Raw genomic sequence first — 57,219 nt, forward strand, 5'->3', positions numbered from 1 at the left:
CTCGACGACCGCGCGGGTCACTTCGTCGTCGCTCACCTGGATGTTGTTCTTCTCGCCGATCTCGGCGAGCACCAGGCCGAGGCGCACGCGGCGCTTGGCGATCTTGTCATAGTCGGCGCGGGCGGCCTCCTCGGTGGTGCCCTCGTCGGCGAAGCTGCGCTTCTGGGTATCCATCTCCGAGGTGATGGAATTCCAGATGCCCTCGAATTCCTGCTCGGCCAGCGAGGGGGGAACGTCGAACTGGTGCAGCCCGTCGAGGGCGTCCAGCAGGCGGCGCTTCACCTTGTTGCGGCTCTGGGCGGCATGCTCCTGGGCGATGCGGCTCTTCACCTGCTCCTTCATGGCCTCAAGGCTCTCAAGGCCGAGGCTCTTGGCGAACTCGTCATCGACGCTCAGGTCGCCCGGGGCCTCGATCGTCTTGGCCGTGACCTCGAAGGAGGCGGCCTTGCCGGCGAGATGAGCGGCCTGATAGGCCTCCGGGAAGGTGACGCTGACGGTGCGGGTCTCGTCCGCCGTGATGCCGGTCAGCTGTTCCTCGAAGCCGGGGATGAAGCTGTTGGACCCCAGCACGACCGGGACATCCTCGCCCGAACCGCCCTCGAAGGCCTCGCCGTCGATCGAGCCGACGAAGGAAATGGTGACGCGGTCGCCGCTCTCGGCAGCGCCTTCCTTGGGCGAGAACGGGCGGTTGGATTCGGCGATGCGCTTCACCGTCTCCTCGACATCCTCGTCGGAAACCGCGAGCACCGGCTTGTCGAGGGTGATCGAGGCGAGATCGCCGATCTCGATCTTCGGCAGCACTTCGAGGCCGACCGTGTAGGCGAGATCCGCCTTGCCCTCGATCACCTCGTTCACCGCCGCCTCGTCCTGCGGCAGCTCGACCTTGGGCTGCAGCGCGAGGCGGAAGCCGTTATCGTCGATGATCTTCGAATTGGCCTCGTTCACGGCCTGGTCGATCACCTCGGCCAGAACCGACTTGCCGTAGAGGCGCTTCAGATGGGCGACCGGCACCTTGCCGGGACGAAACCCGTTGATCCGGACCTTGTCCTGCATCTCGTTCAGGCGGGCAGTGGCCTTGGCGTCGAGTTCGGCGGCCGGCAGCACCACGCGATATTCGCGCTTGAGACCTTCGGCGAGGAGTTCGGTGACCTGCATGTTCAATCGGCCTTCGTCGTGTTTGCCGCGGGGGCGGCGCTCTGAAATCGTGGTGCGGGGCATCGCCGCTCGCACGGCATCGCCCTCGTCGGAGTCGGTCGGTCGGAAGGCTCCGGGCGTTGGAAACACTGGTGCGGGCGGAGGGTTTCGAACCCCCACGACTTTCGTCACGGGAACCTAAATCCCGCGCGTCTACCAGTTCCGCCACGCCCGCGGACGCATCGGCCACCTTCGTTCCCGCGAGACGCGATGTCACGAAGGCATGCGGATGCGTGCACCCGAAAAGTGCCGCCAGCCGGGTGCGGGCTTATAACACGGCGATGTCGCAGCGCCAGCGCAAAATGCAACGCGCGCCTGCGCTTTGTCATGCCGCTTTCACACGATCCGGCGCGCGCGGACGGCGCTACGCTCCGCCCTCTGCCCCGAGATGCGCGAACAGGCGCGCATAGACCGGCCGCAGCGCGTCGATGAGGTCGTCGGCGACAAGTCCGGGCCCCGCCTCCCGCGCCGCCTCGCCGTGCAGCCAGACCGCGGCCGCGGCAGCCTCGAAAGGCGGCATGCCCTGGCACAGCAGCCCGCCGGCAATGCCGGCCAGCACGTCGCCCGCGCCCGCCGTCGCCAGCCAGGGCGGCGCGTTGGCGGCGATCGCCGCGCGCCCGTCCGGCGAGGCCACCACGGTGTCCGGCCCCTTGAGAAGCAGGGTGATGCCAAGCCGGCGCGCGCCCGCCCGCACCCGCTCCAGCTTGGAGGGTGCCTCCAGCACCTCGGGGCAGCCCTCGAACAGTCGGGCGAATTCACCGTCATGCGGAGTGGCGATGGCGGCCGGCGACGGGGCGATGGCGCGCGCCAGATCGTCCGCCGCCCCGGCGAAGCTGGTGAGCAGGTCGGCATCCAGCACCAGCCGCCGACCGGCAGCGGCGGCGAGCTTGGCGCGGGTCGCCTCCCCCACCCCGACGCCGGGACCGATCACGAGGGTCGACAGCCGCCGGTCGGCCAGAAGTCCGGCAAGTTCCTCCGCATCCTCGACCGGGCGCACCATGATCGCCGACAGGTTGGCCGCATGGATCGGCAGCGCCGCCGCCGCGCAGGCGACCGTGACCAGCCCCGCCCCGGCCCGCAGCGCCGCGCGGGCGGCCAGTCGCGTCGCCCCCGTCGCCTGAACCGGACCCGACACCGCGACGAGGTGGCCGCGCGCATATTTGTGCCCCTCGATGCGCGGCAGCGGAAAGGCGCCTCCCCAAAGCCCGGGATCGTTCGTGAAGGCCTGCGGGCGGATGGCATCGATCACGTGGCGGCGAATGCCGATATCCGCCACGGTGAGGGCGCCCGTGTGGAGCCGGCCGGGCAGCAGCAGGTGGCCCGGCTTGGCGCGGAAGAAGGTGACGCTCCAGCGCGCCCGGATCGCCGCGCCGCGCACCTGCCCGCTCGCGCCATCGATGCCGGATGGCAGATCGACCGCGAGCACCGGAACGCCGCGGGCATTCACCCGCTGCACCAGCGCCCGCGCCTCGCCATCGAGATCGCGCGCCAACCCGGCGCCGAACAGCGCGTCGATAACCAGATCGACGTCGTCGAGCGAGGCCTCTTCGGCGCGCTCCGCCGGCCCGGTCCAGCGGCCGGCCATGGCTCCCGCATCGCCGCGCAGCGAGCCGCGCCCGCCCAGAAGCGCCAGGCGAACCCGATAGCCGGCCTCCACCAGCCGGCGCGCCGCCACGAAACCGTCGCCGCCATTATTGCCCGGCCCGCACAGAACCAGCACCGAAGCGCCGATCCGCGTCACCTGCGCGGCGACGCGCGCGACTGCCGCGCCGGCCGCCTCCATGAGCACGATGCACGGCAGGCCCCGCGCGATGGTCAGCGCATCCGCGCGCGCCATCTCCTCCGGCGTGAGCAGTTCCATCGGCTTTCCCCTTTCGGGCGGGAACGTGGCGATCTGATTCACTCTAGGCGAAGGCGGGCGGCTGCGACGAAGAAACGGCCTGAGAATAACAATCTCATACCGTTTGCCTATTTTGCGCGCGCCCTTGTCGCGAGACCTCTCGGCTTATCTGACTATATTTTAATCATTTTGTGCAATTAATGACCATTCGCATGGAAAGCACCGCCAACCCCGGTACTTTTCCTCTCGCAATGCAACGGGATCTCGCTATTTTCGAGTGGGTCGGGGCGCTTGGCATGGGTTCTGCTTCGACGCGGTTCGACTCGACCGGGCGTCGCGGATCGTCGAGTCAGGGAGACGAGATGACATGAAGAAGATTGAGGCCATCATTAAGCCCTTCAAGCTCGACGAGGTGAAGGAGGCGCTGCAGGAGGTTGGCCTGCAGGGAATCACGGTCACCGAGGCGAAGGGCTTCGGCCGGCAGAAGGGGCATACGGAACTGTACCGCGGCGCCGAATATGTCGTGGACTTCCTGCCCAAGGTGAAGATCGAGGTCGTGGTCGCGGACGAGACGGTCGAAACCGCCATCGACGCCATCCGCCGTGCCGCCCAGACCGGCCGCATCGGCGACGGAAAGATCTTCGTTTCCAACATTGAGGAAGCCATTCGCATCCGTACGGGCGAGTCGGGCGTCGACGCCATCTGACAGCAAGCGTAATATGGTCGGGTTTCAGGGCACGCGCCGCATCGTGAAGGATGCGGCGCGTCGCTGTGTTGACCAACCGCTTGGGATCAGCCTGCCTGTTGAGCGGCGGCTGAAGAAAGAGGCACGATTGTAATGACGACGGCCAAAGACGTACTCAAGTTAATCAAGGATAACGACGTCAAGTACGTCGACCTGCGCTTCACAGATCCGCGCGGCAAGTGGCAGCATGTGACTTTCGACATTACCATGGTCGATGAGGACTTCTTCGCCGATGGCCAGGCGTTTGACGGCTCCTCCATTGCCGGCTGGAAGGCCATCAACGAATCCGACATGCACCTCCAGCCCGATCTGGAATCGGTGAGCATCGATCCGTTCTTCGCCGAGACCACGCTGGTTGTCGTCTGCGACGTGCTCGAGCCCACCACCGGCGAACCCTATGGCCGCGATCCGCGCGGCATCGCCAAGAAGGCCGAGGCCTATCTCAAGTCCACCGGCATCGGCGACACCGTCTATATCGGCCCCGAGGCCGAGTTCTTCATCTTCGACGACGTGCGCTTCAAGGCCGACCCGTACAATACCGGCTTCAAGCTGGATTCGGTCGAGCTGCCGACCAATGGCGACACCGAGTATGAAGGCGGCAATCTCGGCCACCGCGTCCGCACCAAGGGCGGCTACTTCCCGGTTCCCCCGCTCGACAGCGCGCAGGACATGCGCGGCGAGATGCTCGCGGCCATGGCCCGCATGGGCGCCCAGGTCGAGAAGCACCATCACGAAGTGGCTTCCGCCCAGCACGAACTTGGCCTGAAGTTCAACACGCTCGTGACGATGGCCGACCACCTGCAGGTCTACAAGTACTGCATTCACCAGGTCGCCAACGTCTACGGCAAGACCGCGACCTTCATGCCCAAGCCGGTGTTCGGCGACAATGGCTCGGGCATGCATGTGCACCAGTCGATCTGGAAGGGCGGCAAGCCGCTGTTTGCCGGCAACAAATATGCCGACCTCAGCCAGGAATGCCTGTGGTACATCGGCGGCATCATCAAGCACGCCAAGTCGCTCAACGCCTTCACCAACCCGCTGACCAACTCCTACAAGCGGCTGGTTCCCGGCTATGAGGCGCCCGTGCTGCTCGCCTATTCGGCGCGCAACCGCTCGGCTTCGTGCCGCATTCCCTACACCACGTCCCCGAAGGCCAAGCGCGTCGAGACCCGTTTCCCCGACCCGGGTGCGAACCCCTATCTCGCTTTCGCCGCGCTGCTGATGGCCGGCCTCGACGGCATCCTGAACAAGATCGATCCGGGCCCGGCGATGGACAAGGATCTCTACGATCTACCCCCGAAGGAGCTGAAGAAGATCCCGACCGTGTGCGGCTCGCTGCGCGAAGCGCTCGGCTCGCTCGACAAGGATCGCGAGTTCCTCAAGAAGGGCGGCGTGTTCGATGACGACTTCATCAACGCCTATATCGAGCTGAAGATGACCGAGGTGATGCGTTTCGAGATGACGCCGCATCCGGTCGAATTCGAGATGTATTATTCGGTCTGAGCCAGCGCTCGCCGAATGTGGAAAGGGGCGCCCTGTGGCGCCCCTTTTTCATGAACCATGGCGGATGGCGCGGGGCGGCGCCCGCCCCTCACGCGTCCAGCACCACCGGACCGGCGGGGGCGATCTCAATGCGGTTTCGCCCCTGCGATTTGGCGCGATACAGCACCGTGTCGGCTTCCGCGATCAGCGCCTGCAGCCGCATCCCATGGCTGGCCGATGGCTCACTCTTCGGCAGGTCCGCCACGGCGAGGCCGATGCTGACCGTGCACTGGATTGCCTCGCCCGCGTCGCCGAAACGCATGGAAGCCACCGCTTCGCGAAGCCCGTGCTGCACCCGTTCCGCGGCCAGCCGCGCGTCGGACAGCAGCGCGCCCGGCAGCACGGCCGCGAATTCCTCGCCACCGATGCGCCCGATAATGTCGCCGTGGCGCAGATTTTCCCGCAGTACCCGCGCGAATATCGACAGCACGCGATCGCCCGCGCCATGGCCGAACCGATCGTTGACCAGCTTGAAATGGTCGAGATCGAGCAGCATCACCGCCATCGCACCTCCGGCGACGCATTCACCCATCGCCGATTCCATGAAACCGCGCCGGTTCAGAAGCCCCGTCAGTTCGTCGCGCTGCGCCGCGCTGCGATAGTGCATTTCGCGGCGCTCGCGCACCATCAGCACCATCGCGAAGCAGATGAAGATCATCATCGCCAGCGCTAGCAGGCCAAAGCCCGCCATGGCCGGATCGGAGAACAGCGCCACCCTGTCATGCCGGTCCACCTGCGCCGTGACGGTGGGAATCCGCGCGAGGTTGAACACGAGGACCACCGCCAGCAGCGTGAGCAGCGCCAGGCGCGGCTGCGAAACCAGGCGCCCCCGGCGCAATTGCGCGATCGCCAGCAGATTGAGCCCGTCGATCATCAGCGAGATGAGAACCACCCGGTGGGCCGTCGATTCCGCGAAAAAGGGAAGCTGGCAAAGCGCCACGAACAGAAATGGCGCGATGAGCGCGCGCTGCGTGCGCGGCGGACGACCATCGAACCGGCGCAGCCCCGTCCAGAACAGGCCGTAGCCCGCCAGCATGGCGCCATTGCCGAGGGCGATCGACAGGGCGTCAGGAATGACGCCCCGCAACGCAACACACAGGATGCCGATCACCAGCAACTCGATCGCCGCGGCCCAGTGCGCCAGCGCCGGCTCGGAGGGGGTCAGCCACCAGACGAACAGCATAGCCGCCGCCAGCATGGTCGCTGCGGCCATCAGCACAACCCAGAGTGTCCACGGATCAAACATCGTGGCTGGAACGCAGCCCCTCATATGTCGGCACGATTATTCCCCTACGATAGCGCCGATAGCGCGCGGAGCGCAAAGCGGAAGGTGATACTGAGGGTAAGCGAGAAACAGCGTGCAAGAAACGCACGCGAAAGAGCGCCTGCAGGAGATGACGGGGGGCGGAGCGAACCGCCGTGCTCAGGTGCGGCCGCTGGACGGCGTGAGTTCGACGACCTCGACGCGATTGCGTCCCGCCGCCTTTGCGGCATAAAGCGCCAGGTCCGCCTGGGCAATGGCGAGGTGCAGCCTGGCCTCGGCCTCCGCCGCGCTTGCCGCCGGCGGAAAACGGCCGAAGGCGATGCCGATGCTGACGGTGGGCTCCAGCGGCGCATGAGTTCCCCCCAGCCCCAGCGCGGCGCTGGCAAACGCGAAGGCCCGGCGCCAGCGCTCCGCCAGTTCCCGCGCCACGTGGCATTGCGCCGCGGGCAGCACGGCGCCGAATTCCTCGCCGCCCAGCCGACCGATGATGCTCGCCGGCGGGCTCTCATCCTTCAGCACCGTGGCAAACGCAGTGAGAACGCGATCACCCGCGGCGTGGCCGTGGCGGTCGTTCACCTGCTTGAAATGATCGAGATCCAGCAGAACCATCGCGATATCGCCGCCGCGGCGACAGATTTCGGCGGCGCGCTCATGAAAATCGCGGCGATTTGACAGACCGGTCAGTTCGTCGCGCCGCGCCGCGTTGGCGAAATGCGCCTCCCGCCGCTCGCGCACGGCCAGGGTCAGAAGGAAGCTCGCGAGGAAAAGGCTGGCAAGCGCCGCCACGCCGAAGGCCACGCCCACCGGCGTCATCAGCATGACCGGCCGGGCGCCGACGAACAGCGTGACCACCGCGATCCGTGCGAATTGCATGAGCAGCATGAAGGCCAGCACCGCCAGCAGCCCACGCTGGCCGATCCCCCGGGGATCCTCGCCGCGCCACAATTCCCGCATGGCGAGGCCGAGCAGGCCGGCGGCCAGGAGCGCCTGGATCGCCAGCCTTTCGACCAGCGTTTCTTCGAAGAAGGGCAGCAGGCAGAGCGCGCCCCACAGGGCCGGCGCCGCGGCAACCAGACGCCAGCGGACGGCGCGCCCGCGAAAACTGCGCGTCGACGCCCAGAACAACCCGTAGCCGGCAAGCACCGCGCCATTGCCAAGAAAGATCGCCAGCCGCGCCGGCAGATGCTCCATGGCGAAACCGCACAGGATGGCAAACACCATGCAGGCAAGGCCGGCCGCCCAATAGGCCAGCGAGCGCTCCGCCGGGCCGGCCGCCCAGGCGAGCAGCATGGCGCCGATCACCAGCCCGGAAACGAGGGTGACGACAGTCCAAAGCGTCCAGGGATCGAGCCCCATTGCCCAGTCGGGAATACCCGCCTCTTGCCAAAAAGCACGCAGAGTATCGACCAATAAAAAGGGCAGGCCGCAAGGCCTGCCCTTTGAAAACGAACCGGAGCAGGTCCGATCAGCGCTTCGAGAACTGGAAGCTGCGGCGGGCCTTCGCCTTGCCGTACTTCTTGCGCTCGACCACGCGCGAGTCGCGGGTCAGGAAGCCACCCTTCTTCAGCGGGCTGCGCAGCTCGGGCTCGTAATAGGTGAGCGCGCGGGAAATGCCGTGGCGCAGCGCGCCGGCCTGGCCGGAGAGGCCGCCGCCGGAAACCGTGCAGACCACGTCATACTGGCCGGTGCGGGCCGCCGTGGTGAAGGGCTGCTGAATGATGAGGCGCAGCACGGGACGGGCGAAATAGGTCTCGAGCGCGCGGTCATTGACCACGATCTTGCCCGTGCCCGGACGGACCCACACGCGGGCGACCGCGTTCTTGCGCTTGCCCGTAGCATAGGCGCGACCCTGACGGTCGAGCTTCTGGACGTGCTTGGGCGCCTCGGCGACAGCCTGCGACTTCAGGGCCTCGAGCCCGTCGAGCGACTGGATGAGCTCAGCCATGATCAGATCCCAACATTCTTACGGTTGAGCGCGGCGACGTCGAGCGTCTCCGGCTTCTGGGCTTCGTGCGGGTGGCTGGCGCCCTTGTAGACGCGCAGATTGCCGAGAATCTTGCGGCCCAGCGGGCCACGGGCGAGCATGCGCTCCACGGCCTTCTCGACGACGCGCTCGGGAAAACGACCCTCGAGGACGAACTTCGCAGTCCGCTCCTTGATGCCACCCGGGAAGCCGGTGTGGTGGTAGTAGACCTTGTCGTTGCGCTTGTTGCCGGTCAGCACGACCTTGTCGGCATTGATGACGACGACGTTGTCGCCGCAATCGACATGCGGAGTGTAGGTCGGCTTGTGCTTGCCCTTCAGGCGGGTGGCGATGAGGACCGCGAGACGGCCGACCACAAGGCCGGAGGCGTCGATCACGACCCACTTCTTTACTACGTCGGCCGGTTTTGCCGAATAGGTGCTCATGGGGATATCCATTACAAGGCGTGTGGGGCCTTGGCGGCCGCACTTCTCTCTGGAGCGGGCTTCTAGCCGAAGCCGCGCACAACGTCAATGTGATGACATCGCGATAATGCAAGTAAAAACAATGACTTGCAACTTAGGTATTTTACTACCTCGCGATAAGCCCCTCAAAATGCTCAGGCGGGGATGGAATAGGTCGCCACCGCGTGGGCGCACAGCTCCTCCGCACCCGTGACGGCGAAAGGATCGCCCGCCCCGGCATGGGGCGCGCGCAGCCCCACCTCGCACACGGCGAGCCGCTTGCCGAGCTTCATCAGCCGCGCATCGGCGACCAGCAGGCCGACCGTGGGCTTGCGCAGGAAGTTGATGGAGAAGCTGGTCGTCACCGCCAGCGGCACCGGCCCGATCGCGGAAAGGATCACCGCATAGGCGGCAATATCGGCAAGGCCCATCATCGCCGGGCCGGACACCGTGTCGCCCGGCCGCAGGTGTTCCGTGCCCGCCTCCAGCACCAGCCCGGCGCCCGCCGCGTCGACGCGCACCACGCGGTGCGGCCGGCCGGGCCCGAAGGCCTGGGGAAACTGCGCGACGAGATAGGCCTGCAGCTGGTCAGCGTCCATGCTCCCACCCGCGCCCGCCGACTCCGTGCCGCCCATCGCCATCCCCTCGCCCTCGCCTGCACCATCCCGCGCCGCCATCCATCCATGGCCTTGATGCGTCCGCCGCACCATATTGGCGGGAAGCTAGGGATACCGCACCTGCCCCGCGCGGGTGCCGCGAGGAGAATGGCATGGACCATGACGCCTATGACGACGCTTTTGTCGCGGACTGGCTGCAGCGTGTGCGCACCATCGCGGTGGTGGGCGCCAGCCCAAACCCCGCGCGGCCGAGCCATGGCGTCGCCCATTATCTCGCGCGGCACGGCTATGAGGTGTTTTTGGTCAATCCCGGTCAGGCGGGGCGCGAGGTGGACGGGCTGCGCTTCTACGCCACGCTCGCCGACCTGCCCAAGCCGATCGACATGGTCGACGTGTTCCGTGCGCCCGAGCACCTCGCCGCTTTGGTCGAGGAGGTTATCGCCCTCGCCCCGCGTCCCCGGCTGATCTGGACCCAGCTCGGCGTGCGTGACGACCGGGCGGCCGCGACGGCGGAGGCGGCGGGCGTCGCGGTGATCATGGATCGCTGCCCGGCCATCGAGATCCCGCGCCTGCGTCTGGCCAGTGTGGGGTGAGGGTGGGCCAAGGTTCGGGCAAGGCTTGCCCAAGGCTTGCGCGAGGTTCGGGCGAGGCTCTCGCACGCGTCCCCGCGCGGCCGGCCGGAAGGCTCAGCTGCGCGGGTAGCCCAGTTGCGGCTCCAGTCGCTCGAACGTCTCGTCCATGGCGTAATAGGGCATGAACGGCAGGCTGAAATGGCCGAAGCGCACGGAAAGCTGCGATTCGGCGGTCAGTTCGTCGGCCTTCTTGACCACGGCGAGATAGAGCGCGGAGGCGAGGCCGGTGCGGTCGGCACCCGAGCGACAGTGCACGAGAATCGGCCGTGGCACATCGGCCAGCGTGGCGAGATAGTCCTTCACCTGCTCGTCGGTCAGCTCGCGCCGCGCCGACCAGGCGAGGTTGACCAGCCGCACGCCGGCGGCGTCGGCGATCTTCGCCTCTTCCCTGTACCAGGCCGAATCCTCGGACGGGCCGCGCAGGTTGATGATGGTGCGAATCCCGCGTGTCGCGAGCACCTCGCGCAATTGCTCGGGCGGCAGCGTGGCGGAACGATAAAGCTCGCCGACGAGGACGGTATGCAGATTGCCGTTGCCATAGGCCCAGCCGGCATAACTGCCGACGATGAGAAAGCCGGTCAGGCCAAGGCCCATCACCCGCCGTACCCAGCGCCGCACGCGCCCACGCACTTCCGTCACTTGCCACGCCTCCCCGTCGGTCTACGGAAAGACGCATGGCAGGCGAAGCTGACAGCCAGCTTACAACGCCAGCGACAGGCTGACGCGGCGGCGGGCGCCAAACCACATTGTCGCTTTGCTGATAGAAACCAATCCCGGATCTATTGCGTTTTTTATCGAAGGGGCAACACTGGCGCCCGATGGCACCCAAGTGCCAACAGGAGGATGCCCGAGATGACCGACACCCCCGCTTCCGATCCCGCCTCGCCCGGCTTTGCCACGCTTTCCGTGCATGCCGGCGCCCAGCCGGACCCGACCACCAAGGCGCGCGCCACGCCGATCTACCAGACCACGTCCTTCGTGTTCGACGATGTCGACCACGCGGCGGCGCTGTTCGGCCTGAAGGCCTTCGGCAATATCTACACGCGCATCGGCAACCCGACCAATGCCGTGCTGGAGGAGCGCGTCGCCGCGCTGGAGGGCGGCACCGCCGCGCTCGCCGTGGCCTCGGGCCATGCCGCCCAATTGCTGGTCTTCCAGACGCTGCTGATGCCGGGCGACGAATTCGTGGCGGCGCGCAAGCTCTATGGCGGCTCCATCAACCAGTTCAACCACGCCTTCAAGAGTTTCGGCTGGAACGTGGTCTGGGCCGATTCGGACGATGTCGCCTCGTTTGAGCGGGCCATCTCGCCAAAGACCAAGGCGATCTTCGTCGAATCCATCGCCAATCCCGGCGGCATCATCACCGACATCGCCGCCGTCGCGAAGATAGCCAGGCGCGCGGGCGTGCCGCTGATCGTCGACAACACGCTGGCGACACCCTACCTCATCCGCCCATTCGAGCACGGCGCCGACATCATCGTCCATTCCGCGACCAAGTTCCTCGGCGGCCACGGCAATTCCATCGGCGGCATCATCGTGGACGGCGGCTCGTTCAACTGGCTGCGCGAGGGGCGCTATCCCTTCCTGTCGCAGCCGCGGCCGGAATATGAGGGGATCGTCATCGGCGAGACCTTCGGCAATTTCGCCTTCGCCATCGCCGCGCGCGTGCTCGGCCTGCGCGATCTCGGGCCGGCACTGTCGCCGTTCAACGCCTTTCTCATCCTCACCGGCATCGAGACGCTGCCGCTGCGCATCCAGAAGCACAGCGACAACGCGCTCGCGGTGGCGAAATTCCTGACCGACCACCCCAAGGTGGAATGGGTCAGCTATCCCGGCCTGGCGGGCGACCGTTATTACAATCTCGGCCAGCGCTACACGCCCAAGGGCGCGGGCGGCGTGTTCACCTTCGGGCTCAAGGGCGGCTTCGAGGCGGGCGTGGCGCTGGTCTCGCACGTCAAGCTGTTCTCGCATCTGGCCAATATCGGCGACACCCGCTCGCTCATCATCCACCCGGCCTCCACCACCCATCGCCAGCTTGCCGACGAGCAGAAGACCCTCGCCGGTGCCGGGCCGGACGTGGTGCGCCTGTCGGTCGGCATCGAGGACGCCGCCGACATCATCGCCGACCTGGAACAGGCGCTGCGGCACGCCTGAGCGCGCGGTGCATGCAAGGGGAACGGGACGGCATGGCGGCGCGCACGATTCCTTTCACACCGGTGCCCCGTGCCGATCGTGAATGAATTATGAGCCCGCCATGCAGGCATCGCAGGGCTGGGATGCGGTATAATTCCTACCAAATGGGCAGGGTGTCGATTATCTAGGCAACAAGCTGATTAACGGACGTGCAGCTGCCGGGGAGCCCGGAGGCCGCGTCCCGCTTCTGAACCTGATGGAGATTGACATGCTGCTCTGGGGCCTTGTTGCCAAGCAGATCCGCCGCTGGCAGGCGTACCGCCGCACGATCAACGAGCTTTCGCAGCTCGATGACCGCACCCTCGCCGACATCAATGTCGCCCGTGGTGAGATCACGAACGTTGCGCGTCGCGCGGCCGCTGCCGCCTGATCGACCGGTTTTCGGACCTCGCATCCGAGCGATCTTGTACAAGAACGGCCCCGGAATTTTCCGGGGCCGTTCTTTTTTGCCCACGTTCCGTGCTAAGGCCGCGCGTCGACGGCAAGAAGAAGGCGCCACGTGCGCGTAATCGATTGGTCATGAGCATCACGGACAAGCCCCCCGTTCACGTCATCGGCGGCGGCCTCGCCGGCTCCGAGGCGGCATGGCAGATCGCCCGCCGGGGCATCCGCGTCATCCTGCACGAGATGCGGCCCACCCGCGCCACCGATGCGCACAGGACGCAGGCACTGGCTGAATTGGTCTGCTCCAATTCGTTCCGCTCGGACGACGCCACCTCCAACGCGGTCGGCGTGCTGCATGCCGAGATGCGCCGGCTCGGCTCGCTCATCATGGCCTGCGCCGATCGTCACCAGCTGCCGGCCGGCGGTGCGCTGGCGGTGGACCGCGATGCCTTCGCCGCCGCCGTCACCGCTGCCCTGGAGCAGCACCCCGGCATCGCCATCGAACGCGGCGAAATCGACGGCCTGCCGCCGGACGCATGGGATTCGGTCATCATCGCCACCGGCCCGCTCACCTCCCCGGCCCTCGCCGAGGCCATCCGCGCCCGCACGGACGAGACGGCGCTGGCCTTCTTCGACGCCATCGCGCCCATCGTTCATTTCGATTCGATCGACATGAACATGTGCTGGTTCCAGTCGCGCTACGACAAGGCGGGCCCGGGCGGCACCGGCGCGGACTATATCAACTGCCCGATGGACAAGGCGCAGTACGATGCCTTCGTCGCCGCCCTCATCGCCAGCGACACCGTGCCGTTCCGTGATTTCGAAGCGGCGACGCCCTATTTCGACGGCTGCCTGCCCATCGAGGTCATGGCCGCGCGCGGGCCGGAGACGCTGCGCCACGGCCCGATGAAGCCAATGGGCCTGACCAATGCGCATAACCCGACGGTGAAGCCCCATGCCGTGGTGCAGCTGCGGCAGGACAATGCGCTCGGCACGCTGTTCAACATGGTCGGCTTCCAGACCAAGACCCGCCATTCCGAGCAGGTGCGCATCCTGCGCATGATCCCCGGGCTGGAAAACGCCGAATTCGCCCGGCTGGGCGGCCTCCACCGCAACACCTATCTCAACTCGCCCAAGCTGCTAGACGGCACGCTGCGGCTCAAGGTCGAGCCGCGGCTGCGCTTCGCCGGCCAGATCACCGGCTGTGAGGGCTATGTGGAAAGCGCGGCGATGGGCCTCATGGCCGGCCTGTTCGCCAGCGCCGAGCGCCTTGGAGACGAGCCCTCCGTGCCGCCGCCGACCACCGCCTTCGGCGCGCTGATCAACCACATCACCGGCGGGCATATCGAGACCGTCGAGGCCGGGCCCCGCTCCTTCCAGCCGATGAACATCAATTTCGGCCTGTTCCCCCCGCTGGAGGCCACCCCCACCCGCGATGCGGAGGGCAACCGGTTGCGCGGCACGCAGAAAACCGTGGCCAAGAAGCAGGTCATGGCGGCGCGGGCGCTGCGCGACCTCGATCAATGGGCGACCCTCCACGCCGATCCTTCGTGCGAGGCTGCCGCGTGACCCAGGCGCTTCCCGACGCCGCGCGCGGCACATTCGAACTCGACACCGTGCTCAAGCGCGACATCTTCTCGACCATCGAGCGCGGCCTGTGGCGCGATGAGGCCGGCAACGCCTTTCCCGCCGTGCGCCGGCGCTACACCGATGTGAAATGGTGGATAAAGCCGCTGGCGCGGCATTTCGCCCGCCGCGAGGCACGCGCCTTGCGCCGGGCGGAGGGCAGCGGCCACACGGTGCCGGTCTATGCGCTGGAAGAAGGCGCGCTGGTGCGTGGCTTCGTCGACGGCATTCCGCTGCAGATCGCCCGCCCCTATGGCGATGCCGCGTTTTTCCGCTCGGCGCGCGAGGGCCTGCGTGAGGTGCACCGCCGGCGCATCGCCCATAACGACCTCGCCAAGCCGCAGAACTGGCTCTATGCCGCCGACGGGCGGGCGGTGCTGATGGATTTCCAGCTCGCCTTCTGCTTCGAGCGCCGCTCGAAATTCTTCCGCGTCGCCGCCTATGAGGATATCCGCCACCTGCTCAAGCAGAAGCGCAGCTTCTGCCCGGAGGCGCTGACACCCATGGAAAAGCGCATCCTCGCCCGCAAGAGCCTGTTCACCCGCATCTGGATGGCGACCGGCAAGCAGGTGTATAACTTCGTCACCCGCCGCCTGCTCAACTACCACGATACCGAAGGGCGCGGCCCGCGCGCCATGGAGCAGGGCCCGCGCATCGCCGAGGCGCTCGGCGCGGCGCCGGGGGTGCGGGGCGTGCATATCGCCGATTTCCCCACCGCCGGCCACAGCTTCGGCCTCTACGCCTTCGTCGAGGCGACCGGCACCAGCGAGGAAACCCTGCGCGCGCATCTGGCCACCACCGTGCCCGATATCCTGCCGCCCGAGCACCTGCAGATCGTGCCGGCCCTGCCCCGCGATGAGGCCGGCGAGGTGCGTGACGACCTGCTGCGCCTCGTCGCGCTGAACCAGATCGACCAGCTTGAGCAATTGCCCCGCAGCGCCAGCGAGCAGGCGGCGATCGACGCCATCATCCGCGACCGCCGCAACCTGAGCGACCGGGTGCGGCGCGGCATCTGATGCATCCCGCGCCGCCTTGACACGCCCGACCCGCCCGAAATGATCGGCGGCGGGGGAATCGGGGCATCATCCGGCCGAAGCGTGCCTGGGAGACTTATGCGTTACCTCATCACCGGCACGGCAGGCTTCATCGGCTACCATCTGGCGCGGCGGCTGCTCGAAAACGGGCACGAGGTGGTCGGCTTCGACGGCATGACCGCCTATTACAATCTCAAGCTGAAAGAAGCCCGGCACGCCGCGCTGGCGCAGTTTCCCGCCTTCACGCCGCATATCGGCATGCTGGAGGACCGCGCCGCGCTGGCCCGCGCCACCACCGCCCGGCCCGACATCATCGTCCACCTCGCGGCCCAGGCGGGGGTGCGCTACAGCCTGGAAAATCCCAAGGCCTATCTCGATTCCAACCTTGTCGGCTCGTGGAACGTGCTGGAGCTGGCGCGGGAACTGGGCGTCCAGCATCTGCTGCTCGCCTCCACCTCCTCCATCTACGGCGCCAACCCGACCATCCCCTTCCATGAAACGGACCGGGCCGACGAGCCGCTGACCTTCTATGCCGCCAGCAAGAAGGGCATGGAGGCAATGGGCCATTCCTACGCCCATCTCTACCGGCTGCCGACGACGGCTTTCCGCTTCTTCACCGTGTATGGCCCCTGGGGTCGGCCGGACATGGCGCTGTTCAAGTTCGTCGCCGCCATGCTCGAGGACCGCGAGATCGAGATCTATGGCGAAGGGCGGATGAGCCGCGACTTCACCTATATTGACGACCTGATCGAAGCCATCATCCGCCTTGCCGCGCTGCCGCCCGACGAGACCAACCGGGTCGAAGCGCCGGCCGGCATCGACACGCTGTCGCATCAGGGGCCGTATCGCGTGGTCAATATTGGCGGTGGCCAGCCCGTGGGCCTGATCGATTTTGTCGAGACCATCGAGGCCGTGCTCGGCAAGCCGGCCCGGCGTCTCATGCTGCCCATGCAGAAGGGCGATGTGCCGCGCACCTTCGCCAGCCCGGACCTTCTCGTCGCGCTCACCGGCTATCGGCCGGCGACGCCGCTGGATGAGGGCGTACACGCCTTTGTCGACTGGTATCTCGACGCGCGCGCCTATCTCTGAGCGCTACAGTTCACCCGTTTCGGCAGGCGCGGGCTCTCTTGCGTCGGTGCGCGCCTGCGCCAGCAGTTCGCGCAGGAAGGCATCGACCAGCGGTTGCTCGCCCGACAACCGCCGGGTGGCGGCAAAATGGGGCGATTCGAACCCATAGCTCTCCGGCCGCAGCACGCGCATCTGCCCCCGCGCCGCCCAATCCTCGCCGATATGGCGCGGAAGGTAGCCGATGAAACGGCCGGACAGGATCATCATCACCTGCGCTTCCATCTGCACGATGGCGGCGCTGGCGCGCGGGTGGTTCACCCGGTAGAGGTCGTCGAGGTGGCGGTAGCGTCGCACCGAGAACAGCGCTTCCTCGATTCGCGCGTGGCTGATCGCCTCCGCCGGCAGCGCGAATAGCGGATGGCCGCGCCCGCAATAGAGCGCCTGCGGCTCGCGGTGCAGCGGCACATAGGTGATGCCCGGCACTTTCTGCGAGAACGGGCCGATCACCACGTCGCGCACGCCGTCCATCAGCGCCCGTTCCAGCACCAGCGGCGTGCCGAGTTCGAGGTCGACGAACACTTCCGAGGCATAGGCCATGTAGCGCGCCAGCGCGGTCTGCAGGCCGAGCCGCGGGTTCGTCACCACGCCATCGACAATGCCGACCCGGAGCCGCCCCACGAGGCGCTGCTGGTCGCGCCCGATGCGGCCGTGGAACGCGTCGATGTCCTCGAACAGCTGGAGCGCGGCGGCAAGAATCGCTTCGCCGAACGGCGTCAGGCGGAAGCCCGCCCGCCCGCGCTCGCATAATTGCCCGCCCAGCTTGCGCTCCAGCGCCGCGAGATGTGTGGAAAGCGTGGACTGGGAAAGATTGAGCGCGATCTGCGCATCCTGGAATCCGCCCTCCTGCGCCAGCACGACGAAGACGCGCAGCAGGCGCAGATCGATATTATCGAGCCGTCGCATGGGGTTCGGCTCCTTTCTACTCACATCGATTTATCTAAATGTAAGCTTCCACTAATTCCGATTTTTTCGGAAGTGAATTTGCGAGACCATGGCCTTGTCCTCGCACAGGAGCGCCCGCGTGCCCCTCCGTCATCCTGTCCGCACCCGGCGCGGGAGCGCCGCATGAGCCTCGATGGGCTTTCCGGGCGCACGGTGCTCGTCACCGGATCGAGCCGGGGAATCGGCCTCGGCATCGCCCGCGCCTTCGCCACCGCCGGCGCGGACCTGCACATGCTGGCCGATGATGCCGCCATCTTCGAGGTGGCCGGGCGGCTCGGCGCGCGCGGCCACTGCGCCGACATCACCTCCAGCGAAGCCGTGGGCGAGGTCGCCGCCGCGCTCCCCCATCTCCACGTGCTGGTGAACAATGCCGGGCTCGAACGGGTGACGCCGCTGGACGATGCGAGCGAGGCCAATGAGGCGACGTTCCGCCGCGTGCTTGATATCAACGTGGTCGGCACATTTCTCGTCACCCGCGCCCTGCTGCCTCGGATGGGCCATGGCGGGCGCATCATCAACACCGCCTCGGTGTGGTCGCGCGGGGCGGAAGCGCTGTTCGGCGCCTATGTCGCGTCCAAGCACGCGACCATCGGGCTGACAAAGACCTGGGCGAAGGAACTCGGCCCGCGCGGCATCACGGTGAACGCGGTGTGCCCGGGCTGGGTGCGCACGGAAGCCTCGCTGCGCTCGCTCCATGCCATGGCGGCGCGCACCGGCATGGAGCCGGAGGTTCTGCTGGAGGAGATCGTCGCCGCGCAGATCCTGCCCGGCTTCATGGAACCGGAAGACGTGGCCGGCACCTATCTGTTCCTGGCGTCCGACCTTGCCTCCAACATCACCGGCCAGAGCGTCGGTGTCGATCGCGGAGAATTCACATGGTAACGCCTCACAGGGAAGTTCCTCACCGGGAGCCGCCTCACAAGGATCTGCGGGTCGTCGTCACGGGTGCCGGGAGCGGCATCGGCCGGGCCACGGCGGATGCCCTGTTCGAGGCTGGAGCCAAGGTCATCGGCTTCGACCTGCGCCCGCCGGACCGCGCCAACTGGGCGACCATCATCACCAACGTGGCGGAGGAGGCCTCCGTCGTCGCCGGCATGGAGGCGGCCGTCGCCGAGCTGGGCGGGTTGGACGCCATCGTCAACTGCGCCGGGCTATTGATCGAAATGCCGCTCTCGGAATTCGATGTCGAGGCCTATGAGCGCATGGCGGCGGTGAATGTGCGCGGCCCCATCCTGATGGCGCGTGAGGCGTTGCGCCATTTCAACGGGCGCGGCGAGACGCGCGGGCGCATCGTGAACATCGCCTCCGAGCTGGCCTATCTCGGCCGCGCCGGCGCCTCCGGCTATTGCGCGACCAAGGGCGCGATCGTCTCGCTGACCCGCGCCTTCGCGCGCGAACTGGGTCCGCACATCCTGGTCAACGCCATCGCCCCCGGCCCGGTGGATACGCCGCTGCTCGGCTTTGGTGCGATGACCCCGGAGGCGCAGAAGCTGGAGACCGCCAACCCGCTCGGCCGGGTCGGCCGGCCGGAGGAGGTGGCGCAGGCGGTGCTGTTCCTGCTCAGCCGCGCAACCGGCTTCATTACCGGCCAGTGCATCAGCGTCGACGGCGGCGCGGCGATGCACTGAACCCACGGACATCAGAGGGAAAGACCATGGTCGACAGCCTGCGCCTGGACGAACTGAGCTGGCCGGAATTCGCGCGCAAGGTGGCGGCCGGCGCGCCCGTGCTGCTGCCGCTCGGCTCCACCGAGCAGCACGGCCCCCACCTGCCGCTCAATGTCGACGTCGTGCTGCCGACCGGCGTGTGCGAGCGCGTCGCCCGCGAGATCGGCGGCATCGTCGCGCCCACGCTCAATTACGGCTGCAAGTCGATGCCGCGCTCGGGCGGCGGCGAGGTGTTCCCCGGCACGCTGAGCCTCGACGCCCACACGTTCGCGCTGGTGCTGCGCGACGTGATCCGCAATCTGGGCCGGCAGGGCGTGCGCCGGCTGGTCATCGTCAACGGCCATTACGAGAATTGCTGGCCCTCGGTCGAGGGGCTGGACCTCGCCCTGCGCGAACTGCGCCGCGACGGCATCACCGACATGCAGGTGATGCGGCTGGAATACTGGGACTTCGCCACCCGCGCCACGCTCGACCAACTGTTCCCGGACGGCTTCCCCGGCATCGATCTCGAACATGCCAGCCTCTTGGAAACTTCGCTCATGCTGCTACTGCGGCCCGAGCTCGTGGAGATGGACAAGGTGCCGACCGACGGGCCGGCCACGTTCCCACCCTATGACCGGTTTCCCGTGCCCGACGATTTCGGCCTGCCGCCCTCCGGCGTGCTGGCGGTGGCGGTCGGCTCCACCTCGGAGAAGGGCGAATTGCTGATGGCGGATTACATCACCCGCATATCCGCCGCCATCGTCAAGGAATTCGGGCTGTGATCCGGTTTCCCGGACAAGCGGCGCGAAGCGCGGCGCCGATCCGGGATCCAGGAGACAATCCGCAAGCGTCCAAATTGTCTTTCGCCGCCTGCGGCGGAGTCCTGCGCTGGATCCCGGCTCGGCGCTCCGGCTTCGCCTCCGCTGGGCCGGGAAACGAGGACGACAGGGCCGTGCCCCAATGAGGTTTCCATGACGAAAAAATTCGAGCCGCTCGATTCCGGCACCATCCCGCGTTTTGCCGGCCTTCCCACCTTCATGCGGCTGCCGGTGGCCGAGCCGTCCGAAGTCGACATCGCCATACTCGGCGTGCCCTTCGACCTCGGCACCACAAACCGCGCCGGCACCCGCCACGGACCGCGCGAACTGCGCAACCAGTCCAGCCTGATGCGCCGCGTGCACCATGTCACCGGCCTCTCGCCCTATGACCGCGCGCGGGTGGCCGATTGCGGCGATGTCATCATCGACCCGTTCGATCTGATGCGCTCGCTCGATCTCATCAGCGCCCATTATGCCGGGGTGCGCGCGGCCGGGGCGCGGCCGCTGACGGCGGGTGGCGACCATCTCATCAGCCTGCCGATCCTGCGCGGGCTGGTGGAAGACGGCCCTGTCGGCCTCATTCAGTTCGACGCGCATTCAGATACTTACGACAGTTTCTTCAACGGAAGTCGTTACACCCACGGCACGCCGTTCCGCCGCGCCATCGAGGAAGGGCTGATCGACCCCACGCGCTTCGTCCAGATCGGCCTGCGCGGCGCCATCTCCGATGCCGGCAATTACGATTACGCCCGCGATGTCGGCGTGCGCATCATCTTCATCGAGGAACTGGTCGCGCGCGGCGTCGAGGACGTGATGGCGGAAGCGCGGGCCATCGTCGGCGACGCGCCCACCTATGTCACCTTCGACATTGACGGCATCGACCCCTCGCAGGCCCCCGGCACCGGCACGCCGGAGATCGGCGGCTTCTCCACCCGCGAGGCGCAGGCCATGGTGCGCCTGCTCGACGGGCTCGACATCATCGGCGCCGACCTCGTCGAAGTCGCCCCGCCCTTCGATCCATCCGGCCTCACCGCGCTGACCGGGGCCACCATCCTGTTCGAACTGCTCTGCGTGCTCGCCGGCACCGTCGAGCGGAAGGGAGCGCGCTGATGTCGCATGGTTATGAAGCGGGCCGGCTCGACCTGCCCTTCGTCGGCATCTGCACTTTCGGCAAATACCCGCTGCAACTGGACTGGAATGCCATTGACGCCGACGTCGCGGTGCTCGGCGCACCGTTCGACATGGGCACGCAGTGGCGCTCGGGCGCCCGCTCGGGTCCGCGCGCCATTCGCGAGGCTTCGACACTGTTTTCGTTCGGCCATTCCGGCGCCTATGACCACGAAGACGATATCACTTACCTTCCCGCCGGATCGACGCGCATCGTCGATATCGGCGATGCCGACATGGTCCACACGGACACGCTCACCAGCCACGCCAACATCGAATATGCCGTGCGCAAGGTCCTCGCTGCCGGCGCGCTCCCGGTGGTGCTGGGCGGCGATCATTCGATCAATATCCCCTGCATCGAGGCGTTCTCGGAACAGGAGCCGATCCACATCGTGCAGTTCGACGCGCATCTCGACTTTGTCGACGAGCGGCACGGCGTCACCCGCGGCCATGGCAACCCGCTGCGCCGCGCCGCCGAGAAGCCCTATGTCACCGGCCTCACCCAACTCGGCATCCGCAACGTCTCCTCCACCGCGCGCGAGGGCTATGAGGCGGCGCGGGCCATGGGTTCGGACATTCTGAGCGTGCGCCAGATCCGCAAGCTGGGCACCGAAGCGGTGCTGGCGCGCATCCCCGAGGGCAAGCGCTATTACGTGACGCTCGACATTGACGGTTTCGATCCCTCCATCGCCCCCGGCACCGGCACGCCGAGCCATGGCGGCTTCACCTATTACGAGGTGCTGGAACTGCTCGACGGGCTGGCCCGACGCGGCAGCGTGGTGGGGATCGACCTGGTGGAAGTGGCACGTGAATACGACCCTGCCGGCACGACCGCGATCCTCGCCGCGCAGATTCTGCTCAACTTCATCGGTCGCATCCTGCACCATCGGCACCCGTGATGGAGGCGACGAACCCACACGAACAGAGGGCGCGCAGACAAGGGCGATGCGCGAAACAGGCACACTGGACAATCCAGGCTGCATCCGCGAGGAGGCCGTGAGGAGGGAGCCGGGCATTTGCGAAGACCACATCGGCGACAAAGTCAAGGCTTCGCCCTACGCTGCCGGAAGCAGCAACAGAAAGGTATCCGGAAACGGACTGTTTCCGTTTTATTCGCCAAAACTTTAGAGCTGAACGAAAATCGCCTTCTTCTGGAGGCATGTGTAGCATAATAAACTATGAATCGAGTCCGGACGTTCGCGGCCGGGCTCGCGCGTTTGTTTGGGGATTAGGGGCATCTGCGCATGGCAAGCAAGCCGGCGACTGAAAATGACGGCGCCGAAAACGGCGAAGGACTGCAGTTACCATCCCTCGCTCCATCAACGAACGAGGCTAACGCGGAACAGGTCATCACTCATCTGGAGATCGCCCGGCTGATCGAGCGAGCGCATCGCCGCTTTCTCGACCTGCTGCGAATCGACCTTGCGCGGTTCGGAATCGACGACATCAGCCCGTCGCAGGTGATGCTGCTGTTCACCATCGGCAGCGACGAACTCTCCGTGCGCGACCTGCTGGAGCGCGGGCACTATCTCGGCTCCAATGCGTCGTACAATCTCAAGCAGCTTGTGGAGGCGGACTATGTGCACCGCTCGCCCTCGCTGCGCGATCGGCGCTCCGCCCGCCTGCGGCTGACGCCCAAGGCCGTGCAACTATGCGACGCCATCCGCTCGGTGCATGAGCAGGGCACGCGCACCGGCTCGCGTGACGAACCCGACGCTCAGGACATGTCGGTGACCTACAGCGTGTTGCGCCGGCTTGAAATCCTCTGGACCGGCATGCTGCGCTACGGCGAGAATGGCTAGTTGACGGAACGTACCGCCCGCGTGCCGGGCGGTACGGAAGGTGCCCAACCCATCCAGAGACCCCCAGCATCCAGAGACCGCGGCATCCAGAGACCGCCGAGCGAGGACAGCGCGACTTCCGGCCGGAGGTCGCGCTGTTTGCCTATGAGGCGTTTCGTCCGGGCGTATTCGTCTCCATTCTGGCCACCGCAGCCGGCCAGAATACCCGGCGCGGCCTGAAGGCGGGCAGCCGTCGCCCCCGGTGCCGGCGAGCGGAGCACCGCCCCGCTTTTTCAACACCCGCACGCCCAGCGCCCGATTCGGCCGATCAGGTAATGACGCTCGGCTCGCGGCGGCCGGTACGGCCCTCGATATCCGGCAGCGAGCGGGCAATGGCGATCAGATCAGCCAGCGCCGCCTGCGTATCAAGGGCGTGCCGCGCCGCATCCGGCTCGAAACGCTCGATATAGACCCGCAGCGTCGCCCCGGCCGTGCCGGTGCCCGACAGGCGGTAGACGATGCGCGAGCCATCGGTGAAGAACACCCGCAGCCCCTGCTTCGTCGTCACCGAGCCGTCGACCGGGTCATGATAGGCGAAATCATCCGCCTTCTCCACGGTGAGCCCATTGAGGACGCTGCCGGACAGCGTGTCGAGCCGGGCGCGCAGGTCCGCGACCAGCCCCTCCGCCGCGCCGGCATCCACTTCCTCATAATCGTGCCGCGTATAGTAGTTGCGCCCATAGGTGGCCCAATGATCGGCGACGATGGCGGCGACGCTCTGCCGGCGGACGGCGAGAATGTTGAGCCACATCAGCACGGCCCACAGGCCGTCCTTCTCGCGCACATGGCTGGAACCGGTGCCGAAGCTCTCCTCGCCGCACACCGTGGCGAGCCCGGCATCGAGCAAATTGCCGAAGAACTTCCACCCTGTCGGCGTCTCGTAGCAGGTGATTCCCAGCTTGGCGGCGACGCGGTCCGCCGCGCCGCTGGTCGGCATGGAGCGGGCGATGCCGGCAATGCCCGCCGCATAGCCCGGCGCCAGATGCGCGTTGGCGGCAATGATCGCGAGCGAATCGGACGGTGTGAGATAAAGGCCGCGGCCGACGATCATGTTGCGGTCGCCATCGCCATCCGAGGCCGCGCCGAGGTCGGGGGCGTGGTCGGACATCAGCAGATCATAGAGATCCTTGGCGTGGACCAGGTTCGGGTCGGGATGGTGCCCGCCGAAATCGGGCAGCGGCTGGCCATGCACCACCGTGCCGGGCGCGGCGCCCAGCGTCTCCTCCAGGATCGCCCGCGCATAGGGGCCCGTCACCGCGCTCATCGCATCGAAGCGCATGGTGAAGCCAGTGCCGAACAGGTCGCGGATCGCGTCGAAGTCGAACAGCGCCCCCATCAGTTCGGCATAGTCCTCGACCGGGTCGATCACGTCGACCACCATGTCCTCGACCCGCGTGATGCCCTGGATGTCGAGATCGACATCGGGCGCGTCGGAGATGCGGTATTGCGTGATCGCCTGCGAGCGGGCGAAGATGGCGTCGGTCACGGGCTCGGGCGCGGGGCCGCCATTGCCGATATTGTACTTGATGCCGAAATCGCCGTGCTCGCCACCCGGATTGTGGCTGGCCGAGAGGATGATGCCGCCGAAGGCCTCGTGCTTGCGGATCACGGCGGAGGCGGCCGGCGTCGAGAGAATGCCGCCCTGCCCCACCAGCACCCGGCCGAAGCCGGCGGCGGCGGCGATCTTGATCACCGTCTGGATCGCCTCGCGGTTGAAATAGCGCCCGTCGCCACCCACCACCAGCGTCTCGCCCTCGAACTCCTTCAGGCTGTCGAACAGCGACTGCACGAAGTTCTCGACATAATGCGGCTGCTGGAAGACCTGCACCTTCTTGCGCAGGCCCGACGTGCCGGGCTTCTGGCCGTCGAAGGGCGTGGTGGCGACGACGCGGATCATGTTACCCCCGATACTTTCTGAAACTCATCCCGGACAGTCGCAGGCCGAGCCGGGATCGCACATGGAATGGGCGAGCGATCCCGGCCTGCCGGCAGCGCCGGCATCCGGGATGACGGCGCGGGACTATTGGCCGACGAGATGATGCAGCAGCCCGGCGGCCGAGGCCGAGAGGGAGGCTGGCGCCTGCCCGCTCTCCACCGCCGGCAGCAGCGTGCTGGCGAGTTCCTTGCCGAGCTCGACGCCCCACTGATCGAAGCTGTTGATGTTCCAGATCGCGCCTTCGACGAAGACGCGATGCTCATAGAGCGCGATCAGCCGGCCGAGCGTATAGGGATCCAGCTTGTCATAGGCGATGGTGACGGAGGGCCGGCTGCCGGTGAACACGCGATGCGGCGCGATCTTTGCCGCCGCGTCCTTGTCGCGGCCGGCGGCAAGAAGCTGCGCCGTCGCCTCCTCCAGCGTGCGCCCGCGCATCAGCGCCTCGGACTGCGCGAGGCAGTTGGCGATGAGCATGGCGTGCTGGCGCTTCAGCCCCGGCCATTCATCCTCGCCATGGCCCCGCGCGGCGATGAGGAACTCCACCGGGATCGGACTGGTGCCCTGGTGGATCAGCTGGAAGAAGGCATGCTGGCCATTGGTGCCGGGCTCGCCCCACACGACCGGACCGGTGTCGTGCGCCACCGTCTCGCCGTCCAGCGTCACATGCTTGCCGTTGCTCTCCATGTCGAGCTGCTGGAGATAGGCCGGCAGGCGGGCGAGGTGCTGGTCATAGGGAATAACCGCCCGCGTGGCGTAGCCGCACACGTCGCGGTGCCAGATGCCGACGAGGGCCAGCAGGACAGGGAGGTTCTTTTCCAGCGGCGCGGTGCGGAAATGCTCGTCCAGCGCATGGCCGCCATCGAGGAAGCGCGCGAAATTCGCCGCTCCCACCGCGATCATGACCGGCAGGCCGATGGCCGACCACACGGAATAACGCCCGCCGACCCAGTCCCAGAAGCCGAACACGCGGTCCGGCGCGATGCCGAAGGCCGCCACCTTGTCGAGCGCGGTGGACACCGCCGCGAAGTGGTTGGACACCGCCGCCTCGCCCAGCGCCTCGACGATCCACTGCCGGGCGCTGGCGGCATTCGCCATCGTCTCCTGCGTGGTGAAGGTCTTGGACGCCACGATGAACAGCGTCGAGGCCGGGTCGAGCGGCTTCACCGTATCGAACAGATGGGCGCCGTCGACATTCGAGACGTAATGCGCGCGCGGCCCGTCATGATAGGGCGAGAGCGCGATGGTGGCCATGACGGGACCGAGATCCGAGCCGCCAATGCCGATATTCACCACATCGGTGATCGGCTTGCCGGTCCAGCCCGTCAGCACGCCGGAGCGGATGCCGTCGGTGAACACGGCCATGTCGGCCAGCACCTTCGCCACGTCGGCGCGCACGTCCTGCCCGTCGATCGTGAAGGGCGTCGCGCTGCGATCGCGCAGCGCCGTGTGCAGCACGGCCCGGTCCTCGGTGATGTTGATATGCTCGCCCGCGAACATTGCCGCGCGCTTTTCCTCGACACCCGCGGTGCGGGCGAGGTCAAGCAGCAGGCCGAGCGTCGCCGGGGTCAGCGAGCACTTGGAGACATCCAGCAGCATGTCCTCGAAAGTGGCGGAAAAGGCCGCGAAACGGCCCGGATCGGCGGCGAAGAGCTGCGCCACCTTTTCCCCGCTCCGCGCCGCGCGGTCATTGGCCAGAGCCTTGAAGACGTCCTCGATCGCTGCGCCCATCCGTCTCTCCAAACGTCGATGAGGGCCCGAGCCTACTCGCTCCGGCCCATGCTTTTCTTAACGGCCTCGATCAGCTGCTTGAGCGTGAACGGTTTCGGCAGGAAGCCGAAATCGGCACCCTCTGGCAGATTCTTCGCGAAGGCTTCCTCGGCATAGCCCGACATGAATATCACCTTGATGTCGGGTCGGGTGCGGCTCAATTCCCGCAGCAGCGTCGGCCCGTCCATTTCCGGCATCACCACATCGGACAGCACCAGGTCGACCGCCCCGCCATGCTTGGCCAGAACCTCCAGCGCCTCCACGCCGGAGGCCGCCTCCAGCACCTGATAGCCGCGAGAGGCGAGGGCGCGCGCCGCGAAGGCCCGCACCGCATCCTCGTCCTCCACCAGCAGCAGCGTGCCGCGCCCGGTGAGATCCGCGCTCTTGGGCTGCGGCTCCGGCTCGACCACTTTCGGCGCAAGTTCGAGCATATCGGGCACGTGGCGCGGCAGGAACACGCGGAACACCGAGCCGCGGCCGACCTCGCTCTCCACCTGCAGCGTGCCGCCGGTCTGCTTGACGATGCCGTAGACCGTGGAGAGGCCGAGCCCGGTGCCCTTGCCGACTTCCTTGGTCGAGAAGAACGGCTCGAAGATCTTGTCGATAATGCCGGGCGGAATGCCGGTGCCGTTATCGGCCACTTCCACCAGCACATGGTCGGCGGGCGGCAGGCCGGCCTCGGCATAGCGGGCGGCATCCACGGCCGGCACGTTGGCGGTGCGAATGGTGAGCGCCCCGCCCTCCGGCATCGCGTCACGCGCATTGACCGCGAGATTGATGATGACCTGCTCGAACTGGTTGAGGTCCGCCTTGACCGGCCAGAGATCGCGCCCTTCCTTCACCTCCAGCTTGATCGTCTCGCCCAGCAGCCGGCGCAGCAGCATGGACAGGTCGCTCATCACCTCGCCGAGGCTGAGCACCTGCGGCCGCAGCGTCTGCCGGCGCGAGAAGGCGAGCAGCTGGCGCACCAGCCCGGCGGCGCGGTTGGCGTTCTGCTTGATCTGCATCACATCCTGGAAGGACGGGTCGGTGGGCCGCGAATTGGCCAGCAGCAGGTCGGAATAGCCGATAATGGCGGTGAGCACGTTGTTGAAATCATGCGCCACGCCGCCCGCCAGCTGGCCGACCGCCTGCATTTTCTGCGACTGGGCGAACTGCGCCTCCAGCGCCCGCTGTTCGGTCGTGTCGATGGCGTAGACGATCGCCGCCTCGCTGCCGGATTCGCCGTCCTGCACCGGGGAAAGATAGAAGCGCACCGAACGGCCGCCCTCGCGCCCGTCCGTCGTGTCCACCGGCGCCTCCGGGGCGAGGCCGGTGACGGCGCTGGCGACGGCGGCTTCCAGCGCGGCGCGCGAGGCACCCGTCACCACATCGGCGATCCGCCGCCGCTCGCCCTCGCGCCCGCCGAAATGGCGCGCGAACTCGGCATTGGCGCGCACGATGCGGCCCTCGCCGTCCACCGTCGCGATGGCGATGGGCGAATTGTGGAAGAAGCGCGCGAAGCGCACCTCGGCCGCGCGCGCCGGGTCCGCCGCATTGTCCTCGCGGGTGCGGCTCACCACCAGCGTGCGCGAGGCGCCCGGCGTGCCGTCGGAGGCGAAGGCGACGCGGTGCCAGATGCGCGCCGGCAGGGTCTGGCCATTGCGGCGCTTGAGGTCGAGGTCGAGCACCTCGGTGCGCACCCCGCCAGGCACCGGCGCGATATTGGTCAACAGCGCCGCCGCCGGTCCCGGCACGAGATCGGCGACGGTGAGCCCGCCCGGCCCGAATTCGGCAAGGTCGTAGCCCAGCCAGTCCACCAGCGTGGCGTTGATATAGTGGATCGCCCCGCCGGCGGCGGAGAAGAAGCCGGCCGGCGCGTGATCGAGATAATCGATGGCGTGCTGCAATTCGAGGAAGGCCGTCTCCTGCCGCTCGCGCTCGCGCGTCAGGTCGCTCATCGTCCACACCGTGGCCTTACCCCCGCGCGGGTCCGCCACGGCCGGGCGGGCGGAGAGCCGGAGCCAGCGCACCGGCTGCCCGGGCACGGCGATGCGCACCTCCTCGGAGAGCGCCTTGCCCTCGCGAATGCCCTGCGACAGCCGATAGACCGCCTCGGAGGCATCGGGATCGCTGGTGAACAGCCGCTCGACCGGCCGCGCCTCCTGCGCCTCGGCGGCGCCGGTGATCTCGCAATAGCGCGGATTGGCGTAGAGCACGCGCCCCAGCGGGTCGACAAGGCTCATGCCCTCGCCGGCGCTGTCGACGATGCGGCGGGCCAGTTCATCGCGCGAATCCGGCGCGCCGAAGCGCAGCAGGCCGGTTGCATAGGCAAACAGCGCGAACACGCCGATCACCGCGAACCCGGTGAGAAGGCCGATGATCCAGGGGTCCGCCTTGCCACGCCCGAGCACCAGCAGCGAGGCGACCGCCCCGACCAGCGCCAGCGCGACCACCAGCACCAGCCGAATGCTGCCGCCGATTTCCAGCCGGTTGATCGTGGGATCGTCGGGTCCGCTGTGCGCCATATCCATGCCGGCCGGCTTCGCCCGGCAACGCCGCCTGCGCGGAACGATTCAATTGCCCTTCTTGGTGCCCGAGGCGGAACAGCGGGGCAAGGGGCGATTCGGCCGGCATGCCCGGAAATGCGGGAAGGGCGGGAGGATCGCTCACCCGACCGTCGCGCCCGTGCATCCACGCAATCCCGCCGCGCCCGAACCCCGCGCGTTTCAACATGAACGCCCCGAGCCCGATGCCCATCGCCGGCACGATTGCCGTGCGCCCCTGCCCTGCGCACTTGCCGTGCGCGACCATCCGGGAGACAAAGGAGGGTGGCGGGGAATGCGCGCAGGCGCCCCCGCCGCGTGGAGCGCCGGCGGATCGGCAAAAAGGCCTTCCGCAGGCCGATGGCGTTCCAGGATACTGTGTCGGGCGTAGGGTTTGAGAGCGCTTTTGCGTCGTTCGGCAGGATCTGTCCGGACGGAGAGGGCTCGGGCAGGAGAGCGCGTTGATGTTGGACTCCCTGATGACGGCGAACAGCAATAGCGGGCTGCTGCTGGTGGCCGGCGGCGTGCTGCTGCTCATCCTGCTCGTGGTGCTGCTCGGCCGGCGCAAGCGGCGGCAGGCGCACACGCTGGCGGTGGGCCATCGCCTGGCCATTGTCGATCAGGTTCCCATCGATGAGACCCGCCGTCTGGTGTTGATCCAGCGTGACGACATCCAGCACCTCGTCATTCTGGGCGGTGGCAGCGATTTTCTGGTGGAAAGCGGCATTCCCACCGCCCGCACCCACGCCGCGGCGCGGATCCACGATGCGGCGCATCCGCCCGCGCCGGCTCTTGCCCAGCCGCCCGCCCAGCCGCCCGCCCCGATTCCGGCGATCGCCCCGCTCGATCCGACGCCCGAATTCGCGCGTCCCGCGCCCGTTCGCCCCGCGCCGCCACGGGCCGCCGCCGAGCCGCCCCCCCGTCCGCTCGACATGACGTCGACGCCCCTCGCCCCTGTCCAGGCGACGCCGGCCGCCGCGCGCGCCCCCTCGGGGCCGGACATCGTGCGCCAGCGCGCGACCCCGCAGGCGCGGCCGGAGCCGGCCACGCGTGGCGAGCCGGCCCTGGAGCCCCCTCCGCCCCCGCCGCCGTCCGATCAGGTGGTGCGCGTCGCCATCAAGGTCGATCCCCAGTCGGGCGGCATGGCCGAGCAACTGGAGGAGGCGCTGCGCCGTCCGACCAACCTGCCCAACCCGCTCCGTGGACTGGCCGCGGCCGGAGCTGCGGCCGCGCCAGCGACACCAGCGCGCGCGGCGCCTGAAATCCCGCCAATAACGGCCGGGCCGGAGGGCGATGTCGCGCCGATTCCGGAAGTGCTGCCGCCGGCGGCTGCCGGCCCGTCGGAAAGCCGCACGCCCGAGGTATTGTCCCCCTCGGCGATCGACCGCCCGGCCGGCCCGATCGATGATTCGTTCGAAGCCGAGATGGCCAGTCTCCTCGGCCGCGCCCGTCGCGGCACCTGAGGCGTCGGCGCTCTCGACTGACGGTGCGGGGACGGAGGCGATCCGCCCCGCCTCCGCCAGCCGCGCCCCACCCGCGCGATGCCGGCTTGCGCCACCGACCGGAAACACTCGACGCGGACCACTCAACACGGGCACTCGACGCGGACCACTCGGCCCGAGCCGCCCCAGCGGCGAAAAGAGCCCCCACGAGCGGATGGCGGGGACCAGTTGCCCGCCCGACCCGCCCGCCGCACCCGCCTGGCGATCGCCATCAGTCTTCCCGGCCGTGCCTGCGCCACGTCGCGCGCGCCAAGAAACCAACGCGCCCCGGGGAATAGCCGGCCGACCGACCGCCGCCGATTGGCGGGGCCACGCGGACCCGTCACACTTGCCCGACGGGCCTGCGGCACCCCGCAAGCATGGGACCTGGCAAAGCATGCGGTCTGGCGAAAATGGGCCCGCCGCATGGACGGACGTTCCGCACCAATGCTCCCCCGCTCCGCCCGCGGCGTTCGTGCAAAGAAAATGGCGGCCCGCTGGAGCGGACCGCCATGTCACTACATCGTCGCTACATCCGCGAGCGCGTGCCGGCCGCACGCTGTCAATCGTCGCGGTAGACCCGCTCGCGCCGCTCGTGCCGCTCCTGCGCCTCGATCGACAGCGTGGCGATCGGGCGGGCTTCGAGGCGCTTGAGCGTGATCGGCTCGCCTGTCTCCTCGCAATAGCCGTAGCTGCCATCGTCGATGCGCTCGAGCGCGGAATCGATCTTCGCGATCAGCTTGCGCTGCCGGTCACGGGCCCGCAATTCGATGGCGCGATCGGTTTCAGACGATGCGCGATCGGCGATATCCGGGTGGTTCTGGTTTTCGTCCTGCAGGTGCTGAAGGGTCTCGCGAGCCTCGCGCAGGATGTCGTCCTTCCAATGCAGCAGCTTCTGGCGGAAATATTCCCGCTGCCGCTCGTTCATGAAAGGCTCGTCCTCGCGGGGGCGATATTCCTGGTCGATCTCTACCGACATCGGCCCTCGTCCTCGTGTTCGGGGGGTACCCGTCTTGGGCGGTGCTTATAGCGTCACCCAAGCCCCCGTACAACATTTCTCGTCGTCATCATCACGACATGAAATGCTGGATTTTTCAGCATCTTGCGCGCCGAAAACGAGCAGAGGAGAGCGGGACGGTGCGCGAGCGCGGATCCATCCATGGCTCCTGCGCCGCACAACCGCAGATGCGCTGCCTTGCGCCTCAACGGCGCGGCAACGCGCCGCGCCTCACTGGAAGCCGAGGAAGAAGGTGTAGGAGAGCGACACGCCGGCCTGGAACTGGTTGCGGTCGCCATTCACCGCGACGATCGGGCTGTCGGCGGCATCGTCGAGGAGATAGGAGTACTCGCCGAACACCGAGCCGGTGATGTTCTGGGTGAAGCGCTTGGAAATCTGCCCGCCGAAGCCGACCGAATAGATGCCGCCGCCCGCCTTGTAGGGCGTGAGATTGTTGCCGAGTTGCTGGGCAATGGCGGCCTCGCCGGCGGTGACGCCGTAATAGGTGTCGATAAAGCCGGAGCTCGCCAGCGTCATGCGCGGACCGGCCGAGAAGGTGGCCCCGCCCAGCGAATCACTGAAGTAGATTCCGTCAGCGGCGAGATTCGCCACCACGCCCTCGAACCCGCCGAAGCCGTACAGCACTTCAGCGCGCAGGCGCATCCAGTCCACCGGATACCACTGGCCGTAGCCACCGATCTGGTAGGCGTAGTCAATGTCCTTGAGGCCGCGCAGGTTCACCGAATCAGAGGCGTCGCGCTTCCAGTTCAGCGAACCGACAATACCCAGCTCGACCGGGCCGGTATCCCACAGCGCGATGCTGGGGTTGTCCTTGAAGCTGTTGAACTCGCTCAGCTTGTTGGCCCGCGCGATGCTGAACAGCGGCCGGGCCGCGAACTCGTAATCGTCGGAGCCGTAATAATTGGGCTGGGCGAACATGTACGCGCCGACCGTGACGGTCCATTCCTGGTCGGTCGAGGCCTCGACCGGCGCCTTCGTGGCCATGGACGCGGAGCCCACGTCGGCCGCCTGCGCCGCCACCGAAAAACCGATCAGGCCCGCGATCGTCACAACACTCGATACATTCAGCGATCGCATGGTCCAGACCCCGTGAATTCCCATTGCCCATTTCTTACATGATGATGACGCAACATTGGTTGCCGAAAAGTCACTTTCGTTCAATGCATGCATCCCCCGCGTTCAGATCGCGTGCGCCTCATCGTCCCACCTCGCCGATCTCCGTCCCGCTCACCATATATGGGACGGTGTCCGCCCTCCTCTCCCCGACCGTGAGTGACCGATGCTTCGCCTCCTGCTGCTCCGCCATGCCAAATCCGCCTGGCCCGAGGGTGTCCGCGACCGTGACCGCCCGCTCGCCGCGCGCGGCGAGCGCGGGGCCGCGGCGATGGGTGCCTACATGGCCGAGCAGGGCCTGATTCCCGCCCATGCGCTGGTGTCTCCGGCGCGGCGCACCCTGGAGACCTGGGACATTGCGACGCGGCACTGGCCCGCCCACCAGCCGCCGGCCTTCGAGGACGCGATCTACGAGGCCTCCACCGATGCCCTGCTCGGCGTCATCCGCGGCCAGAGCGCCCGCTCCCCGCTGCTGCTGCTCGGCCACAATCCCGGACTGGAAGGCCTCGCTGCGCTGCTGCTGAAGCGCGCCCATCGGGCCAAGGTGCTGCCGAAATACCCGACCGGGGCCCTCGCCGTGATCGACCTGCCGGTCGAGGACTGGAGCCAGGTGGCGACCGGCGAAGGCACGCTGGAGCGCTTCGTCACGCCCCGCGCGCTCGGCGTCGCCAAGGATTGAGGGCAGCCCTCCACGAGACGCGATGAAAATCTTCGCGGGCTGGAATCACAGAAGGATTTGGCGTTGCCCTCCTGGTACGCGGACCTGATCGACGAGGCCCGGCTCACGGCGCAGACCCTGCTCGACCGGGCCGAGGACCTCGCCAACCCGACGCTTCGCCTCGGCATCACCGGCCTGTCGCGCGCGGGCAAGACGGTGTTCACCACCGCGCTCGTGCATGCGCTGATACGCGGCGGGCGCCTGCCCGTTTTCCGCGCCATGCATGAAGGGCGCATTGCCGGTGCGCGGCTGGAGCCGCAGCCCGACGACGACGTGCCGCGTTTCGACTATGAGGGCCATCTGGCGACGCTGGTCGAGGATCGCCGCTGGCCGGAATCGACCCGGCGCATCAGCGAATTGCGGCTCGCCATCGACTACGCTCCGGCGCGTGGCGGGCGGCGCACGCTCATTCTCGACATTGTCGATTATCCCGGCGAATGGCTGCTGGACCTGCCGCTGCTCGACCAGGACTACGCCGCGTTTGCCAGCGCGAGCCTCGCTCTCGCCCGCGCGCCGGCGCGGCTGCCGCTGGCCGCGCCCTTCCTCGCGGCGCTGGCGGCCACCGATCCGCGCGCGCCGGCGGAGGAGGGCAAGGCGCGCCAGCTTGCCGGGCTTTTCACCGACTATCTCGCCGCCTGCCGCGCCGAGGCGGTGTCGATGAGCCTGCTGCCGCCCGGCCGCTTCCTCATGCCGGGTGATCTCGAGGGTTCGCCCGCTCTCACCTTCGCCCCGCTCGACATTGCCGGTGCCGGGGAGCCCGCGCCCGGCTCGCTGCACGCCATGATGCAGCGCCGCTATGAGGCCTATAAGGACACCATCGTCCGGCCCTTCTTCCGCGACCATTTCGCCCGGCTCGACCGGCAGATCGTGCTGATCGACGTGCTGGCCGCGCTCAATGCCGGGCCGGCCGCGCTGGCCGACCTCGAATCCGCGCTGGACGGCATCCTGCGGGCGTTCCGCATCGGCCGGAACTCATGGCTGTCCGCCCTGTTCCGCCACCGCATCGGCAAGGTGCTGTTCGCCGCCACCAAGGCGGACCACCTGCACCACACCAGCCATGATCCGCTAGAGGCGATCCTGCGCCGCCTGGTGGAGCGGGCATTGTCCCGCGCCGAGGGCGCCGGGGCGGAGATCGACGTCGTCGCGCTGGCCGCCGTGCGCGCCACCCGCGAGGCCATGGTGAAGCGCGGCCGCGCCCATCTGCCGGCCATTGTCGGCGTGCCTGAGGCCGGGCAGCACGGCGCCGATGCATTTGACGGGCTGGCGGAAGCCGCCGTCTTCCCCGGCGACCTGCCGGAAAACCCGGCCGCGCTGTTCGATCCCGAGCTGGGATTCAAGGGCCTGTCGGATGCGGCCGGCGGCGATTTCCGCTTCCTGCGCTTCCGCCCGCCACCCGTCACCCGCAATGGCAAGGGCGAGGCGCTGGCGCTGCCGCACATACGTCTCGATCGCGCGCTGGAATTCCTGCTCGGAGACCGGCTGACATGAGCCCCCCTGTCCCTGTCCCTGTCCCTTTGCCGCTGCCCCCGCGCCGCGCGCCCACACCGGACATGCCATGACCGACCGCACCCCGCGCCGCCCCCAGGCCTTCCGCCTTGACGACCCCGGCGTCGTGCTGGCCGAGGAAGGCCGCGCCGCGCCGCGCGGGGCCATCGTCGTCACTCCCGCGCCCGCGATGCCGGAGGCGGCGGAAGACGTGCCGCTACCCGCGCCACCGCCGCGCAGTTCCTTCTGGGGCAAGCTGTTCTGGGGCGGGCTCGGCGGGCTGGTCAGCCTCGGGCTGGGCCTTGCCGTGTCGAAGCTGATCGAGGACCTGTTCACCCGGGCCGACTGGCTCGGCTATACCGGCCTCGCCTTCGCCGCGGCCCTGGCGGCCGCCACCCTCGCCATACTCGGCCGCGAGATGTTCGGCCTCCTGCGGCTGAATACGCTCAACCGCGTGCGCGAGAAGGCGGCATTGGCGATCCTCAAGGACGACCGCGCCCTCGCCGCCGCGGTGACGCAGGAACTGCTGGCGCTGACCAAATCCTCGCCGCGACTGTTTCGCGCCCGCACCGAGCTGGGCGCCCACCTCGACGCCATCATCGACGGAGCGGATCTGGTGCGGCTGACCGAGCGCCAGTTGATGGCGCCGCTCGACGCGGAGGCGACACGGCTGGTATCCGGCGCGGCCAAGCGCGTCTCGGTCGTCACCGCCGTCTCACCACGCGCGGCCGTGGATCTCATCTTCGTGCTGGTCACGGCCATCGGGCTGGTGCGGCGGCTGGCCGAGCTCTATGGCGGGCGGCCTGGCGCGCTCGGAATGCTGCGGCTGTTCCGGCAGGTTCTGGCCCATCTCGCCGTCACCGGCGGCATGGCGGCGGGCGATTCGCTGATCCAGCAGGTGGTCGGCCATGGCCTCGCCGCCAAGCTCTCCGCCCGGCTCGGCGAGGGCGTGGTGAACGGCCTGCTCACCGCCCGGCTCGGCCTCGCCGCCATCGAGGTGACGCGCCCGCTGCCCTTCGCCGCCCTGCCCGCTCCGGCGCTGAGGGACGTTGCCTCCGGCCTCATCAGCCGTGGCGAGGACGACGAGCCGAAAACGCCGTTGAGACAACCGCCTGCGCCAGGATCGTGACTCAACCTCTGAGATGGCGCGGCGCCCGGGTGGGCCGGTCTGGACCGGTCTGGGCCGAACATGCCGGGCCCGCCGACGGAGAAGATGAGGAAGCTTCTCCGCTCACGCCGGCAACGACCTGACCGGACTCGGCAATCTTCCAGGAGCCGAGGGCTCCGGCGGCGCCTCAGCCCTGATGGGCGGGCGTGCGGACGATCAACCCGTCCAGCGCGTCGCTCACCTTGATCTGGCAGGACAGGCGGGAATTGGGCTTCACCTCGGAGGCGAAGTCGAGCATGTCCTCCTCCATCGGTCCCGGCTCGCCGACCCGCGCCACCCACGCCTCGTCGACATAGACATGGCAGGTCGCGCAGGCACAGGCGCCGCCGCATTCCGCGTCGATGCCCGGCACGCCATTGCGGATCGCCGCTTCCATGACGGTGGCGCCGGCCTGGGCATCCACGGTGCGTTCGGTTCCGGCGGCGTCGATATAGGTGATCCTGGGCATGGCGGCGGCTTCAATGATGTGGAAGGATTACAGGGAGGCGGGAACTAGATAGACAAGGCCGCCCGCGAATGCCAGCGCGGTGCGGCATCTGCCGACGAGAATTCCGCCCCGGTTCAGACTGGCCTCGCCTCCGCCGGCGGCCGACCGAACGATGCGTCAACTGTCACCTAACGGACATGGTGAACAGGTCGTTAACGATATCCTCAATCAATACGTTAACCCCAGTTCCATTTTTCACCCCCAAGAGCGTAGGATAAGAACGCGGTGGGGTGGCGCCTCGAGCGGTTAATCCCTTTGGTGTCCCGGCACGGGATGCGTCAGCCACCCGTGGAACCCCGGCCCGACGGCGCAAGCCGGTCGGAGTAGCGTACGGACCGGAGGCAGGCGCCTATGTCGACGAATACGAAGAAGGTTCACGAGGATCCCACCGAGGCCGCGCTGTCGGCCATCGAGGAGGCTCTGAGCCTTGACTTGACGCACGATGACAGCAACGCCGCTCCGTCCGGGGCCGACGCGTTCGACCTGCCGCCTCCGCGCGAGCCTCAGGCTCCGCGCATCGAGGAGCGGGCGCATGGCGGCTTCGACGAGCCGCTGGACGATGACGCGTCCTTCATCGGCGACAACAAGATAGCGCGCGAAGCGGATTCCGCGCCTCATTTCGACGAGCCCGTCTTCGACCTGCCGCCCGCCATCCCGCCGCCGAGCGTCGCGCCGGCTCATTCTTCCACCGCGCCCCACGCGGATCCAAAGGGCACCCTCGCCCCCGACGTCGTCTCCACGGCGTCCGCAGCCCCCTCCGCCTCCCTCTCCGCCTCCCCTGCCGAGCCGCGCCGCTCCAAGGCCCCGGCCGGCACGCTGCCGCAGAACCGCCGCGCCGCCAATGACGACCGCCAGACCATCGGCCAGTTGCTCGGCGCGCTGCAGCGTCGCCCCTCGCCCACGCCCTATTACCTCGCCGCGATCGGCTCGGGTGCCTGGCTCGGCCTCGGCGGCATGCTCACCTATTTCAATTTCAGCCAGATCGGCCTCAGCAGCGTATCGCCCTCCGCGCTGATGGCGGCGGCCGGCGGCCTCATCCTGCCGCCGATGCTGTTCGGCGTGCTGGCGGCCATGGTCGCGCGCATGCAGGAGATGCGGATCGTCGCCCACTCGATGGCGCAGGTCGCCATCCGTCTGGCCGAGCCGGACCATTCCACGGCCGACGCCGTGGTCAATGTCGGACAGGTCGTGCGCCGCGAGGTTGCCGCGATGGGCGATGGCGTGGAGCGCACCATTGCCCGTGCCGGTGAGCTGGAAGCGCTGGTCCGCACCGAGATTTCCTCGCTCGAACAAGCCTATGAGGAAAACGAGATGCGCATGCGCCATCTCATCGATCGGCTTCAGGCCGAGCGTGAGGTGATCATGTCGCACGCGGATCATATCCGCGAGGCCATCGCCGGCGCGCATTTCTCCTTCTCTTCCGAGGTCGACGGCGTCAGCGACCGTATCGCCAACACCGTTACGGAGGCGGCTGACCGCGTCACCAACACGCTGTCCGACAAGGGCGAGCACATCACCCTGGCGCTCGGCCGCGTGGGCGACACCATCATCGATGCGCTGACCGAGAAGGGCGGCGACCTGATCGACCGCCTGCAGGCCACCGGCACCGACGTCAACACCAACCTGTCGGACGCCAGCAACCACCTCATCACCACCCTCACCTCGCAGACCGAGGAAATCACCCAGCGCCTGTCGGGTGTCACCACCGACCTGACCGAGACGCTGGCGAGCCGCACCGACGAGATCGGCCATCGGCTGCTCAAGACCGCGTCCGATCTGTCGGATGTCGTGACGTCCCGTACCCAGGAGATGGGTGAGCGGCTGACCGCGACCACGCTCAACCTCACCGAGACGCTCTCGGCCCGCTCGAACGAGATCACCGATGCCCTGGTCGGCACCGGCACGCGCCTGGCCGACGAGATCGCCATCCGCGCCGACGAGGTCAACCGCACGCTGAAATCCACCGGCGATTCGCTGGTGCTCGACCTTTCCGCCCGTGGCGGCGAAGTGGTGCGCAAGCTTGAGGAAACCGGCAACCGCGTCGCCGAGACCATTACCGTACGCGGCGACGACCTCGCCTACCGCATCGACGACACCGGCAACCGCATTTACGACACGATCGCGGTGCGTGGCGGCGAACTGGAGCGTCTGCTGGGCGAGACCGGCCAGCGCGTCGTCCACGAATTGTCCCAGGCCGGGGCCGGCGTGCACGACACGCTCGCCGAGGCGGCCGAGCGGCTGTCGCAGGATATCGGCTATCGCAGCACCGCGCTGAGCGAGCAGTTCGCCCATGTCGGCGCGGAAGTCGCGCAATCGATCGCCGCGCGTGGCGTCAAGGTCACGGACCAGTTCCGCGAGACGGCCGAGCAGCTCACCGCCACCCTCGGCAACCGCGCCGAATCCGTGCGCGAGATGCTCAATTCCCGCCTGAAGGCGCTGGACGAGACCATTTCCGTCAATGGCGGCGAACTCGCGAACCGCCTCGCCACCGATGCCAACCTGCTGGGCCGGCAGATTTCCGACGGCCTCAACGATTTCGACAACGTTCTGCAGGTGCAGGGCGGCGATATCGTGCAGCGCATCACCGAGCGCGTCGACGCCATCACCCGCGCGATGCACGACAACATGTCCGGCTTCGACGATCAGGTGACCGCCAAGTCGGAGCAGATCGCCGCCTCGCTCGACCTGCGCATCGCCAATATCGAGGGCGTGCTCGACCGTGGCGTCGAAGGCCTCAACGAGACGCTGGCCGGGCGCACGCAGGAATTCGCCGTCACCATGACCGACGGCGCCCGCCTCGCCACCGAGGCGATGGACAAGTCGCTGGTCGTGCTGGACGGCTTCTTTACCCAGCACGCGCAGAGCGTTACCGCCGACCTGAGCGACCATATCGACCGTGCCGCCCGCGCCCTGACAGACGGCGCGCAGAAGGCCAACGACTCGATGAGCCGCTCTGTCGAGGTTCTCGGCAAGTTCTTCGACGACCGCGCGGCGGGCGTCACCGAGCAACTCTCCGAACGGCTGGAACATGCCGACCGCGCGCTTGCCTCCCGCGCGCTGGAGATCGCCGAGATTCTCGACCAGCGGGTGAACCGCTTCGAGGAGACGGTGGTTGGGCGGATGGATCGCGTCGCCGCCGCCGTCGAAGTCCGTGGCGGTGCGCTGGCCGACCTCATCGGTGAGCGCATCGGTGCCGTCGCCGGCCAGCTGCGCAGCGAAGCCGGCGAGATCGAGCACTCGCTCACCTCGCTGGCCGACAATGTCAGCCGCACGCTGGCCGACCGGGCGGACGAAGTGACCGTGCTGTTCGACGCCCGCACCGAGGAACTGGCGCGGATGTTCGACGAGCGCGGCAACGGGCTGGTTTCTGCCCTGGAAGACCGCAGCGTCGGCATCACCGCCGAACTGTCGCGCACCAGCGCCAGCCTGCTCGCCTCCATCGACGATCACCGCGACAGCCTGGTCCGTGCCATCGACAATACCCGGGCCGGCGCCGTGGAGGATGTTCTGCGTGCCAGCGAGGACCTGCTCCATACGCTGACCTCGCGCACGGATGCGATCGTCTCCGCCTTCGAGCAGTCGACCAGCGGGCGCGCCGAGCAGATCATGCAGATCAGCGACGAGGTGCTGAACGGCGTCGAGCAGCGCACGAGCGGCATGCTGGAAGCCTTCCAGCGCTCCAGCCAGAGCACGGCCGGCGAGATGGCGCGCGTCAGCGACGACCTTCTGGCCAACCTCAACAACCAGAGTGGCGATGTGGTCACCGCGCTGCAGCAGCTCAGCACGCAGGTGACGGGCGAGATCGCCCGCGCCGGTGACGCCCTGCTCGGCGAGTTCGACGGGCGCGGTTCCAATCTGGTCGAGACGGTCCGCCATGTCAGCGGGCAGGTGGTGGAGGAAATCTCCCGCGCCAGCGACGCGCTGGTCGCCGAGTTCGACGGCCGCGGCTCGCGCCTGGTCGATACGGTGCGGCACACCGGGGATGTGACGTCCGCCGAATTCACCCGGCTCACCGAGGATTTCGTCCGCACGCTCGACGAGCGCGGCTCGACGCTGATCGACGCCGCCCGCCAGACCGCCGAATATGCCTCCACGGAACTGTTGCGCGTCGGCGAGGAGTTCATCGGGACGCTTGAAGGCCGCGGCGGCAACATGGTCGACGCCGCCCGCCAGACGACCGAATTCGCCTCCACCGAATTGTCGCGCCTGACGCAGGAATTCGTCGGCTCCATCGAAGGTCGCGGCAGCGACATCGTCAATGCGGCACGCGAAAGCGCCGAACTCACCTCGGGCGAGATGTCGCGGCTCACCGAGGAGTTCGTCGGCACGCTGGAAGTCCGTGGCGGCAGCATCATCGACGCCGCCCGTCAGACCGCCGACTACACCTCCACCGAGCTCTCCCGCCTCACGCAGGAGTTCATCGGCGCGCTCGACGGGCGCGGCAGCAGCATTGTCGACGCCGCCCGCGAATCCGCCGAAATCACCGCCAGCGAGCTCGCGCGGCTCACCGAGGAATTCGTCGGCACGCTGGAAGGCCGCGGCGGCAATATTGTCGACGCCGCCCGCCAGACCGCCGAGTTCACCTCGAGCGAGCTGACCCGCCTCACCCAGGAGTTCATCACCGCGCTTGATGGACGCGGTGGCAGCATCGTCGATGCCGCCCGCGAATCCGCCGAACTTACCGCGGGCGAGCTGACCCGGCTCGCGCAGGAATTCGTCGGCGCTCTCGAAGGGCGTGGCAGCACCATCGTCGACGCCGCCCGCGAATCCGCCGAGCTTACCGCGGGCGAACTCAACCGCCTCACCCAGGAATTCGTCGACACGCTCGAAGGACGGAGCGGCAACATTGTCGATGCGGCGCGGCAGACGACCGAGTTCGCCTCGACGGAATTGTCCCGCCTCACGGACGACTTCGTGCAGGCGCTGGACGGGCGCGGTGCCGGGCTCATCGACTCGATCGCCGAGAGCGGCCGTGGCGCGGCGGCGGAAATCGCCGCCACCAACGAGGCCCTGCAAGGCGACGTCGCTACCCTGCTGGAACGCCTGGGCGACATGAACGTCCAGCTGCAGGACGTGCTGTCCGGCTCTTCCGCCAATCTCGGCGCGATCGAGCAGGCCATCAGCGATCGCCTCGCCGCCTTTGACGGGCTGGTGGAGAATGTCGAGCAGGCCGGCCGCCTCGCCTCCAGCCACATGGACGAGCAGATCCGCGAGCTGCGCACCGTTTCGACCAGCGTGCTGCAGGATGTGACCTCGCTCGGCCAGAGCTTCGGCGAGCAGGCTGGCATCATCAGCAGCGTCGCCACGGCACTGGGTGCGGCGCACGAGAATCTCGACGAGACGCTCGGCGGTCGCCACGAGGAACTGCTGGCGCTCACCGAGCAGATCGGCAGCCGCACGACCGAGCTGGACACCCGACTGGCGCAGTATACCCAGTCGCTGCAGCAGACGCTCGACACGGCGGAACAGCGCGCGAGCGAGCTGTCGCGTTCGATCCTCGACACGGCCAACCAGTCGGCCGAGACGATCATCACCCAGCAGGAAAAGATCCGCGTCGCGACCGAGGAAGGCCGCGAGCAGACGCTGGCCATGCTGCGCGACACGTATGAGCAGGCGGTCCGCGAAGTGAACGCCCTCATGGGCGAGGCCAACAAAGGTCTCGTGGGCACTGCGCAGGAACTGCGCAGCTCGGTGGCCGACATCAAGACGATGCTCGACACCACCCGCGAGGAACTGCGCCGCGGCGTCATGGAACTGCCCGAGGAGGCCGAGGCGAATGCCGCGGTCATGCGTCGGACCATCGCCGACCAGATCAAGGCGCTGGCCGAACTGAACGAGATCGTCGGTCGCCACGGCCGCGCCCTGGACGTCGATGCCGGCACCCGCAGCCGCGCGGCGGCCGCTCCCGCGGCCCAGCCGGCCGCTCCCGCCCCGGTCGCTGCCGCCCCGGCCGCGGCGGTAGCGACCGATGCCCTCGCCGCGCCGGAATCGGAGACTTCCGACGAGGTCGCGCCGGTTCAGTCCGTCGCTACGCGGCCCGCGAGCAGCCCGTCGCAGCGCACCGAGTTCGCGCGTCCTGGCCTCGCGCCGCGCCGCGAGCCGGTTCGCACCGAGCCGTCGCGCATTCCCGCCGCGCCGCGTCAGGAGATTCCCCGCTACGAGCCGCGTGCGGCGGGCACCGCCCGTCCGGCCGCCAGCACCACGCCGTCAACCTCCGCCTCGCCCCCGGCTGCTCGCCGCGAGACGACGCCTCCCGCCCCGCGCAATGGCAATGGGCAGGAAGGCCAGGGGGGCTGGCTCACCGACCTGCTGGCGCGCGCCGACAGCGAGGCGCCCGCTCCCGGCACACCGCGGGCCCGCACGGCGGCCAGCCGGCCGACACAGCCCGAGCGCCCGGTTCACCACGCGATCGAATCGCTCGACTCGCTCTCGGTGGACATCGCCCGGATGATCGACCACGAAGCCGCGGTCGAGCTGTGGGATCGCTACAAGCGCGGCGAGCGCAACGTGTTCACGCGCCGCCTCTACACGATGCAGGGCCAGCAGACCTTCGAGGAAATCCGCCGCAAGTACCGGCGCGATCTCGAATTCCGCGACACGGTGGACCGCTACATCACCGAATTCGAGCGGCTGCTGGAGCAGGTGGGACGCGACGAGCGCGGCCAGGCCATGACCAACACCTACCTGACCTCGGACACCGGCAAGGTCTACACGCTGCTCGCCCACGCGGCCGGCCGCCTCGACTGACCGACCAGGCCGCACTCAACGCGGCATGAGAAAGATTTCGCATCGGGCGCCCCAGTGGCGCCCGTTTGCTTTTGCGCGCCAACAGCCTGTTGGACGAATCCTTCGGAGGATTGTCAGCCCGGGGGAAGCCGGACCCGAGTGGGGATCGTCCAGCATGGTACGGTCACGACCTCGCACATGGCCTTCGGCCTCTCCGGCGGGTGCGGCTGAGACAGTTTCCAAACGGGCGCGGGCGGGGGACCGTCCGATCATTGGCGCAAGGCGGCGCGACCGTGCCGTAGCGAGCGGGCCCATGTCCCGGCCGCACCGAGGCAGCGCCTTGGTACCGCTCACCACCTGCGAGCCGTGACAGCGGCGCCGCGCCCGCGGCCAGCGGCCTCCGCCATCGCATCGCCTCAGCGGGTACGGGGGCCTGCAACTTGGGGGCGGTCCCGGCTGCGCGAATACCGCATGGTCGGCACGTCATTCAGGCGGGTCGTCATTCATGCGGCACGTCATTCATGGACCCGAACCCGCCGCTGCCCGGATTCGCCCGCCCGCCGGCATGGGTGGGAAATTCAGAGCTGTTGGGCAGCCTCCCGGCCTGCGCCTCGGCTTCCCGGCCGCGTCTGGTCCGCAATCCGGCCCCCGGCCTTGCGGCACCAGATTGCTGGAGCCCGTCACGGGAGGGGAGATGGCGGCGGCTCGGCGGTAATCCAGGCATCACGGGCGGCGCCGGCAGCGAGGGCAGCCCCTTGTGCGACAGAACGTGCGCAAACCGATCGGCTTGATGGAGATAGGCCGGTCCCTGCGGCGGTCCGCGCGATCTGCCCCCGCCCGTCCACATGGCAAGGGTCGGCCAGCCGGCGCCTGCCGGCCCCGCGACCGCGTCAGTAGCGGCCGGGTCAGTAGTGGCCGGAGGCCCAGCCGACGATCTCGACGAAGATCTTGTCGGAGGCGGCGTCGAGCGCCTGCGTGGCGTCGGGGCCGGCCGTGCCGGCGGCGGCGACGCGGGCGGTGAACAGGCGACCGGCGACGATCCGGCCGGACGAACTGCCGACAATGCGCGCATAGACCTCAACCACCGCCTCGGGGGCGCCGTCAAAGGCCTGGATGCCGAAGGTGCGGATGTCGGTCAGCAACGTGTAGTCGGGCGTGATGGCATCGCCCGCCCGGCCCACCGCACGGCCGCGGCTGCCATTCTCGAACGACTGGATCAGCCGCGCCTGGAACAGCGCCGGCAGCCGGTCGCTCCACTGCGCCTTTTCGAGATAGGCGACCTGCCCCGGCTTCGGCTCGACCACGATACGCTCGGTGTCGAGCACCTGCAGTGCGCTGGGGGCGGCAACCACGAGTTGCGCGGTGCTGGAGCGGGGTGCCCTGAAATCGGATGGCGCCGTCAGGTCGAAGGTGGGAACAGCCTTGTCGCCGCCGCCGAGCAGCTGCGCGCAGCCGCTCGTCCCCACGGCGATCGCCATGGCAGTCGCCACGCCGACCAGCCTGAACCCCATTTGCTTGCCCTTCACGCACGCACCCCCGTCGTCGATCTCAACCCAGGCGCCCGATGCCCCCGCGCCCGCATGTTCTTAGCGCCCACTGTAGCCGGGAACCGAAGAGCCCCCAAAGAGGAACTGCCGCGGGTTGCTCTCCAGCTTGCGGAACACGCGCTCGATTTCGGCGAGCGTGCGCCGCCCGTCCACGGCCAGCGCCTGATATTGACGCAGCCCCGGCCCGGTAAACTCGTTCAGGTTGGCGGTCAGCTCGGCGGTGCGCGTATCGAGATTGGCCGCCAGCTTGCGCACCTCGGCCGCCGCCGCGGTGATCTCGTTGAACATGCCCTTGCCCTCCTCACCCGAGGTCAGGCCGTTCACGTTGTCCAGAATGGCGTTGACCTTGCTGGTCATGCCCTCCAGCTGCGTGGAAAACTGGGCGACGTTGTCGACGATGGCGCGCACCTTGTCCGGCTCGACGGCCGTGACCGTCTTGTCGAGATTGCCGGCCAGCTGGTCGATACGACGGGCCGCCGCGCCGACATCGGTGATCAGCCCGTTGATCGTGTCGGCATTGTTGCCGAGCACCGTGGTGAACTTGTCGACATTGTCGATGACCGAGGAAATCTTGCCCTCATTGTCGCGCAGCAGGTCGTCGACGCGGCGGGCGATGTCGTCCACCCGTCCCATCACCTGCCGGGCGCCCTGCATCAGGTCCTGCACCGCGCTGGCATCCGCCTCGATGCGCGGCAACTGGCCCTCCGGCGGCGCCGGCAGAGGGGTGGCGGTGGCCGAACCGCCGATCAGCCCCACCGAGGCGAGACCGGTCAGCACCTGGGCGTCCAACTCCGCACGCGTGTCGGACTTGACCGGCGTATCCGGCTGCACCGCCACCGTGGCGACAACCTTGCGCGGATCTTCCTTGTCGAGCCGCAGCCGCGTCACTTCGCCCACGGGAATGCCGTTGAACGTGACGGCGGAGCCGGTCTGCAGCCCGCTTACCGCGCCACTGAACACCACGTCATAGGAGGCGCGCGGCCCGCGGCTGTTCGAGCCGTTGAACCACCACACGAAGCCGAAGCCCGCGGCGATGACGGCGAGCGTGAACAGGCCGATAATGATGTAATTGGCGCGTGTTTCCATGATCCGGCCTCAGCGCGCCCCTTCCCGTCCGTTCCCGCCCGCCGGTCCAATACCCGCGGCCGGTCCAAATCCCGCAGCCCGTGCCCGCTTTCCGTGGAAATAGGCGGAAACCCAGGCATGCTTCGATTCAAGCATGGTTTCTATCGGCCCAACGGCAACGACCTGCCCGTCCGCGAGGGCGGCGATGCGGTCGCAAACCGTGTGAAGGCTGTCGAGATCGTGCGTTACCATGAATACGGTCAGGCCCAAAGTCTGCTGAAGCGTGGCGATAAGCTCGTCAAACTCGCCCGCGCCGATCGGGTCCAGACCCGAGGTCGGCTCGTCGAGGAACAGGATCTCCGGATCGAGCGCCAGGGCCCGCGCCAGCGCGACGCGCTTGATCATGCCGCCGGAAAGCTCCGAGGGCATCTTCTCGATGACATCCGGCTGCAGGCCGACCATCTCGATCTTGGCGACGGTGATTTCGTCCATCAGCCCCTGCGAGATATCGAGATATTCCCGCATCGGGAACTGGATGTTCTGCCGCACGCTGAGCGAGGAGAACAGCGCGCCCTGCTGGAACAAGACGCCCCAGCGCTGCTCAAGTTCCCGCCGCTGCGAGAAGGACAGTTCGTCGAGATTCTGCCCGAACACTTCCACCGTGCCCGAGCGCTTGGGCACCAGGCCGAGAATGGTGCGCGTGAGCACCGACTTGCCGCCGCCCGAGGCGCCGACAAAGCCCATGATCTCGCCCGGCATCACGTCCAGCGACAGGCCCTTGAGCACGGTGCGCTCGCCGAACGCGACCACGATGTCGCGCACGCTGATGATCGGCGCCACCGCCGCCGGGACCCGATAGCCGCCAGGCGCCGCGTTTTGAACGGGTTGGGGTTGCGTCACCGGCTCCGCCTCACATGTCGATCGCGGCGAAGAACATGGCGAACAGGCCGTCCACCACGATGACGAGGAAGATCGCCTTCACCACCGCCGCCGTGGTGTGGGCCCCCAGCGATTCGGCGCTGCCGCCGACCCGCATGCCCTCCATGCAGGCGATGAGCCCGATGATCGCCGCCATGAACGGCGCCTTGATCATGCCGACCTCGAAGGTCGACAGCGAGATCGCTTCCTGCAGCCGGCTGATGAAGATCTCCGGCGAGATGCCGCCATAGACCCACGCCACCAGCCCGCCGCCGAACAGGGCGCACATGTTGCCGATGAAGGTGAGCAGCGGCACCGCGATGACCAGCGCGACGAGGCGCGGCAGCACCAGAACCTCGTTGGGATCGAACCCCATCACGCGCAGCGCGTCCACTTCCTCGCGCATGCGCATGGAGCCGAGTTCGGCGGTGAAGGCGCTGCCCGACCGGCCGGCCACCATGATCGAGACGATCAGCACGCCCAGTTCGCGCAGCGTGAGAATGCCGACCATGTCCACCACATAGGTCGTGGCGCCGAACTTGCGGAAATGGAAAATGCCCTGCTGGGCGATGATGCAGCCGATGAGGAAAGTGATCAGCGCGATGATCGGCACCGCCCGCAGGCAGGTGCGCTCCAGGTGATAGACCATGGAGGTCCACCGGAACGTGTGCGGGCGCAGGGTCACGCGCGCCAGCGAACTCGCCACCGCGCCGATGAAGGAGAGAAAGAACAGCGCGTCCTGTCCGGTATCCGCCACCGTGCGGCCGACCACGATGAGCCCGCCCGTCACCGCGTTGTCGTGCTGCCGCACCGGCGGCACCTGATGGCAACCGCGCGCCACCTCGTCGAGCAGGGGTTGGAAGCGGCGATCGAGCCCGACCATCTGGTAGCGCACGCCAGCCGCCTCCAGCCCGCGCTGCAGCCGGTCGATCACCACCGCGCCCACCGTATCGATGCGGCGCACCCCGGAAAAATCCAGCCGCGCGGTCTCGACGGGGCCGTTGCCCAGTTCGGCAAGGCCCGCCTCGACGGCGCCTTCCAGCGCGCGGGCCTGCACCGCCGCCCACCGGCCATTGCCGACAAACACCAGTTCCCGCCCGTTGCGTGCCGTCGCCAGAAGCGGCGCCTCAGCAACTCCCAAGACCGGCTCTCCCTCTCCCGTCCGCCTGCGGACCCGCCGGCCCATTGGATTTTGGCAGGCGGAAACATTTCATCGTTTTATTTCATACCCCTACGCCTCAAGCTCTGTCGAGCGGGCAGCCCTCTATAACGGTATCATGTTACACTTATGCGATGCTCCGTCGCGCACTGTGCTTTCCTTGTGACGCGAGCGGCCTCGCCCTCACCCCGTCAGTGGCCGTAAACTCGCCCGCCGATTCGCATGACCCGCCCACCAGGATGGACCCGGCCTTCCGCATGCCAGAGCTGACCGTCAGCATCGAACGCTTCCCCATCCGCGGCGCCTTCACCATCGCCCGCGGCTCCAAGACCGAGGCCGTGGTGGTGACCGCCACGATCCGCGACGGCGCGGCGATCGGACGCGGGGAATGCGTGCCCTATGCCCGCTACGGCGAGAGCGTGGACGGCGTCGCCGCGGCGATCGCCCAGCAGGCGGATGCGGTGGCGGGCGGTCTCGACCGCGCCGCGCTGCAGGCGCGGATGCCGGCCGGCGCGGCGCGCAACGCGCTCGACTGCGCCTTGTGGGACCTTGAGGCCAAGCGCAGCGGGCGGCGCGCCTTCGCGCTGGCCGGGCTGGCCGCGCCCGAGCCGGTCGTCACCGCCTACACGCTCAGCCTCGGCACGCCCAAGGCGATGGCGCAGGCGGCGGCCGAGGCCACCGGGCAAGCGGGCCACCAATTGCTCAAGCTCAAGCTCGGCGCGGAGGGCGACATGGAGCGGCTGCGGGCGATCCGCGCGGCCGCTCCGCATGTGCGCCTCATCGTCGACGCCAACGAGGGATGGACCCCCGATAATCTCGCCGCCCATCTCGATGCCTGCGCGCAGGCCGGCGTCGAACTGGTCGAGCAGCCGCTGCCGACCAGCGCGGATGCGCGGCTGGGCGAGATGACGCGGCCGATTGCCGTGTGCGCCGACGAGAGCGCGCATGGGCGCGACACGCTGCACCGGCTGGTGGGGCGCTACGATGCCATCAACATCAAGCTCGACAAGACCGGCGGGCTCACCGAGGCGCTGGCGCTCGCCGCGCAGGCACGCGCCGCCGGGCTCGACATCATGGTCGGCTGCATGGTCGGCACCTCGCTCGCCATGGCGCCCGCCCTGCTGCTGGCCGCACAGGCGCGTTTCGTCGATCTCGACGGGCCGCTGCTGCTGGCGCGCGACCGCGAGCCGGGGCTGGTCTATGCCGGCAGCCGCGTCCATCCGGCCGGGCCGGAACTCTGGGGCTGATCAGCGCCGCGCCGCGAGGAGCGCGATCATCCCGCCGGCGCCGGCAAGCGCGGCGGAAAACAGGAAGGCGTGCGCGCCATAGGCCTGCCATAGCGGGCCCGATGCCAGCGTCGCCAGCGCCATGGCGATGGTGGTCGCCCATGCCGCCAGCGCCTGCACCGCCGTGCCGCGCCCGGCCGGCGCATGGCGCGCCACCATTTCCACCGTGCCCAGATAGGTGCAGCCAAAGGTGGCGGCATGCAGCACCTGCAGCGCCGGCAGCAGCACGAGCGGCGCGTCGAAGCTCATCGCGACGAAGCGGATGACCCCGCCAAGCCCGCCAATGGCCAGAAGCAGCGCCGGACCGAGCGCGCGGGTGACGCGGGTGGCATAGCGAAACAGCACCACCTCGGCGATCACCCCGGTCGCCCACATCGTGCCGATCATCGCATCCGACAGGCCCTGCGCCCGCCAGCTGAGCGAGGCGAAGGCATAGAGCGTCGCGTGCGAGGATTGCACCAGCGCCGCCGCAATGATGGCGACCGCGAGCACGGCGGAAACCTTCGGCCACCCGCGCGCCGCCGACGCGCGGGGTGCGGGTTCCACCTCGTCCAGCGCCAGCGCGGCGAACGCGGCCATCAGGCTGCCCGCCACAATGAACCACACCACGGCATCCCCGGGCAGACCGCCGAGCAGGAAGCCGCCGGCAAAATTGCCGACGATGAAGGAAAGCGATCCCCACAGCCGCACGCGGCCGTAATCCACCAGCCCTTCGGCGCGCCGCGCCACCGTATAGGCGTCCAGCACCGGCAGGCTGGGCTGCCAGAAGCTGGCCGCCACCGCGAGCGCCACCAGCATGAGCGCGGCGCTCGGCGCCAGCGCGACGGCGCAGAAGGCCAGGGCCGTCATCAGCGCGTAGACGATGAGCGTCGCGCGCGGCCGCCCGCTGCGATCGGCCGCCAGCCCGCCCAGCGGCATGGTGAACAGGCGCACGCCGAACGGCACCGCCAGCGCATAGGCGATCATCGCCGCGTCGAAACCGCGCCCCTCCAGCCAGACCGGAAAGAACGGCAGATAGATGCCGATGCCGAAAAACAGCCCGGCATAGGCGAGCGAGATGGCATGACGGGGGGCGAGCACGGGCACGGCGGCGACGCTGCGGGGCTGGAGATCGGTGCGCCGCCTCGATAGCAGCCCCGGATGCCCGCGGCGAGCCGCCAGAGCCCCCTGTCGATCCGGTGGAATGCCGGATCGATGAGACAAGGGCTCTCGGTTCAAGTGACTGGAGCGTTTCGGATCGCGAAATCGAACAATTTTCGCGGAAAACGCCCCCGCTCACCACCAGGCGTGGAAATGATGAACCGGCCCGTGGCCGTGGCCGATGGCGAGCCCGTCCGCCGCCTCGATCGCCAGCGTGAGATAGGCCTTGGCGCCGCTCACCGCCGCGCGCAGGCTCTGCCCCCGCGCGAGGCCGGCCGTGATGGCGGAGGACAGCGTGCAGCCGGTGCCGTGCGTGTTGCGCGTGGCCACACGCGGCGCCGAGAGCTCAAGGAAGCCCTCGTCGTCGAGCAGCACGTCGACGCTGTCCGGCCCCTCCCCGTGCCCGCCCTTGATGAGCACCGCGCGCGGCCCGAAGTCGCGCAGCGCGCGCGCCTGCTCACGCATCGCCTCAAGGCTGGTTGCCGGCGCATCATCCAGCAGCGCGGCGGCCTCCGGCAGGTTCGGGGTGATCAGCAGCGCCCGGCGCAGCAGGCGCGCGCGCAACTGCTCGATCGCCTCCGGTACCAGCAGCCGATCGCCCGATGCCGCCACCATGACCGGGTCCAGCACCACGGTGGAAAGCCAATGCCGATCGAGCCCCTCCGCCACCGCCTCGATGACCTCGGGGCGCGACAGCATGCCGATTTTCACGGCGTTCACCGCGAGATCGGCGAACACCGCGTCCATCTGCGCGGCGATGAAGGCGGGCGGTACGTCATGGATGCCGGTGACGCCGCGCGTATTCTGCGCGGTCAAGGCGGTGATGACCGAGGCGCCGTAGACACCCAGCGCGGAAAAGGTCTTGAGATCCGCCTGTATGCCGGCGCCGCCGCCGGAATCCGAGCCCGCGATGGTCACTGCAATCGCCGTGGATGCCGCCATTCTCTACGCCTCCCTGGCCGGCGAGAGCGGGCGCGTTCTCCGCCGGACATGGCTGGCCCGGCGCGCGCGACCCGTTTCCTCCGCCGGCATGACCCGGATCAGGTTCGTGGGTTGGCTCCTCGCCTCTCAGCCTTCTCGGCACCCCAACGCGATCGACGGAATTGGGAATAGGCGATGCGGCGCGCGCTTTCAAGCCGGCGCCTTCCACCGTGCCCGCCCGCGGCCTTCTGCCGGGGGGTTGCGCGCCCGCGCCGGTTCTGGTCCTTTGGCGCTCCCATCCCGTGCCCGGAAGGCCAGACATGGTCCCCTTCTTCGTCCAGATCAAATGCCAGCTCGGCCGTTCCTATGAGGTGGCCAATGCACTCGCCGACGCCGAGATCGCCTCGGAAATCTACTCGACCGCCGGCGAGTTCGACCTTCTGGTGAAGTTCTACGTGCCCGAAAGCACCGATATCGGCCATTTCGTGAACGAGAAGGTGCAGCACATCGCCGGCATCCAGGACACCCGCACCATCATCACCTTCAAGGCTTTCTGACCGTCGCGTTTTCCGGACGCCCGGCGGCCGACGGGCTCAGGCGGGCGGGCCCGGCGGCGTGATGGCGGCCTCCTCCAGCCGCCGCTCGATTCCCGAGCGGCGCTCGCGCCAGATGACGAACAGGCCGGCACCGATGACGATGGCGGCGCCGAGCAGCACGAGCAGCGGCGGCACCTCGGAAAACAGCGCGAAGCCGAGCAGCAGCGACCACAGCATCGCCGAATAGGTGAAGGGCGCGACAACGGAAGCCGGCGCCCAGCGATAGCTCTCGGTCAGCAGAATCTGCGCGATGCCGCCCAGAATGCCGATGGCCAGCAGCATGATCGCCTCGCGCGGGCTCGGCACTACCCAGCCCCACGCCGCCGTGGCAAGGCCGGCGACCGCCGCCAGCGCCTGAAAATAGAACACGATGGCGGCCGTGGTCTCCGTGCCGGTAAGTCGGCGCACCTGGATCATCGCCCCGGCGGTGAAGCCGGCCGCCGCCAGCGCCATCATCGCCCCGAGCTTGTGCTCGACCGTGTCGAAATTGCCGGTGAGGTGCGGCCACAGCATCACCACCACGCCGCACAGGCCGATCATCACCGCCATCCAGCGATAGACCTGCACCCGCTCCCCCAGCACCAGCGCGGCCAGCACCACGGTGAGCAGCGGCGCGGTGAAGCCGATCGCCGTGGCGTCGGCCAGCGGAATGCGGGCAAGCGCCGAGAAGCTGAGAATCATCGACACGACGCCGATCGTGCCGCGCACGACATGCCCCACCGGATGGGCCGTGCGCACCGCCGCGCTGATCTCGCCGCGCCATGTCAGCATCGCCAGCAGCGGGAACAGGGCGAAGAACGAGCGCGCGAAGACGACCTCGCCGGTCGGAACATGTTCCGAAACCATGCGCACCATGGCGGACATGATGGTGAAGAGGAACGTCGCGCCGATCTGCAGCGCGATGCCCTTGAGCGCGTTCATGGCGCGCCTTGGATCATGAGTCCGTCCGGCCCGCAAGCCGGCCGGACGCTCAATCGCACGGTTCGTTCCGGCGTCCCCGCCGCCTCAGGGGAAGGGGTTGCCGCCCGCCAGGACAATGCCGCCAAACACGGCCGCGGTCGCGACGACAAGGCAGCCCAGCGCCCGCGCCACCGAGCCCGGCGTCGCCGGCGCACGGTCGGCGAAGGTGCCGCGCGGTTTGCGGCCGGTGATCATTGCCGTGATGAGGTTGTCGCCGCCCAGAAACGAGTGCGCCAGATTGGCCGCGACATGTAGCCCCAGCAGCACCAGCAGGATCGGGTAGATCTGCTGGTGCCAGGCGGAGGCGCGCGCCATGGTCTCGTCGCTGACGACATTGGTCAGCGGCGCGTAGACCGCGATGTCGTCGGTGGTGAACAGCCCCGTCAGCGCCTGCGCGCCGACCACGCCGAGCAGGGCGATCACCATCCACCCGCCGGCGGGGTTGTGGCCGAGGAAATGCGGCGGCCGCCCCCGCAGCATCGCCACCCCATAGGACAGCACCGCCCCCGGCCCGCGCAGGAAGCGGGAGAACCGCGCCGTGCTGCCGCCAACCAGCCCCCACAGCACGCGGAAGACCAGCACGACGAGAATGGCAAGGCCGTTCCACTGGTGCCAGACCAGCCCGCCATCACCCCAGTAGCGGCTGGCAAAGGCCAGCCCTACCAGAGCCGCGAGCAGCCATTTGGCCACGCGGGTCGGCAGATCCCAGGCCAACACGGTGGCGGGCGGCGTCGTGACCGTGCTGCGCGAGAGCGGTGCGTCCACGAAAATCAGCTCTTCTTGCGGAAACTGTCGTGGCAGGTGCCGCAGGTGCGAATCACGCCCGGAAACACCGCCTTGAAGCTGGCCTCGTCGGTAATGGCTGCCCGCGCGGCCGTGGCATCGGCGGCGAATTTGTCGAGCAGGCCGTCAAACTCCGCCTTCTTCTGCCAGATCGACGGCAGGGCCTCGGTCTCGCCCCCGCCCGAGCCTTCCGGGAACAGCGGCACGAGCGCCTTGGCGTTCTTGGCATAGATGTCGAGCGCGGATTGCACGGCCGCGAGGTCGAAGGGCGTGCCGCCGCGCAGCATGCCGCCGACGGGGCGGGTAACGCGGCCGAATTCCTTCATCAGCGCCTCGCGCTGGGTGATGATGTCGGATTGGGCCATGACGGCGGTTGCGGCAAGGGCGGAGGCAAAGGCGGCGAAGACGGCAAGGCGAAGGCGCATCAAAACTCCCCACGGCATCAGGGCGATGGCCGCCCCCGCGCCACCTTGCTGGTACCTTGGAGAGGGTACAATCGGCGATGCGGCGATCTCAAACGTTTGTGAAGCGGATATTACCTTACGGAATATCCGCTGCCCTGTAGCGTACCCATGGTGGTTTTCCCGATTTGCGATGCCGCCGGATGACTTAAGGTCATAAAAATCCAAACCGCCCATAAGGGGAGAGACGTCACGCCATGGCTATCCGAACCGTTCTCCTTCACGCCTCCACCGATAGCGGGTTCAACGACCGGCTGAGCTTTGCGGTCGCGTTCGCCCGCCAGTTCGGGGCTTCCGTCACGGCGATTTACACACTTTATCCCACCGGCGTTCCGCGCGTGGGGCGCGCCCTCTCGATCTATGTCAACGAACTCGTCCGCGAGGCGAAGGAAAAGGAGGCCCCGCTCAAGGCCCAGTTCGACGAGGCGCTCAAGGCCGCCAGCGTTTCCGGCGCCTGGGAGACGATCGAGGGCGACGTGGCGAGCGCGCTGCGCGACGCCGTGACCTTCGCCGATGTCACCGTGGTGAGCGAAACCCGCTACGGCACGGTGGACGATGAACTGGCGGCCACCTTGCCCGAGCATCTCGCCCTCGCCTCCAACGGGCCGGTAATCGTGGTGCCGACCGGCAAGCCGGTGCCCGCCCGCATCGGCAGGATCGTGGTGGCGTGGAAGCCCTCCCGCGAGGCCGGGCATGCCGTGCGTTTCGCATTGCCGGTGCTCGCCGGTGCCGACGCGGTGGAAGTGCTGACGATCGCCGAAGGCTCGGAGAAGGCCGCCGCCTCGGGCGCGCGCCTCACGGCATACCTCGCCTCGCACGGGGTCAATGCCACGCATAAACACCTGTCCGAGGTCAATGCAGCCGCCGCCATCGTCGCGGAAGTCGACGCGTTCGGTGCGAATCTCCTTGTCCTCGGCGCCTATAGCCGCTCGCGCCTTGCCGAACTGGTGCTGGGTGGCGTGACCGCCTCGCTGCTGGACAATCCGCCGGTGCCGCTCCTCATCGCGCACTGACATATCCGCCTGGATCTGCCCGGCCGGCCTCCCCCGAGGCCGGCCTTGTCATAGGTGCCCGCGAGGGAGACGGTCCGCAGCGCTGGCCTCGCTGGGACCCGGTGTCGCGCAGATCCGGCGCAACCTGCCGGAGCGTCGGATGCGGCCTTGGCGGCTGCCGCGCGATTTCGGCAGGGACGGGCGCATCGGCGCTAGTATTCACATGCTATTCGTGTGACGCTGCACTGCAGCAACGTCATAAAACGGTGATGCGAGTCGGGCTTATCTCGCGCCTATAAACCCATCGACGAACCCTTTGCGGTCTGACGGGGAGGGCTTCCGCGGTGAACGACACGACTGAGGAGCGCCGCTATCGCTCCCTCTTTCTTTCCGATGTCCATCTCGGAACCAAGGGCTGCCAGGCCGAGCTGCTGCTCGATTTCCTGCGTTACCACGACGCCGAGACCATCTATCTGGTCGGCGACATCGTGGATGGCTGGCGCATGCGCTCCGGCTGGTACTGGCCGCAATCGCATAATGACGTGGTGCAGAAGCTGCTGCGCAAGGGCCGCAAGGGCGCGCGCATCGTCTATCTGCCCGGCAATCACGACGAATTCCTGCGCGACTATTACGGCACCCATTTCGGCGGCATCGAGGTGGTCGAGACCGCGATCCACGAGGCCGCCGATGGACGGCGCTATCTCGTCATCCATGGCGACGTGTTCGACGTGGTGGTGCGCCACGCCAAATGGCTCGCCTTCCTCGGCGATGGCGCCTACACCGCCGCGCTGGGCGTGAACACCTATCTCAACTATTTCCGGCGCAAGCTCGGCTTTCCCTACTGGTCGCTCAGCCAGTGGGCGAAGATGAAGGTGAAGAACGCCGTCAACTTCATCGGCCGCTTCGAGGAAGCCGTGGCGACCGAGGCGCGCCGCCACAAGGTCGATGGCGTCATCTGCGGCCACATTCACCACGCGGTGATGCACAAGAGCTACGGCGTCGATTACGTCAATTGCGGCGACTGGGTTGAAAGCTGCACGGCCATCGTCGAGCATGCCGACGGGCGGCTCGAACTCATCGACTGGGCGCGGCAGGCGCGCGAGCGGCTGAAGACCCCGCTGCTCCTCGAAAGGCCCAAGGTGGCCGCGTGATGCGGATCCTGATCGTCACCGACGCCTGGACGCCGCAGGTCAACGGTGTCGTGCGCTCGCTGCAGAACACCGCGCGGGAAGCGCGGACGCTGGGCGCCCATATCGATTTCCTTACCCCCGGCGACTTCCGCACAATGCCGATGCCGACCTATCCCGAGATCCGTCTCGCCCTCGCGACGCCCTCCATGGTGGGCCGCCGAATGGACGAGATCGGCGCGGATTTCGTGCATATCGCCACCGAGGGGCCGCTCGGCATCATGGCCCGGCGCATCTGCCTGAAGCGCGGGCGGGTGTTCACCACCAGCTACCACACCCGCTTTCCCGAATATCTCGCCGCCCGCGCGCCGGTGCCGCAGGCGCTGTCCTATGCGTGGCTGCGCCGCTTTCACAATGCCGGCGCGGGCGTGATGGTCTCCACCCCGACGCTGGATGCCGAACTGCGCGGGCGCGGCTTCCACAACATCATGCGCTGGTCGCGCGGGGTGGATGCCTCGCTGTTCCGCCCGCGCGAGCACGCGGACATGGATGCGTTGGTGCGCGACCTGCCCCGCCCGATCTTCCTGTCGGTCGGGCGCATCGCGGTGGAGAAGAACATCGCCGCCTTCCTGGCGCTCGACCTGCCCGGCTCCAAGGTCGTGGTGGGCGAAGGCCCCGCGCGCGCCGAACTGGAGGCGCGCTATCCCGCCGTGCATTTCGTCGGCCTCAAGCAGGGCGAGGAACTGGCGCGGATCTATGCGGCCGCCGATGTCTTCGTGTTCCCGAGCCTCACCGAC

48 protein-coding genes and 1 tRNA gene (2 of these 49 only partly in view) are annotated in these 57,219 nt (G+C 68.1%); 24 read left to right on the forward strand and 25 right to left on the reverse strand.

Features of this window, described 5'->3' with window-relative positions; translation table 11 throughout:
• The 3 genes from tig to QOZ99_RS01305 all read right to left on the reverse strand — a co-directional run.
• Positions 1-1,155, reverse strand: partial view of a trigger factor gene (gene tig, locus QOZ99_RS01295; protein ID WP_306888426.1) — the 5' portion only. It extends 198 nt beyond the left edge of the window; 1,155 of the gene's 1,353 nt are visible here — the first part of the coding sequence; its start codon is at positions 1,153-1,155; its stop codon lies off the left edge, out of view.
• Positions 1,156-1,284: 129 nt separating this feature from the next.
• A tRNA-Leu gene (locus QOZ99_RS01300) sits at positions 1,285-1,369 on the reverse strand.
• Positions 1,370-1,558: 189 nt separating this feature from the next.
• Positions 1,559-3,055, reverse strand: coding sequence for an NAD(P)H-hydrate dehydratase (locus tag QOZ99_RS01305; RefSeq protein ID WP_306888066.1), 1,497 nt, complete (start codon positions 3,053-3,055; stop codon positions 1,559-1,561).
• A gap of 346 nt (positions 3,056-3,401) precedes the next feature.
• Between QOZ99_RS01305 and QOZ99_RS01310 the strand changes: the two genes are divergently transcribed.
• Complete coding sequence (locus QOZ99_RS01310; RefSeq protein WP_183191037.1) at positions 3,402-3,740, forward strand: P-II family nitrogen regulator; 339 nt, start codon at positions 3,402-3,404, stop codon at positions 3,738-3,740.
• Between the two features lie 132 nt (positions 3,741-3,872).
• Positions 3,873-5,282, forward strand: a complete 1,410-nt coding sequence (gene glnA / locus QOZ99_RS01315) for a type I glutamate--ammonia ligase (RefSeq protein ID WP_306888068.1) — start codon at positions 3,873-3,875, stop codon at positions 5,280-5,282.
• An 88-nt stretch (positions 5,283-5,370) separates the two neighbouring features.
• Here the strand turns inward: glnA and QOZ99_RS01320 are convergent, their stop codons facing one another.
• The 5 genes from QOZ99_RS01320 to QOZ99_RS01340 form a co-directional block, all read right to left on the reverse strand.
• Positions 5,371-6,534 (reverse strand): GGDEF domain-containing protein, encoded by a 1,164-nt coding sequence (locus tag QOZ99_RS01320; RefSeq protein WP_306888069.1) that lies wholly within the window; start codon positions 6,532-6,534, stop codon positions 5,371-5,373.
• Positions 6,535-6,744: 210 nt separating this feature from the next.
• Entirely contained in the window at positions 6,745-7,941 is a 1,197-nt protein-coding gene (locus QOZ99_RS01325) for a GGDEF domain-containing protein (RefSeq protein WP_306888071.1), read from the reverse strand.
• Between the two features lie 109 nt (positions 7,942-8,050).
• A complete protein-coding gene (gene rpsI, locus QOZ99_RS01330) occupies positions 8,051-8,530 on the reverse strand; it encodes a 30S ribosomal protein S9 (RefSeq protein WP_306888072.1) in 480 nt (159 codons plus the stop codon).
• Between the two features lie 2 nt (positions 8,531-8,532).
• Positions 8,533-8,994 carry a 50S ribosomal protein L13 gene (gene rplM / locus QOZ99_RS01335; protein WP_306888074.1) on the reverse strand — a complete coding sequence of 154 codons (462 nt, stop codon included), beginning with the start codon at positions 8,992-8,994 and terminating at the stop codon, positions 8,533-8,535.
• Between the two features lie 173 nt (positions 8,995-9,167).
• Positions 9,168-9,611, reverse strand: coding sequence for a PaaI family thioesterase (locus QOZ99_RS01340; RefSeq protein ID WP_306888075.1), 444 nt, complete (start codon positions 9,609-9,611; stop codon positions 9,168-9,170).
• Between the two features lie 170 nt (positions 9,612-9,781).
• Here QOZ99_RS01340 and QOZ99_RS01345 point away from each other — a divergent pair, with 170 nt between their 5' ends.
• Positions 9,782-10,222 carry a CoA-binding protein gene (locus tag QOZ99_RS01345; protein ID WP_306888076.1) on the forward strand — a complete coding sequence of 147 codons (441 nt, stop codon included), beginning with the start codon at positions 9,782-9,784 and terminating at the stop codon, positions 10,220-10,222.
• A 93-nt stretch (positions 10,223-10,315) separates the two neighbouring features.
• Here QOZ99_RS01345 and QOZ99_RS01350 read toward each other — a convergent pair whose 3' ends face one another.
• Positions 10,316-10,900 (reverse strand): dual specificity protein phosphatase family protein, encoded by a 585-nt coding sequence (locus QOZ99_RS01350; RefSeq protein ID WP_306888077.1) that lies wholly within the window; start codon positions 10,898-10,900, stop codon positions 10,316-10,318.
• Between the two features lie 213 nt (positions 10,901-11,113).
• Here QOZ99_RS01350 and QOZ99_RS01355 point away from each other — a divergent pair, with 213 nt between their 5' ends.
• The 5 genes from QOZ99_RS01355 (at position 11,114) to QOZ99_RS01375 (ending at position 16,587) form a co-directional block, all read left to right on the forward strand.
• Positions 11,114-12,415 carry an O-acetylhomoserine aminocarboxypropyltransferase gene (locus tag QOZ99_RS01355; protein WP_306888078.1) on the forward strand — a complete coding sequence of 434 codons (1,302 nt, stop codon included), beginning with the start codon at positions 11,114-11,116 and terminating at the stop codon, positions 12,413-12,415.
• Positions 12,416-12,662: 247 nt separating this feature from the next.
• Entirely contained in the window at positions 12,663-12,824 is a 162-nt protein-coding gene (locus tag QOZ99_RS01360; protein ID WP_183191029.1) for a DUF1127 domain-containing protein, read from the forward strand.
• 149 nt (positions 12,825-12,973) lie between these two features.
• Entirely contained in the window at positions 12,974-14,407 is a 1,434-nt protein-coding gene (gene trmFO / locus QOZ99_RS01365) for a methylenetetrahydrofolate--tRNA-(uracil(54)-C(5))-methyltransferase (FADH(2)-oxidizing) TrmFO (RefSeq protein ID WP_306888079.1), read from the forward strand.
• The gene (locus tag QOZ99_RS01370) at positions 14,404-15,480 is read left to right on the forward strand and encodes an RIO1 family regulatory kinase/ATPase domain-containing protein (RefSeq protein ID WP_306888080.1); all 1,077 of its coding nucleotides are present in this window, start codon (positions 14,404-14,406) and stop codon (positions 15,478-15,480) included. Before trmFO ends, QOZ99_RS01370 begins: the two co-directional genes overlap by 4 nt.
• Positions 15,481-15,576: 96 nt before the next feature.
• A complete protein-coding gene (locus QOZ99_RS01375) occupies positions 15,577-16,587 on the forward strand; it encodes an NAD-dependent epimerase/dehydratase family protein (RefSeq protein WP_306888082.1) in 1,011 nt (336 codons plus the stop codon).
• 3 nt (positions 16,588-16,590) lie between these two features.
• Here QOZ99_RS01375 and QOZ99_RS01380 read toward each other — a convergent pair whose 3' ends face one another.
• On the reverse strand, positions 16,591-17,529 hold the full coding sequence (locus QOZ99_RS01380; RefSeq protein WP_306888083.1) for a LysR family transcriptional regulator: 939 nt from the start codon (positions 17,527-17,529) through the stop codon (positions 16,591-16,593).
• Between the two features lie 162 nt (positions 17,530-17,691).
• On the opposite strand from QOZ99_RS01380, the gene QOZ99_RS01385 reads away from it, so the two are divergent.
• The 6 genes from QOZ99_RS01385 to QOZ99_RS01410 all read left to right on the forward strand — a co-directional run bounded on the left by QOZ99_RS01385 (position 17,692) and on the right by QOZ99_RS01410 (position 23,004).
• A complete protein-coding gene (locus QOZ99_RS01385) occupies positions 17,692-18,450 on the forward strand; it encodes an SDR family NAD(P)-dependent oxidoreductase (RefSeq protein ID WP_306888084.1) in 759 nt (252 codons plus the stop codon).
• On the forward strand, positions 18,444-19,196 hold the full coding sequence (locus tag QOZ99_RS01390) for an SDR family NAD(P)-dependent oxidoreductase (RefSeq protein WP_306888085.1): 753 nt from the start codon (positions 18,444-18,446) through the stop codon (positions 19,194-19,196). Before QOZ99_RS01385 ends, QOZ99_RS01390 begins: the two co-directional genes overlap by 7 nt.
• 26 nt (positions 19,197-19,222) lie before the next feature.
• Positions 19,223-19,999 (forward strand): creatininase, encoded by a 777-nt coding sequence (locus QOZ99_RS01395; protein WP_306888086.1) that lies wholly within the window; start codon positions 19,223-19,225, stop codon positions 19,997-19,999.
• Between the two features lie 189 nt (positions 20,000-20,188).
• On the forward strand, positions 20,189-21,145 hold the full coding sequence (gene speB, locus QOZ99_RS01400; protein ID WP_306888087.1) for an agmatinase: 957 nt from the start codon (positions 20,189-20,191) through the stop codon (positions 21,143-21,145).
• The gene (gene speB / locus QOZ99_RS01405; protein ID WP_306888088.1) at positions 21,145-22,101 is read left to right on the forward strand and encodes an agmatinase; all 957 of its coding nucleotides are present in this window, start codon (positions 21,145-21,147) and stop codon (positions 22,099-22,101) included. The genes speB (QOZ99_RS01400) and speB (QOZ99_RS01405) overlap by 1 nt, the downstream gene beginning before the upstream one ends.
• 345 nt (positions 22,102-22,446) lie before the next feature.
• Complete coding sequence (locus QOZ99_RS01410; RefSeq protein WP_306888089.1) at positions 22,447-23,004, forward strand: MarR family winged helix-turn-helix transcriptional regulator; 558 nt, start codon at positions 22,447-22,449, stop codon at positions 23,002-23,004.
• A 307-nt stretch (positions 23,005-23,311) separates the two neighbouring features.
• Here QOZ99_RS01410 and QOZ99_RS01415 read toward each other — a convergent pair whose 3' ends face one another.
• The 3 genes from QOZ99_RS01415 to cckA form a co-directional block, all read right to left on the reverse strand.
• Complete coding sequence (locus QOZ99_RS01415; protein ID WP_306888090.1) at positions 23,312-24,940, reverse strand: alpha-D-glucose phosphate-specific phosphoglucomutase; 1,629 nt, start codon at positions 24,938-24,940, stop codon at positions 23,312-23,314.
• Between the two features lie 123 nt (positions 24,941-25,063).
• Entirely contained in the window at positions 25,064-26,707 is a 1,644-nt protein-coding gene (gene pgi / locus QOZ99_RS01420; RefSeq protein WP_306888091.1) for a glucose-6-phosphate isomerase, read from the reverse strand.
• Positions 26,708-26,739: 32 nt separating this feature from the next.
• The gene (cckA, locus tag QOZ99_RS01425; protein WP_306888427.1) at positions 26,740-29,253 is read right to left on the reverse strand and encodes a cell cycle histidine kinase CckA; all 2,514 of its coding nucleotides are present in this window, start codon (positions 29,251-29,253) and stop codon (positions 26,740-26,742) included.
• Between the two features lie 482 nt (positions 29,254-29,735).
• On the opposite strand from cckA, the gene QOZ99_RS01430 reads away from it, so the two are divergent.
• Entirely contained in the window at positions 29,736-30,734 is a 999-nt protein-coding gene (locus QOZ99_RS01430; RefSeq protein ID WP_306888092.1) for a hypothetical protein, read from the forward strand.
• 580 nt (positions 30,735-31,314) lie between these two features.
• On the opposite strand, the gene dksA is transcribed toward QOZ99_RS01430, so the two are convergent.
• Positions 31,315-31,731, reverse strand: a complete 417-nt coding sequence (gene dksA, locus QOZ99_RS01435) for an RNA polymerase-binding protein DksA (RefSeq protein ID WP_183191015.1) — start codon at positions 31,729-31,731, stop codon at positions 31,315-31,317.
• 249 nt (positions 31,732-31,980) lie between these two features.
• Positions 31,981-32,847 (reverse strand): MipA/OmpV family protein, encoded by an 867-nt coding sequence (locus tag QOZ99_RS01440; RefSeq protein WP_306888093.1) that lies wholly within the window; start codon positions 32,845-32,847, stop codon positions 31,981-31,983.
• A 202-nt stretch (positions 32,848-33,049) separates the two neighbouring features.
• Here QOZ99_RS01440 and QOZ99_RS01445 point away from each other — a divergent pair, with 202 nt between their 5' ends.
• From QOZ99_RS01445 to QOZ99_RS01455, 3 genes are all read left to right on the forward strand, one after another.
• Positions 33,050-33,562: a SixA phosphatase family protein gene (locus tag QOZ99_RS01445; protein ID WP_306888094.1), complete on the forward strand. Its 513-nt coding sequence runs from the start codon at positions 33,050-33,052 to the stop codon at positions 33,560-33,562.
• Between the two features lie 63 nt (positions 33,563-33,625).
• Positions 33,626-35,089 (forward strand): YcjX family GTP-binding protein, encoded by a 1,464-nt coding sequence (locus QOZ99_RS01450; protein WP_306888096.1) that lies wholly within the window; start codon positions 33,626-33,628, stop codon positions 35,087-35,089.
• Positions 35,090-35,156: 67 nt separating this feature from the next.
• Entirely contained in the window at positions 35,157-36,215 is a 1,059-nt protein-coding gene (locus QOZ99_RS01455; protein WP_306888098.1) for a YcjF family protein, read from the forward strand.
• 166 nt (positions 36,216-36,381) lie between these two features.
• Here QOZ99_RS01455 and QOZ99_RS01460 read toward each other — a convergent pair whose 3' ends face one another.
• The gene (locus QOZ99_RS01460; protein ID WP_306888099.1) at positions 36,382-36,702 is read right to left on the reverse strand and encodes a 2Fe-2S iron-sulfur cluster-binding protein; all 321 of its coding nucleotides are present in this window, start codon (positions 36,700-36,702) and stop codon (positions 36,382-36,384) included.
• A 390-nt stretch (positions 36,703-37,092) separates the two neighbouring features.
• Here QOZ99_RS01460 and QOZ99_RS01465 point away from each other — a divergent pair, with 390 nt between their 5' ends.
• A complete protein-coding gene (locus tag QOZ99_RS01465; protein WP_306888100.1) occupies positions 37,093-43,488 on the forward strand; it encodes an apolipoprotein A-IV repeat region-like domain-containing protein in 6,396 nt (2,131 codons plus the stop codon).
• Positions 43,489-44,372: 884 nt separating this feature from the next.
• Here QOZ99_RS01465 and QOZ99_RS01470 read toward each other — a convergent pair.
• The 4 genes from QOZ99_RS01470 to QOZ99_RS01485 form a co-directional block, all read right to left on the reverse strand.
• Positions 44,373-44,993 (reverse strand): ABC-type transport auxiliary lipoprotein family protein, encoded by a 621-nt coding sequence (locus QOZ99_RS01470; protein ID WP_306888101.1) that lies wholly within the window; start codon positions 44,991-44,993, stop codon positions 44,373-44,375.
• A gap of 60 nt (positions 44,994-45,053) precedes the next feature.
• Entirely contained in the window at positions 45,054-46,100 is a 1,047-nt protein-coding gene (locus QOZ99_RS01475) for an MlaD family protein (protein WP_306888102.1), read from the reverse strand.
• Positions 46,101-46,109: 9 nt separating this feature from the next.
• Positions 46,110-46,910, reverse strand: coding sequence for an ABC transporter ATP-binding protein (locus QOZ99_RS01480; protein WP_306888428.1), 801 nt, complete (start codon positions 46,908-46,910; stop codon positions 46,110-46,112).
• Between the two features lie 79 nt (positions 46,911-46,989).
• Positions 46,990-48,138, reverse strand: a complete 1,149-nt coding sequence (locus QOZ99_RS01485) for an MlaE family ABC transporter permease (RefSeq protein ID WP_306888103.1) — start codon at positions 48,136-48,138, stop codon at positions 46,990-46,992.
• Between the two features lie 275 nt (positions 48,139-48,413).
• On the opposite strand from QOZ99_RS01485, the gene dgcA reads away from it, so the two are divergent.
• Positions 48,414-49,403, forward strand: coding sequence for an N-acetyl-D-Glu racemase DgcA (gene dgcA, locus QOZ99_RS01490; protein ID WP_306888104.1), 990 nt, complete (start codon positions 48,414-48,416; stop codon positions 49,401-49,403).
• On the opposite strand, the gene QOZ99_RS01495 is transcribed toward dgcA, so the two are convergent.
• Both QOZ99_RS01495 and thiD read right to left on the reverse strand, forming a co-directional pair.
• Positions 49,404-50,528, reverse strand: coding sequence for an MFS transporter (locus QOZ99_RS01495; RefSeq protein ID WP_370876774.1), 1,125 nt, complete (start codon positions 50,526-50,528; stop codon positions 49,404-49,406).
• A gap of 189 nt (positions 50,529-50,717) precedes the next feature.
• Positions 50,718-51,524, reverse strand: coding sequence for a bifunctional hydroxymethylpyrimidine kinase/phosphomethylpyrimidine kinase (gene thiD / locus QOZ99_RS01500; RefSeq protein WP_306888106.1), 807 nt, complete (start codon positions 51,522-51,524; stop codon positions 50,718-50,720).
• A gap of 299 nt (positions 51,525-51,823) precedes the next feature.
• On the opposite strand from thiD, the gene QOZ99_RS01505 reads away from it, so the two are divergent.
• On the forward strand, positions 51,824-52,060 hold the full coding sequence (locus QOZ99_RS01505; RefSeq protein ID WP_306888107.1) for an Lrp/AsnC ligand binding domain-containing protein: 237 nt from the start codon (positions 51,824-51,826) through the stop codon (positions 52,058-52,060).
• 36 nt (positions 52,061-52,096) lie between these two features.
• Here the strand turns inward: QOZ99_RS01505 and QOZ99_RS01510 are convergent, their stop codons facing one another.
• From QOZ99_RS01510 to QOZ99_RS01520, 3 genes are all read right to left on the reverse strand, one after another.
• Entirely contained in the window at positions 52,097-53,020 is a 924-nt protein-coding gene (locus QOZ99_RS01510) for a DMT family transporter (RefSeq protein WP_306888108.1), read from the reverse strand.
• An 84-nt stretch (positions 53,021-53,104) separates the two neighbouring features.
• Positions 53,105-53,824, reverse strand: coding sequence for a cytochrome b/b6 domain-containing protein (locus QOZ99_RS01515; protein ID WP_306888109.1), 720 nt, complete (start codon positions 53,822-53,824; stop codon positions 53,105-53,107).
• 5 nt (positions 53,825-53,829) lie between these two features.
• The gene (locus QOZ99_RS01520) at positions 53,830-54,267 is read right to left on the reverse strand and encodes a c-type cytochrome (protein WP_306888110.1); all 438 of its coding nucleotides are present in this window, start codon (positions 54,265-54,267) and stop codon (positions 53,830-53,832) included.
• Positions 54,268-54,500: 233 nt separating this feature from the next.
• Here QOZ99_RS01520 and QOZ99_RS01525 point away from each other — a divergent pair, with 233 nt between their 5' ends.
• From QOZ99_RS01525 to QOZ99_RS01535, 3 genes are all read left to right on the forward strand, one after another.
• Positions 54,501-55,316: a universal stress protein gene (locus QOZ99_RS01525; RefSeq protein ID WP_306888111.1), complete on the forward strand. Its 816-nt coding sequence runs from the start codon at positions 54,501-54,503 to the stop codon at positions 55,314-55,316.
• A 323-nt stretch (positions 55,317-55,639) separates the two neighbouring features.
• Positions 55,640-56,446 (forward strand): UDP-2,3-diacylglucosamine diphosphatase, encoded by an 807-nt coding sequence (locus QOZ99_RS01530; RefSeq protein ID WP_306888112.1) that lies wholly within the window; start codon positions 55,640-55,642, stop codon positions 56,444-56,446.
• Positions 56,446-57,219: the 5' portion of a glycosyltransferase family 4 protein gene (locus tag QOZ99_RS01535; RefSeq protein ID WP_306888113.1), read on the forward strand. Its footprint extends 285 nt past the window's final position; 774 of the gene's 1,059 nt are visible here — the first part of the coding sequence; it begins with the start codon at positions 56,446-56,448; the stop codon falls past the right edge of the window. The genes QOZ99_RS01530 and QOZ99_RS01535 overlap by 1 nt, the downstream gene beginning before the upstream one ends.

It is taken from the genome of Ancylobacter amanitiformis (assembly GCF_030814815.1).
GTDB classification, from domain to species: domain Bacteria; phylum Pseudomonadota; class Alphaproteobacteria; order Rhizobiales; family Xanthobacteraceae; genus Ancylobacter; species Ancylobacter amanitiformis.

Bases quoted from the DNA above. Each gene is read 5' to 3' on its own strand.
- QOZ99_RS01305 (WP_306888066.1), bottom strand. From the start codon at position 3,055: ATGGAACTGCTCACGCCGGAGGAGATGGCGCGCGCGGATGCGCTGACC.
- QOZ99_RS01310 (WP_183191037.1), top strand. From the start codon at position 3,402: ATGAAGAAGATTGAGGCCATCATTAAGCCCTTCAAGCTCGACGAGGTG.
- glnA (WP_306888068.1), top strand. From the start codon at position 3,873: ATGACGACGGCCAAAGACGTACTCAAGTTAATCAAGGATAACGACGTC.
- QOZ99_RS01320 (WP_306888069.1), bottom strand. From the start codon at position 6,534: ATGGCCGCAGCGACCATGCTGGCGGCGGCTATGCTGTTCGTCTGGTGG.
- QOZ99_RS01325 (WP_306888071.1), bottom strand. From the start codon at position 7,941: ATGGGGCTCGATCCCTGGACGCTTTGGACTGTCGTCACCCTCGTTTCC.
- rpsI (WP_306888072.1), bottom strand. From the start codon at position 8,530: ATGGCTGAGCTCATCCAGTCGCTCGACGGGCTCGAGGCCCTGAAGTCG.
- rplM (WP_306888074.1), bottom strand. From the start codon at position 8,994: ATGAGCACCTATTCGGCAAAACCGGCCGACGTAGTAAAGAAGTGGGTC.
- QOZ99_RS01340 (WP_306888075.1), bottom strand. From the start codon at position 9,611: ATGGACGCTGACCAGCTGCAGGCCTATCTCGTCGCGCAGTTTCCCCAG.
- QOZ99_RS01345 (WP_306888076.1), top strand. From the start codon at position 9,782: ATGGACCATGACGCCTATGACGACGCTTTTGTCGCGGACTGGCTGCAG.
- QOZ99_RS01355 (WP_306888078.1), top strand. From the start codon at position 11,114: ATGACCGACACCCCCGCTTCCGATCCCGCCTCGCCCGGCTTTGCCACG.
- QOZ99_RS01360 (WP_183191029.1), top strand. From the start codon at position 12,663: ATGCTGCTCTGGGGCCTTGTTGCCAAGCAGATCCGCCGCTGGCAGGCG.
- trmFO (WP_306888079.1), top strand. From the start codon at position 12,974: ATGAGCATCACGGACAAGCCCCCCGTTCACGTCATCGGCGGCGGCCTC.
- QOZ99_RS01375 (WP_306888082.1), top strand. From the start codon at position 15,577: ATGCGTTACCTCATCACCGGCACGGCAGGCTTCATCGGCTACCATCTG.
- QOZ99_RS01380 (WP_306888083.1), bottom strand. From the start codon at position 17,529: ATGCGACGGCTCGATAATATCGATCTGCGCCTGCTGCGCGTCTTCGTC.
- QOZ99_RS01385 (WP_306888084.1), top strand. From the start codon at position 17,692: ATGAGCCTCGATGGGCTTTCCGGGCGCACGGTGCTCGTCACCGGATCG.
- QOZ99_RS01390 (WP_306888085.1), top strand. From the start codon at position 18,444: ATGGTAACGCCTCACAGGGAAGTTCCTCACCGGGAGCCGCCTCACAAG.
- QOZ99_RS01395 (WP_306888086.1), top strand. From the start codon at position 19,223: ATGGTCGACAGCCTGCGCCTGGACGAACTGAGCTGGCCGGAATTCGCG.
- speB (WP_306888087.1), top strand. From the start codon at position 20,189: ATGACGAAAAAATTCGAGCCGCTCGATTCCGGCACCATCCCGCGTTTT.
- speB (WP_306888088.1), top strand. From the start codon at position 21,145: ATGTCGCATGGTTATGAAGCGGGCCGGCTCGACCTGCCCTTCGTCGGC.
- QOZ99_RS01410 (WP_306888089.1), top strand. From the start codon at position 22,447: ATGGCAAGCAAGCCGGCGACTGAAAATGACGGCGCCGAAAACGGCGAA.
- QOZ99_RS01415 (WP_306888090.1), bottom strand. From the start codon at position 24,940: ATGATCCGCGTCGTCGCCACCACGCCCTTCGACGGCCAGAAGCCCGGC.
- pgi (WP_306888091.1), bottom strand. From the start codon at position 26,707: ATGGGCGCAGCGATCGAGGACGTCTTCAAGGCTCTGGCCAATGACCGC.
- cckA (WP_306888427.1), bottom strand. From the start codon at position 29,253: ATGGCGCACAGCGGACCCGACGATCCCACGATCAACCGGCTGGAAATC.
- QOZ99_RS01430 (WP_306888092.1), top strand. From the start codon at position 29,736: ATGTTGGACTCCCTGATGACGGCGAACAGCAATAGCGGGCTGCTGCTG.
- dksA (WP_183191015.1), bottom strand. From the start codon at position 31,731: ATGTCGGTAGAGATCGACCAGGAATATCGCCCCCGCGAGGACGAGCCT.
- QOZ99_RS01440 (WP_306888093.1), bottom strand. From the start codon at position 32,847: ATGCGATCGCTGAATGTATCGAGTGTTGTGACGATCGCGGGCCTGATC.
- QOZ99_RS01445 (WP_306888094.1), top strand. From the start codon at position 33,050: ATGCTTCGCCTCCTGCTGCTCCGCCATGCCAAATCCGCCTGGCCCGAG.
- QOZ99_RS01455 (WP_306888098.1), top strand. From the start codon at position 35,157: ATGACCGACCGCACCCCGCGCCGCCCCCAGGCCTTCCGCCTTGACGAC.
- QOZ99_RS01460 (WP_306888099.1), bottom strand. From the start codon at position 36,702: ATGCCCAGGATCACCTATATCGACGCCGCCGGAACCGAACGCACCGTG.
- QOZ99_RS01465 (WP_306888100.1), top strand. From the start codon at position 37,093: ATGTCGACGAATACGAAGAAGGTTCACGAGGATCCCACCGAGGCCGCG.
- QOZ99_RS01475 (WP_306888102.1), bottom strand. From the start codon at position 46,100: ATGGAAACACGCGCCAATTACATCATTATCGGCCTGTTCACGCTCGCC.
- dgcA (WP_306888104.1), top strand. From the start codon at position 48,414: ATGCCAGAGCTGACCGTCAGCATCGAACGCTTCCCCATCCGCGGCGCC.
- thiD (WP_306888106.1), bottom strand. From the start codon at position 51,524: ATGGCGGCATCCACGGCGATTGCAGTGACCATCGCGGGCTCGGATTCC.
- QOZ99_RS01505 (WP_306888107.1), top strand. From the start codon at position 51,824: ATGGTCCCCTTCTTCGTCCAGATCAAATGCCAGCTCGGCCGTTCCTAT.
- QOZ99_RS01510 (WP_306888108.1), bottom strand. From the start codon at position 53,020: ATGAACGCGCTCAAGGGCATCGCGCTGCAGATCGGCGCGACGTTCCTC.
- QOZ99_RS01520 (WP_306888110.1), bottom strand. From the start codon at position 54,267: ATGCGCCTTCGCCTTGCCGTCTTCGCCGCCTTTGCCTCCGCCCTTGCC.
- QOZ99_RS01525 (WP_306888111.1), top strand. From the start codon at position 54,501: ATGGCTATCCGAACCGTTCTCCTTCACGCCTCCACCGATAGCGGGTTC.